Annotated in this window: 39 protein-coding genes and 2 pseudogenes; 27 read left to right on the top strand and 14 right to left on the bottom strand. The window is 63.2% G+C overall.

Annotated elements, in window-relative coordinates:
- Together purU and EUU22_RS04240 are read left to right on the top strand one after the other, a co-directional pair.
- Window positions 1-97, top strand: a pseudogene (purU, locus tag EUU22_RS04245) (formyltetrahydrofolate deformylase); the annotation flags it as partial.
- Window positions 98-214: 117 nt separating this feature from the next.
- Complete coding sequence (locus EUU22_RS04240) at window positions 215-916, top strand: GntR family transcriptional regulator (protein WP_129330837.1); 702 nt, start codon at window positions 215-217, stop codon at window positions 914-916.
- A 16-nt stretch (window positions 917-932) separates the two neighbouring features.
- Here the strand turns inward: EUU22_RS04240 and EUU22_RS04235 are convergent, their stop codons facing one another.
- Window positions 933-1,403, bottom strand: a complete 471-nt coding sequence (locus EUU22_RS04235) for an Lrp/AsnC family transcriptional regulator (RefSeq protein WP_129330833.1) — start codon at window positions 1,401-1,403, stop codon at window positions 933-935.
- A 198-nt stretch (window positions 1,404-1,601) separates the two neighbouring features.
- Between EUU22_RS04235 and EUU22_RS04230 the strand changes: the two genes are divergently transcribed.
- The 6 genes from EUU22_RS04230 (at window position 1,602) to EUU22_RS04205 (ending at window position 6,977) form a co-directional block, all read left to right on the top strand.
- A complete protein-coding gene (locus EUU22_RS04230) occupies window positions 1,602-2,381 on the top strand; it encodes an ABC transporter ATP-binding protein (RefSeq protein WP_129330832.1) in 780 nt (259 codons plus the stop codon).
- 29 nt (window positions 2,382-2,410) lie between these two features.
- Window positions 2,411-3,181, top strand: coding sequence for a transporter substrate-binding domain-containing protein (locus tag EUU22_RS04225; RefSeq protein WP_129330831.1), 771 nt, complete (start codon window positions 2,411-2,413; stop codon window positions 3,179-3,181).
- A gap of 73 nt (window positions 3,182-3,254) precedes the next feature.
- Window positions 3,255-3,986 (top strand): ABC transporter permease, encoded by a 732-nt coding sequence (locus EUU22_RS04220; protein ID WP_129330830.1) that lies wholly within the window; start codon window positions 3,255-3,257, stop codon window positions 3,984-3,986.
- Window positions 3,983-4,672, top strand: a complete 690-nt coding sequence (locus tag EUU22_RS04215) for an ABC transporter permease (protein ID WP_129330829.1) — start codon at window positions 3,983-3,985, stop codon at window positions 4,670-4,672. The genes EUU22_RS04220 and EUU22_RS04215 overlap by 4 nt, the downstream gene beginning before the upstream one ends.
- A gap of 134 nt (window positions 4,673-4,806) precedes the next feature.
- On the top strand, window positions 4,807-6,054 hold the full coding sequence (locus EUU22_RS04210) for a trans-sulfuration enzyme family protein (RefSeq protein WP_129330828.1): 1,248 nt from the start codon (window positions 4,807-4,809) through the stop codon (window positions 6,052-6,054).
- Window positions 6,045-6,977 (top strand): homocysteine S-methyltransferase family protein, encoded by a 933-nt coding sequence (locus EUU22_RS04205; RefSeq protein ID WP_439329123.1) that lies wholly within the window; start codon window positions 6,045-6,047, stop codon window positions 6,975-6,977. Before EUU22_RS04210 ends, EUU22_RS04205 begins: the two co-directional genes overlap by 10 nt.
- Before the next feature lie 93 nt (window positions 6,978-7,070).
- Here EUU22_RS04205 and ggt read toward each other — a convergent pair whose 3' ends face one another.
- The 5 genes from ggt to EUU22_RS04180 all read right to left on the bottom strand — a co-directional run bounded on the left by ggt (window position 7,071) and on the right by EUU22_RS04180 (window position 11,799).
- Window positions 7,071-8,666 carry a gamma-glutamyltransferase gene (gene ggt / locus EUU22_RS04200; RefSeq protein WP_129330826.1) on the bottom strand — a complete coding sequence of 532 codons (1,596 nt, stop codon included), beginning with the start codon at window positions 8,664-8,666 and terminating at the stop codon, window positions 7,071-7,073.
- Between the two features lie 39 nt (window positions 8,667-8,705).
- Window positions 8,706-9,398, bottom strand: a complete 693-nt coding sequence (locus tag EUU22_RS04195; protein WP_129330825.1) for an ABC transporter permease — start codon at window positions 9,396-9,398, stop codon at window positions 8,706-8,708.
- Window positions 9,395-10,108, bottom strand: a complete 714-nt coding sequence (locus EUU22_RS04190; RefSeq protein WP_129330824.1) for an ABC transporter permease — start codon at window positions 10,106-10,108, stop codon at window positions 9,395-9,397. The genes EUU22_RS04195 and EUU22_RS04190 overlap by 4 nt, the downstream gene beginning before the upstream one ends.
- Before the next feature lie 71 nt (window positions 10,109-10,179).
- Window positions 10,180-11,031 (bottom strand): transporter substrate-binding domain-containing protein, encoded by an 852-nt coding sequence (locus EUU22_RS04185; protein WP_129330823.1) that lies wholly within the window; start codon window positions 11,029-11,031, stop codon window positions 10,180-10,182.
- Window positions 11,032-11,124: 93 nt separating this feature from the next.
- Entirely contained in the window at window positions 11,125-11,799 is a 675-nt protein-coding gene (locus tag EUU22_RS04180) for a GntR family transcriptional regulator (protein WP_129330822.1), read from the bottom strand.
- Window positions 11,800-12,205: 406 nt separating this feature from the next.
- Here EUU22_RS04180 and EUU22_RS04170 point away from each other — a divergent pair, with 406 nt between their 5' ends.
- From EUU22_RS04170 to EUU22_RS04100, 14 genes and pseudogenes are all read left to right on the top strand, one after another.
- A complete protein-coding gene (locus EUU22_RS04170) occupies window positions 12,206-12,805 on the top strand; it encodes an amino acid synthesis family protein (RefSeq protein ID WP_129330821.1) in 600 nt (199 codons plus the stop codon).
- A gap of 4 nt (window positions 12,806-12,809) precedes the next feature.
- Window positions 12,810-13,655, top strand: a complete 846-nt coding sequence (locus EUU22_RS04165) for an alpha/beta fold hydrolase (protein ID WP_165351082.1) — start codon at window positions 12,810-12,812, stop codon at window positions 13,653-13,655.
- Complete coding sequence (locus tag EUU22_RS04160) at window positions 13,652-14,575, top strand: flavin reductase (RefSeq protein WP_245484906.1); 924 nt, start codon at window positions 13,652-13,654, stop codon at window positions 14,573-14,575. The genes EUU22_RS04165 and EUU22_RS04160 overlap by 4 nt, the downstream gene beginning before the upstream one ends.
- 5 nt (window positions 14,576-14,580) lie before the next feature.
- Window positions 14,581-15,618 (top strand): LLM class flavin-dependent oxidoreductase, encoded by a 1,038-nt coding sequence (locus tag EUU22_RS04150; RefSeq protein WP_129330836.1) that lies wholly within the window; start codon window positions 14,581-14,583, stop codon window positions 15,616-15,618.
- A 5-nt stretch (window positions 15,619-15,623) separates the two neighbouring features.
- Window positions 15,624-17,087 carry an aldehyde dehydrogenase gene (locus EUU22_RS04145; RefSeq protein WP_129330818.1) on the top strand — a complete coding sequence of 488 codons (1,464 nt, stop codon included), beginning with the start codon at window positions 15,624-15,626 and terminating at the stop codon, window positions 17,085-17,087.
- Window positions 17,088-17,091: 4 nt separating this feature from the next.
- A complete protein-coding gene (locus EUU22_RS04140) occupies window positions 17,092-17,427 on the top strand; it encodes an NIPSNAP family protein (RefSeq protein ID WP_129330817.1) in 336 nt (111 codons plus the stop codon).
- A 100-nt stretch (window positions 17,428-17,527) separates the two neighbouring features.
- Window positions 17,528-18,538 (top strand): ABC transporter substrate-binding protein, encoded by a 1,011-nt coding sequence (locus EUU22_RS04135; protein ID WP_129330816.1) that lies wholly within the window; start codon window positions 17,528-17,530, stop codon window positions 18,536-18,538.
- Between the two features lie 97 nt (window positions 18,539-18,635).
- Complete coding sequence (locus EUU22_RS04130; RefSeq protein ID WP_129330815.1) at window positions 18,636-19,520, top strand: ABC transporter permease; 885 nt, start codon at window positions 18,636-18,638, stop codon at window positions 19,518-19,520.
- A gap of 1 nt (window position 19,521) precedes the next feature.
- Window positions 19,522-20,322 carry an ABC transporter permease gene (locus tag EUU22_RS04125; RefSeq protein ID WP_129330814.1) on the top strand — a complete coding sequence of 267 codons (801 nt, stop codon included), beginning with the start codon at window positions 19,522-19,524 and terminating at the stop codon, window positions 20,320-20,322.
- Window positions 20,319-21,395 carry an ABC transporter ATP-binding protein gene (locus EUU22_RS04120; protein WP_129330813.1) on the top strand — a complete coding sequence of 359 codons (1,077 nt, stop codon included), beginning with the start codon at window positions 20,319-20,321 and terminating at the stop codon, window positions 21,393-21,395. Before EUU22_RS04125 ends, EUU22_RS04120 begins: the two co-directional genes overlap by 4 nt.
- 618 nt (window positions 21,396-22,013) lie before the next feature.
- Window positions 22,014-23,012 carry an ABC transporter substrate-binding protein gene (locus EUU22_RS04115; RefSeq protein WP_129330812.1) on the top strand — a complete coding sequence of 333 codons (999 nt, stop codon included), beginning with the start codon at window positions 22,014-22,016 and terminating at the stop codon, window positions 23,010-23,012.
- Between the two features lie 147 nt (window positions 23,013-23,159).
- On the top strand, window positions 23,160-24,047 hold the full coding sequence (locus EUU22_RS04110) for an ABC transporter permease (protein ID WP_129330811.1): 888 nt from the start codon (window positions 23,160-23,162) through the stop codon (window positions 24,045-24,047).
- Window positions 24,040-25,107 (top strand): quaternary amine ABC transporter ATP-binding protein, encoded by a 1,068-nt coding sequence (locus EUU22_RS04105; protein WP_129330810.1) that lies wholly within the window; start codon window positions 24,040-24,042, stop codon window positions 25,105-25,107. The genes EUU22_RS04110 and EUU22_RS04105 overlap by 8 nt, the downstream gene beginning before the upstream one ends.
- 135 nt (window positions 25,108-25,242) lie before the next feature.
- Window positions 25,243-25,978 (top strand): annotated as a pseudogene (locus tag EUU22_RS04100) (substrate-binding domain-containing protein); the annotation flags it as partial.
- 141 nt (window positions 25,979-26,119) lie between these two features.
- Here the strand turns inward: EUU22_RS04100 and EUU22_RS04095 are convergent.
- The 4 genes from EUU22_RS04095 to EUU22_RS04080 form a co-directional block, all read right to left on the bottom strand.
- A complete protein-coding gene (locus EUU22_RS04095) occupies window positions 26,120-27,415 on the bottom strand; it encodes an ATP-binding protein (protein ID WP_165351080.1) in 1,296 nt (431 codons plus the stop codon).
- 44 nt (window positions 27,416-27,459) lie between these two features.
- Window positions 27,460-28,122, bottom strand: a complete 663-nt coding sequence (locus tag EUU22_RS04090) for a response regulator (RefSeq protein WP_129330835.1) — start codon at window positions 28,120-28,122, stop codon at window positions 27,460-27,462.
- Between the two features lie 121 nt (window positions 28,123-28,243).
- Entirely contained in the window at window positions 28,244-28,717 is a 474-nt protein-coding gene (locus tag EUU22_RS04085; protein WP_129330808.1) for a hypothetical protein, read from the bottom strand.
- Window positions 28,718-28,995: 278 nt separating this feature from the next.
- A complete protein-coding gene (locus EUU22_RS04080) occupies window positions 28,996-29,613 on the bottom strand; it encodes a TetR/AcrR family transcriptional regulator (RefSeq protein ID WP_129330807.1) in 618 nt (205 codons plus the stop codon).
- A gap of 145 nt (window positions 29,614-29,758) precedes the next feature.
- Here EUU22_RS04080 and EUU22_RS04075 point away from each other — a divergent pair, with 145 nt between their 5' ends.
- Together EUU22_RS04075 and EUU22_RS04070 are read left to right on the top strand one after the other, a co-directional pair.
- On the top strand, window positions 29,759-31,795 hold the full coding sequence (locus EUU22_RS04075) for an NADH:flavin oxidoreductase (protein ID WP_129330806.1): 2,037 nt from the start codon (window positions 29,759-29,761) through the stop codon (window positions 31,793-31,795).
- Between the two features lie 205 nt (window positions 31,796-32,000).
- Window positions 32,001-33,044 carry a GlxA family transcriptional regulator gene (locus tag EUU22_RS04070; RefSeq protein ID WP_129330805.1) on the top strand — a complete coding sequence of 348 codons (1,044 nt, stop codon included), beginning with the start codon at window positions 32,001-32,003 and terminating at the stop codon, window positions 33,042-33,044.
- 482 nt (window positions 33,045-33,526) lie between these two features.
- Here the strand turns inward: EUU22_RS04070 and EUU22_RS04065 are convergent, their stop codons facing one another.
- Together EUU22_RS04065 and dinB are read right to left on the bottom strand one after the other, a co-directional pair.
- A complete protein-coding gene (locus EUU22_RS04065) occupies window positions 33,527-33,730 on the bottom strand; it encodes a cold-shock protein (protein ID WP_129330804.1) in 204 nt (67 codons plus the stop codon).
- 338 nt (window positions 33,731-34,068) lie between these two features.
- Window positions 34,069-35,160, bottom strand: coding sequence for a DNA polymerase IV (dinB, locus tag EUU22_RS04060; protein ID WP_129330803.1), 1,092 nt, complete (start codon window positions 35,158-35,160; stop codon window positions 34,069-34,071).
- Between the two features lie 256 nt (window positions 35,161-35,416).
- Here dinB and EUU22_RS04055 point away from each other — a divergent pair, with 256 nt between their 5' ends.
- Genes EUU22_RS04055 through EUU22_RS04045 form a run of 3 tightly spaced genes read left to right on the top strand, consistent with a single transcriptional unit; the run spans window position 35,417 to window position 40,876 of the window.
- Window positions 35,417-36,178 carry an ImuA family protein gene (locus tag EUU22_RS04055; protein ID WP_129330802.1) on the top strand — a complete coding sequence of 254 codons (762 nt, stop codon included), beginning with the start codon at window positions 35,417-35,419 and terminating at the stop codon, window positions 36,176-36,178.
- The gene (locus EUU22_RS04050) at window positions 36,099-37,613 is read left to right on the top strand and encodes a Y-family DNA polymerase (RefSeq protein WP_129330801.1); all 1,515 of its coding nucleotides are present in this window, start codon (window positions 36,099-36,101) and stop codon (window positions 37,611-37,613) included. Before EUU22_RS04055 ends, EUU22_RS04050 begins: the two co-directional genes overlap by 80 nt.
- Window positions 37,613-40,876 carry an error-prone DNA polymerase gene (locus EUU22_RS04045; protein ID WP_129330834.1) on the top strand — a complete coding sequence of 1,088 codons (3,264 nt, stop codon included), beginning with the start codon at window positions 37,613-37,615 and terminating at the stop codon, window positions 40,874-40,876. Before EUU22_RS04050 ends, EUU22_RS04045 begins: the two co-directional genes overlap by 1 nt.
- 159 nt (window positions 40,877-41,035) lie before the next feature.
- Here EUU22_RS04045 and EUU22_RS04040 read toward each other — a convergent pair whose 3' ends face one another.
- Window positions 41,036-41,749 (bottom strand): SOS response-associated peptidase, encoded by a 714-nt coding sequence (locus EUU22_RS04040; RefSeq protein ID WP_129330800.1) that lies wholly within the window; start codon window positions 41,747-41,749, stop codon window positions 41,036-41,038.
- 119 nt (window positions 41,750-41,868) lie between these two features.
- On the bottom strand, window positions 41,869-42,517 hold a 649-nt coding region (locus EUU22_RS04035; protein WP_129330799.1), incomplete at its 5' end, for a HEPN domain-containing protein.

The raw sequence follows: 42,517 nt of genomic DNA, 5'->3' as shown, positions 1-42,517 counted from the left end.
CCACGCCCATATCCATCACCGCACCTTCATCAACGGCAACCGCACCGTCGTCTTCCCCGCTTCCCCGGGGAGCTATGCGTCGGAGCGAATGGGCTGAGCTTTTCCGCGAAACCCGCATTGCTCGACTTCACGCCGATCTGGTATTATGGTACACCAAAAAACATAGCCGGGATGCATTTCCGGCCAGATGTAATGCCGGATCGTGAAAGGGACAATGATGGGCGCCATGCCGGAAAATGCCATTCGTGTGGAGCGTCCCACCAAGACCCTGAGGGAGCTTGCGCTCGACAAGGTTCGCGACGCGATCATCGAGGGCTACTTCCGGCCCGGTGACAGGCTGGTCGAGCGCGACCTCTGCGCCCAACTCGGCGTGAGCCGCACCGTCGTCCGGGAGGTGCTTCGCCATCTGGAATCCGAAGGTCTCGTCGCCAATCAGCCGAACAAGGGTCCGATCGTCGCCGTCCTCGATCTCGACGAGGCGCGCCAGATCTACGAGATCCGTGGCGCACTCGAAGGCATGGCTGCGAGGCTTTGTGCGGAGCGGCGCGACCCGGAAATCGTCGCGGCCCTCGAGGCATCATTGCAGGCGATCCGCGACAGCTACGCGGCAAAGGACATGCAGGGCGTGCTCGCCCACACGACCGCCTTCTACCAGACGCTGTTCAGCAAGGTGAACCGGCATGTCGCCTGGGGCATCGTCAACCTGCTCACAGTGCGCATCAATCATCTGCGCTCCATGACCATCAAGACGCGCAACCGCGATACCGAGGGGCCGCAGCAGATGGCGCGGATCATCGACGCCATCCGTCGCGGTGACGGCGAGGCTGCCGCCAAGGCAGCACTTGACCACGTGACCGCAGCGCGTGCCGTCGCGGAAACCGTCCTTGCCGCCCAGAAGGCCGAAAGCGCGTCCTAGAGGGGTATCGACGCGTTCAGGACTGTACCGGAACCATCATGCCGAGCTTCAGGTCCTTGAGCACGACATTGGTATGCATGCGCTTGATTTGCGGGTTCTGCGACATGAGCTGCGCCATCAGTTCGTCGTATTGGCCGACGTCGCGCGCCGTGACGACGGCGATGATGTCGACTGCTCCCGTGACGTAGTAGACCTGTTGGATATGGTCCTGCCTGTCCACCCAGGCGCGGAACTTGGCGAGCGCATCGTAGTTGTCGCGTTCGATCTCCATGCCGGTGATGAAGGTCATGGGATTGCCGGTGACGCGTCGGTCCACCACCGCGATTTCCGCCTTGATAATGCCCTGCTCGCGCATTCGCTTCAGCCGGCGTTGCACGGCGGATGCGGAAAGGCCGACGGTGTGGCCGATCGCCTCGGCTTTCATCTGGCAATCGCGTTGCACGATGTCGAGGATGCTCCGGTCGAAATCGTCCAAGTCGTCTGCCATGTCCCTCGTTCCTGTTTCTGGCCCTTCCAGGGCGTTCGCCGGTTTCCTCTCTCTTGTCAATAGGAGTAAGGCCAGCTGCATTTTTTGTAAATTCCTGCGGGAAAACCGCGCTGGACATCTCCATTGCGCGGCAAAGCTGCGTCGGTTGCCGATAGATTTCATCGATAAACCCTTGAAGCGCCACGGAAACGGGAAAGTATGACGGAGAATGGTCCTGCCGCCCTGCAGGTGGAAGATGTTCACAAGAGCTTTGGCGCACACGAGGTTCTCAAGGGCATTTCGCTGAGGGCCCACAAAGGCGACGTCATTTCGCTGATAGGGTCGTCCGGCTCCGGCAAGAGTACCTTCCTGCGCTGCATCAACCTTCTGGAGATCCCCGACCGCGGCCGCATCGTCGTCAATGGCGAGGAGATTGCCATGAAGACGGGTCGCGACGGTCGCGCCCGGCCGGCCGACCGGCGGCAGGTGGAGCGCATCCGCAGCGGAGTTGCCATGGTCTTCCAGAGCTTCAATCTCTGGGCACACATGACCGTGCTGGGCAATGTCATCGAGGCGCCGGTCCATGTGTTCGGCATGAAACGCAAGGAGGCCGTCGAACGGGCTGAGGCTCTGCTCGCCAAGGTCGGCCTCTACGACAAGCGCGACGCCTACCCCGCTTTTCTGTCCGGCGGCCAGCAGCAGCGTGCCGCGATCGCCCGGGCACTGTGCGTCAATCCCACGGTCATGCTGTTCGACGAGCCGACCTCGGCGCTCGACCCGGAACTGGTGGGCGAAGTGCTGAAGGTGATCCGCGATCTGGCGGAAGAAGGCCGCACCATGCTGCTCGTCACGCACGAGATGAAGTTCGCCCGCGATGTGTCCAGCCACGTGATGTTCCTGCACGACGGGCGGGTGGAGGAAGAGGGACCGCCAGAACAGGTGTTCGGTACCCCTTCGAGCGCCCGCTGCCGGGAATTCACCGCCTCGCTGCGCCATTGAGTTCGTATTTTCAGGAGAAGGAAATCGTAATGAAAGTATTGTCCATTGTCCTCGCCGGAGCCGTTCTGGCCCTTTCCGGCGCTGCTGCCCAGGCCGAGGTCCGCTTCGGCATCATGAACGAATCCTACCAGCCCTTTTTTGCGAAGGATGCCGCCGGCAAATGGCAAGGCTGGGAGATCGACATGATGGACGCCGTCTGCGCCGAAATGCACGAAAGCTGCAGCATCGTCGAGATGTCGTGGGACGGCCTCATTCCTGCCCTGCAGGCAAAGAAGTTCGACGTCATCTGGTCCTCCATGTCGATCACCGACGAGCGAAGCAAGACCATCGATTTTACGGATAAATACTACAACACGCCGAGCAAACTGATCGGGCCGAAGGAAGGCAAGACTGGTGCCGGTCCCGACGACGTGGCCGGAACGACCATCGGCATCCAGGTTTCCACCGTCCAGTCCGAGTATTACAAGAAGTACTTTGCCGACAAGGCTTCCGAAAAGACCTACCAGACGCTTGACGAAGCGCTGCAGGATCTCGCTGCCGGCCGCGTCGACTACGTCTTTGCCGACTCGATGCCACTTGCCGAATTCCTCAAGTCCGATTTCGGCAAGGATTGCTGCGAGGACCGCGGCGACGTGGCGAACGATCCGGCAATCCTCGGCTACGGCGTCGCCGGCGGCGTTCGAAAGGGCGAGGACGAATTGCGCGAGAAGCTGAACAAGGCGATCGCGGCGGTCCGCGCGAGCGGCAAATACGCTGAAATCTCGAAGAAGTATTTCGACTTCGATCCTTACGGAAACTGATTGGACGTATCGCGGCGGTCGTCTGGCAAGACCATGACGACCGCCGCGAGACGTCCCCCGGGGAATTCTCGCCATGGCCGCCGGTCCGTCGCTCCTGGAACTGCTTTCGCCGAGCCCGCCGGGCTGGGGCGGCGTCCTGTTGTCGGGGGCCGTCTCCACCCTGGCGATCTCGCTCGGAGCCTATCTGGTCGGCATCGGCATCGGCCTTGTCGGTGCGGCGGGCAAGCTGAAAGGCGACCGGACAATCCGTGCCGTCCTCGACCTTTATACGACGGCCATCCGCGCCATCCCCGAACTCATCCTCATCATCGGCCTCTATTACGCAGGCACCGACGGGCTCAACCGCCTGCTCAGCTCTCTCGGTCTGCCCGCCGTGGAGATCAACGCCTATGTGGCGGCCATCCTCGTTCTCGGCATCGTTCAGGGCGCCTACGCGACGGAGGTCCTGCGCGGGGCGATCCTCGCGGTTCCGATCGGCCAGATCGAGGCGGCCTGCGCCTTCGGCATGGGGCCGTGGCTGCGCTTTCGCCGGATCGTGCTGCCGGCACTTGTTCCCTACGCCCTGCCGGGCTTCGCCAATCTGTGGATGTCGATAACCAAGGACAGTGCGCTGATTGCCGTGCTGGGTTACCAGGAACTGGCGCTCGCCACCCGTCTCGCGGCCGGCAACACCAAGCACTATTTCCTTTTCTTCTTCGCCGCCTGCCTGCTCTATCTGGCGATCACGCTGGTATCGAATGCTCTCTTTGCCCTGGTCGAACGGCATTTCCGCCGCGGGCAAGCGGTCCGGAGTGATGCGCGATGAACTTCGGCTGGATCGCCGCCTATTGGCCGCTTCTCGTCGCCGGTGCCGTGCAGACCGTGCTGTTGCTGGTGATCTCAGTCGTCTTCGGGTTCATCCTCGCCATCGGGCTGGCGCGAGCACAGGTCAGCGGCCCACGCTGGCTGGCCTGGCCGGCCAAGATCTTCTGCACCTTCCTGCGCGGCACGCCGCTGCTTATCCAGCTCTGGCTGTTCTATTATGGCGTCGGCTCGCTGATGACGATGATCCCCGGCCTGCGCGGCAGCTTCCTCTGGCCCGTACTGCGCGAAGGCTTCTTCTTCGCGGCCGTCAGCTTCACGCTGAATTATGCGGCATACGAGGCCGAGGTGCTGCGCGGCGCGCTTCTGTCCGTGCCGAAGGGAGAGTTGGAGGCCGGCCGCGCCTTCGGCATGTCACCCGGCAAGCTCTTCCGGCGCATCTGGTTGCCGCGCGCGATCCGCATCGCCTTGCCGACGATTGCCGGCGAGATCGTGCTGCAGCTGAAGGCGACGCCGCTTGCCTTCACCGTCACGGTCATGGACCTCTACGCCGTAGCCTACAAGGTGCGGCAGGATACGTTGCTGGTCTACGAGCCGCTGCTGGTCGTGACTGTCTTCTATGTTCTGGTGACCATGCTTATCGTCCGCGCCCTTCGGCTCGTCGAGGCGCAAGTGCCGATCCGGCGATGAGCGGAATGTCTCGCGGCTTTTTCGCGCCGACGTCCGCTGCGGCGCCACTTCGAGGCACGGCGGGCGGAAGAACGCGGCCGTTCCCTTTTGCGACCGGGCTAGTCTCCACTGGCGATCCTTGTGAGGAGTAGGTCATGCGGGATGGAAAAGACGGGCATCTTCATCCACAGACGCTCGCACTTGATGGCGGGTTGACCGTCGATCCGGTGACAAAGGCGATTGCGCCCAACATTTCCATGTCGGTCAACAACGCACTTGCGCCCGGGGGTGGCCCCTTTTCGGCGGATGGCGCCGGCGACCTGACTTCGCTTCCTTTCCTCTATGCCCGCTGGACCAATCCGACTGTTCGGCAGCTCGAGCAGCGGATCGCCGCACTCGAAGGTGGCGATGACGCGTTGGCGACCGCGACCGGCCTTGCGGCGATTGCCGCCACCTTCTTCACCTTCCTGCGGCAGGGCGACCACCTGGTGGTCAGCGACGTCTGCTATGCGGGTGCCAACGAGCTCGCCCGGCGCATTCTGCCGGATTACGGCATCGAGGTGAGTGCGGTGAACATGTCGCGCCTCGATGACGTGGCCGCGGCGCTGCGACCCAATACCCGCCTCGTCCACTGCGAGAGCCCCTGCAATCCGATCCTGCGGTTGACCGACCTCGAAGCGGTGGCCGCTCTTGCCCATGCTCACGGTGCTCTGGTCTCGGTCGATTCCACGTTCGCGACGCCGGTCGCCACCCGGCCGCTCTCGCTCGGGGTCGATCTCGTCATCCATTCACTCACGAAGTTCATGAATGGTCATGGCGATGCGTTGGGCGGTGCCGTCTGCGGCCGCAAGGACCTGGTGGAGGCGATCCGCGGCAGGGCGGGCGTCTATCTCGGCGCCACGCTCTCGGCACAGAATGCCTGGCTCATCATGCGCGGTCTGGACACGATCTTTCCCCGAATGCAGACCATCTCCGCCGCCGCGCTCGAGGTTGCCCGTTTCCTTGCACGCCATCCGGCCGTGACGGCCGTCACCTATCCGGGGCTCGATACGCATCCCCAATACGATCTCGCCCGGCGGCAGATGGCGATCGCCGGCGGCATGGTGACGTTTCAGGTCCGCGATCCGCAGGCGGTGGCCAAGAGGCTCGCCGAGCGGCTGAAGGTGGTCCACTACGCCTTCTCGCTCGGACACCAGCGCAGCATCGTCGTTCTCCTCGACACCGCGGAAATGATGCAATCCACCTATCGCCTCGAAGGGGCGCAACTCGACGACTACCGCGCCTTTGCCGGCGACGGCATCTTCCGCCTGTCTGTCGGGCTGGAGGCGGTGCCGGACATCGTCGCGGATCTCGACCAGGCCCTCGGCGCCAACCCCGCAATGAAAGAAGGAGACTGTCCGTGAAGCACGTGTTGATCCTCGACGGCGGCATGAGCCGCGAACTGGCACGGCTCGGCGCCCCGCTGCGCCAGCCGGAATGGTCGGCGCTCGCCCTGATGGAAAGCCCGGACATCGTGCGGCAGGTGCATGCGGAGTTCATTGCCGCCGGTGCGGATGTGGTGACCACCAACAGCTATGCACTGGTGCCTTTCCATATCGGGGAGGAGCGTTTCCGCGCCGAGGGCGGTTCGCTCATCCGCCTCGCCGGGCAACTTGCGCGGCAGGCGGCCGATGCCGCGGAGCGTGACGTGACGGTTGCAGGCTCGCTGCCGCCGATCTTCGGCTCCTATGAACCTGAAAACTTCGACCCCACCCGCGTGCAGGATTATCTCGGTGTGCTGGTCGAGGGGCTCGCACCGTTCGTCGACGTGTGGCTCGGCGAGACGCTCAGCCTGATCGCGGAGGGCGAGGCGGTGCGGCGGGCGGTCGCGGCAACCGGCAAGCCCTTCTGGATATCCTTCACGCTCGCCGACGATACCTCGGGCGAGGGCGACGTGCCGAAGCTCCGCTCCGGCGAGACGGTGGAGGCGGCGGCGGAATGGGCGACCGCATCCGGTGCCCGGGCGCTTCTCTTCAACTGCAGCCGCCCGGAGGTGATGGAAGCCGCCGTGCGGACGGCGCACGCAGTGTTCATGCGGAACGGCAGCGACATGGAGGTCGGCGTCTATGCCAATGCCTTCGAGAGCGAGGCCGACGAGGAGGCCGCCAACGAGTCGCTGAACGAGACGCGGCAGGACCTGACCTCCGACCGCTATCTGCGCTTCGCCTGCGACTGGGCGGAGGCAGGCGCGACCATGGTCGGCGGCTGCTGTGGTATCGGCGCGGCGCACATTCACCATCTTGCTCGCGGTCTCAACCGCCCGGAAGGCGGCGCCCCGGCGCAGTGATCGCGAACAGAGGCATGATGTGTCCGTGAGAGCGCCAGGAAGGAGAATGCGGCGCACTCGCGATGATATGGACTCGGAACCTGGCAGGCATCGTCAGAAGCCGAGGGCGATCCCGTCTTTGCGGGACTCTGATGCGCCGACAAGCGTGCCGTTCTTCCAGTCGATCCGGATGACCTGGGCGCCGCCGATCGGCTCCTCGGCCGGGATGATCTCGAAGCCGCGGCGCTGCAGTTCTGCAGCTGTTTCGGCTGACAGGGTGTGCTCCGCCTCCACGCGAAGATCATTGCCGCCGACCGGTACCAGCCGCGGCAGGTCGATCGCATCCTGCATGTCCATGCCGTAGTCGAGGATCCTGGAAATGAGGTGGGCGTGGCCCATGGCCTGATAGTAGCCGCCCATGACGCCGAACGACATCTCGGTTCGTCCGTTGCGGGTGACCATGCCGGGTATGATCGTGTGCAGCGGTCGCTTGCCCGGTGCGATCACGTTGGGGTGGCCCCGCTTCAGCGAAAAGCTCTGACCGCGATTGTGGAGGATGACGCCCGATCTCGGTGCGACGATCCCGGAACCGAAACTGTCAAAAATCGAGTTGATGAAGCTGACGGCGTTTCGATCGGAATCGACCACCGAGATATAGACGGTGTCGCGGTGCCGGGGCATCTCGAACGGGGGCAGGTCGGTCAGCGCGCCGCGAAGGTCGATCATCCCGGCGAGCCGGGCCGCGAGTTCGTCCGACAGCATCTCCTCGACCGGTACGTCAGCCTTTGCCGGATCGGCGAGCCAGCAATCTCGCGCCGCATAGGCAAGGCGCGTCGCCTCGATCTCGATGTGCAGACGGTCCGGCGAGGCCGGATCATCCGTCGCGCCGAAATGCGACAGGATGTTGAGGATCATCAGGGCGATAATGCCCTGGCCGTTCGGGGGACATTCGTGGATCGTATAACCGCGGAAATCCGTGGTGACGGGACCCACATATTCACCGGCGGCGGCGTCGAAGTCCTCCAGCGTGTGGAGACCGCCGAGCGAGCGCAGGTGACGGACCATGTCCTCTGTGACCGGCCCGCGATAGAAGCCGTCACGGCCCTCGGCAGCGATCCGGCGCAGTGTCGCGGCGAGCTTCGGCTGTCGGTGGACCTCGCCGATCCGCGGCGCGCGGCCGCCGGGCAGGAAGATGTCGGCCGCGGCCTTTTCCGCGGCGAGCAGCTTCTCCTCCCGTAACCAGTCGCGGTGGACGCGCGGTGCAATGGCATAGCCCTCCTCGGCAAAGCGGATGGCGGGGGCGAGCATCTCTGCAAAGGGAAGCCGGCCGTGATCCGCATGCAGTCGGGTCCAGGCGTCGATGGCACCGGGGATGGTCACGGACGAAGGCGACTGACGCGGCACCTCGGTCAGCCCGCGCTCCTCGAACCAGTCGATCGTCAGAGCCTTCGGCGTCCGTCCCGAGCCGTTGTAGGCGATCACCTCGCTGCCGCCTTTCGGGGCATAGAGTGCGAAGCAATCGCCACCGATTCCGGTCGAACCCGGCTCGACCACGCATTGGACGGCACAGGCCGCGATCGCCGCATCCATGGCATTCCCGCCCGCCTGCAGGATATTGATGGCCGTCAGCGTTGCGGAGGGATGGGACGTGGCCGCCATGGCGTTGGTCGACACGGCTACCGATCGCGTCGGCTTCTCGAAATTGCGCATCCTGTTTGGTCTCCTCGTATCGATGCCTTCCCATGCCGTTCAGGCGCGGGTCCGGTATGGCGTGAGTTTGGTCTCGAGCGCGCCGAGCGCCCGCACGATGATGAAGTTCATGACCAGATAGATCGCGCCAGCCGCGATGAAGACCTCGATGGCACGGTAGCTCTGCGAAATAAGGCCCTGCGCGATGCCGGTCACCTCCATGAGGGTGATGATCGAGGCGAGCGAGGTCCCCTTGACCATGAGGATGACCTCGTTGCCGTAGGCGGGGATCGCCTGCCGCAGGGCCAGCGGCAGGATCACGAAACGCAGAGTGAGAAATCGTGACATCCCGAGCGCAGTCGATGCTTCCGAAAGCCCGTGCGGAACATTGCGGATCGCGCCTCGCAGGATTTCGCTGCCATAGGCGGCGGTGTTCAACGTGAGTGCGAGGATCGCGCACCAATAAGGCTCGTGGAACAGCCACCAGAGGCCGAGCGCCTGTAGCGAGGGACGGAACTGCCCAAGGCCGTAATAGATGAGAAAGATCTGGACCAGAAGCGGCGTACCCCTGAACACGGCGACGAAGCAGCGGATCGGCCAGACGACCGCCGGACGCCGCACCTGCTGCGCCAGCGCGAGCGCAAGGGCGAGTGCGAAACCGAGCAGAATGGAGGTACCCGCAAGCTGAAGCGTCAGCGGCAGGCCGGAAAGCAGCTTCGGGATGATTTCGAGAAAGAAGCCGAAGTCGATCATGGATGGGTGATCCCTCGAGCGCTTCTCGTCTCCGCCACGCGGAAGGCAAGCCCCGTGACGCCGGCGATCGCGAAATAGAGGACCGCGGCGGCGACATAGAAGAGGAACGGTTCGCGGGTCGAGCCCGCGCCGATCTGGGCCTGGCGCATGAGTTCGACCAGGCCGATGACCGAAATGAGAGCCGAGTCCTTGAGCACGAGCTGCCAGACATTGCTGAGGCCCGGGATTGCATGGCGGAGCAGTTGCGGGATGACGACGAGGCGGAGCATCTGCGCCCGGGAGAGGGCGAGCGCCTTCGCGGCATCGAACTGCCCACGCTCGACGGCGAGATAGGCACCCCGATAGACCTCTCCCTGATAGGCGCCGGAGATGATCCCGATGGCCGCCACACCGGTCGCAAGGGATGGCAGGCCAACGAAGCCATTGGCACCGAAGAAGCGTGCCGTCGCCGTAAGGGCGACGCTGCCGCCGTAATAGATGAGATAGATAGTAAGGAGGTCGGGCACTCCGCGAAAAACGGTTCCATAGGCATTTGCGATTGCGCGCGGCATGCGACGTGCCGACAGCCGGCCTGCCGCTGACAGGCCGCCGAAGACGGTCCCCAGCAGGAAGCCGAGCAGCGACAGCGCAAGCGTCATCGTTGCGGCGCCGAGGAGCGCCAGACCCCAGCCACCCTCGCCGAGGCCGAGCATATGCAGTTTTTCGAGCATGTGAGCGAACCCCTCGTTAGCTTCCATGCGGCCGAGGCATCAAAGCCCCGGCCGCATGTGGTCCGCCTTGGTTACTTGACCGGGGTCACGTCGGTACCGACCCATTTCTCCGAAATGCGCTTGATGGTGCCGTCGGCGATCGCGGCATCGATCGCGGCATTCAGCATGTCCTTGAGCTTGGTGTCTTCCTTCCTGAGGCCGGCGCCGGTGCCGAGGCCGAAGACACCGCCGACGAAGCCGGGGCCGGCGACGGTGTAGTCGGCGAATTCCGGCTTTGCGAGCGTGGCGGCGAGCGCCGTCTGCTGGGCGAAGAGCGCATCGATGCGGCCGGCGGCGAGATCGAGATCGTGCTGTTCCGTTGTCTTGTACTCGCGGATCTCGACGGTATCGGCGAAGTATTTTTTCAGGAAGTCGAGGTTGGTGGTGGCGGCCTGGACGCCGACGACCTTGCCCTTGAGGAGCGGCTTCAGCTTGTCGATCGCGGCGAGTGCGGAAGCTTCATCATCGAGCTTGAACTTCTCCGCGGAGACACCGAGTCTGCCGAGATCACTGTCCTTGGCAACGGCGAACCCGGACGGGTCGACGGCATAGGGCTGGGTGAAGTCGATCGTTTCGAGACGCTTCGGCGTGATGAACATGCTGGCCATGATGACATCGAACTTGCCGACGGTCAGCGACGGGATCAGGCCGTCCCAGTCCTGGGCGACGATGGTGCATTTGATCTTCATGCGGGCGCAAAGATCGTTGGCCAGTTCGATCTCGAGGCCATCCAGCTTGCCGTCGGCGGTGGTGAAGTTCCAGGGAGCGTAGGCCCCTTCGGTCGCGATCTTGATCTCGGTCGGTGCATCCTCGGCGATCGCCACCGAGCTGAAAGCAAGTGTCGTGAAGGCAGCCGCTATCGCGGCCATGCGACGGATCGTCATGACTTTTCCTCTTTTCTCTGTGCCGTTTGGACGGCGGTTCCCCTGTCCTTGCCGGATGTACCCCCGGCTTCGGACAAATTGACCGGACGGCGTTCAGCGCCGGCCGGGACTTGCGTAGCCGGCGAGCAATGATGCCGTTTCGAGAATATGCTCCTGCATGACCTTCTCGGCCTGGTGGGCGTCGCCGGATTTCAGGACTTCGATGAGGCTTTCGTGTTCCTGGCGGGCCGAAAGCGGCTTGTCGACATAGTCGAACCAGATCCGCATATAGGGTTCGATGACCAGGTGTAACGCCGTGATCTGGTGGATCAGCTTCGGCCGTCCGCTCAACCAGAAGATCGCCGCGTGGAACTCCTGATGCCGCAGGACCCAATCGCTACTGCCGCTCTGGCCGGCGCGCTCCATGCGGTCGAGTGCCCGTTCCAGCTCCTCGAAGGTGTCGGGGGTCATCAGCGGCGTCGCGATGCGGACGGCGAGGCCCTCCAAAACCGAACGGATTTCGAACGTCTCGTTCAGCTCGTCGAGCGTCAGGCCCGCGACCACGCAGCCGCGGTTCGGGCGAAGCGTCACCAACCCTTCCGATGCGAGGCGACGAAAGGCCTCGCGCACCGGCATGCGGCTCATCCCGATCTCCGCGGCGATCTCCTCAGGGATCAATCGTTCGCCAGGCTTGTAGCGGCCGAGGCGGAGCGCCTGCTGCAGATGAAGATACGCCTCCTCTTCGGCGGTCGACGCGGCCCGGGCAGAGGAGGAAAAGATCGTCAACATGGGAGCCTATTGGATTTTTGTATCCACTTATCCAATCACCGTGCGGCGCCCCCGTCAAGAGGCCTCCTGCTCCACTCATCTGAAGGGCAGGGTGCGGGCCTGGGTAAGACAGCGGCCGTCAGATGTCCGGGTTTCAGCGGCAAATCGAGGCATCCACCTCGGCGGTCGCAAGCCAGGGGTGCCTGTTGTCATGTTGAGTGAGGTCGCGATGTCGGACGAGCTGACGCCGAGCTGGCGGGCCTTGTCTTGCAGGACATCGACTTTCACCACGCGGGCCGGTTCGTCCCTGCCGAAGAAGGCGAAATCCCCCAGCCGCCGACTTCTTTCAACGCTTCATCACCCGTCGCTTGACATGTTGATATCATGGTATACCATAATATCAACATCGAGAAAGGAATGCCGGGCGATGATCCAGATCCGCAAGACGCTGCTGCAGGTGGAGACCACGTTGGTCGAAGGAGGCAGGAAGGCGCCTCAGCCCTTGAAGCTCTTCTCCGCATTCGCGGTGGTGAAGAACCCGTGGGCGGGCAAGGGGTTCGTCGAAGACCTGAAGCCGGAGATCCACGCGGCCGCCCCGGTTCTCGGCGAGCTTCTGACCAAGATGATTATCGACGCGGTCGGCTCCGGCGAGGCCGTCGAGGCCTATGGGAAGGTCGCCGTCGTCGGTCTCGACGGCGAGATCGAACACGCATCGGCGCTCATTCACACGCTGCGTTTCGGCAATCACTATCGGACGGCCGTCGGCGCGAAATCCTACCTCGCCTTCACCAACACGCGTGGCCCGGCCAATACGGCGATCGTGATCCCGCTGATGGACAAGAACGACGAGGGTCGCCGCTCCCACTACCTCACGATCCAGACCGCCATTCCGGATGCTCCCGCGGCAGACGAGATCGTGATCGGCCTCGGGGCGTCGGTGGGCGGAAGGCCACACCACCGCATCGGCGATCGCTACCAGGATCTCAGGGATCTCGGTCAGAACGTCGCCAATCCGGCCGGCGTCTGAGGCGATGGAGCCGGAGATGGTGGTCGCCACGACGTCCGAACCGACGACATCCGCACCATCGCTCAGGCGGCAGTATGCTCGCAACGGCGCGGCCTACCATGAAAGAGGTGAGGGCGAACCGCTCCTCCTCATCCATGGCGTCGGCATGCGGCTTGAAGCCTGGGCACCGCAGATCGAGGCCCTCGGCGTCAGCCACCGCGTCATCTCCGTCGACATGCCTGGTCATGGCGAAAGTGTTCCACTGGCAAAGGACAGCAGCCTCGCCGACTTCGTCGCCTGGTTCGCCGGTGTTCTCGACGCACTGCGGCTCGATAGGGTCAACATTGCCGGCCACTCCATGGGTGCGCTTGTTTGCGGCGGAGCGGCTGCGCGTTTCCCGGAGCGTGTCCGGCGCGTCGCGCTCCTGAACGGGGTCTTCCGCCGCGATCCGGTGGCGAAGGCGGCGGTCATGGCGCGTGCCGCTTCGATCGAAGAGGAGGGCGTCGATGTCGACGGGCCCGTGCAGCGCTGGTTCTCGGACGACGAGGAGAGTCGTACCCCCCGGCTGCTGACGCGACGCTGGCTTAGTCTGATGGACAAGGATGCCTATGCGACGGCCTACGGCGCCTTCGCCGGCGGCGACTCGACCTACGCCGATGCCTGGCCGACAGTGACATGCCCCGCGCTTTTCCTGACGGGGAGCGGCGACCCGAACTCGACGCCTGACATGGCGCGGCAGATGGCCGCTCTCGCCCCGCGAGGTATCGCGCACATCGTCGAGGGTCACCGGCACATGGTCAACCTCACGGCACCCGAAGCCGTCAACGCGCTGATGCGCACATGGCTTGCTACTCCGGAGACTTCGTCATGACTCAGCATCTCGATCCGCGCGCGCTCCGCTCCGCATTCGGCGCCTTCGCCACCGGCGTCACCGTGGTAACGTCGACCGACGCCCAAGGAAAGCCTCTGGGCTTCACAGCCAATTCGTTTACGTCCGTCTCGCTCGATCCACCGCTTCTCCTCGTTTGTCTCGCCCGCAGCTCGCGCAATTTCGAAGCCATGACCACGGCGAGCGGCTTTGCGGTCAACATTCTCGCCGAGACGCAGCAGGACATATCGAACACCTTCGCCCGCCCGTCCGAGGACCGCTTCGCCACGGTCGCGTGGAGCAGCGGTCCCTTCGGATCACCTGTCATTGCGGGCGTCGCCGCCTGGTTCGACTGCAGGCTGGAACAGGTCATCGAGGCGGGCGACCATGTCATCCTGCTCGGACGCGTCGAGGCTTTCGAGAGCGGCGACAGCAACGGGCTCGGCTACGTCCGGGGCGGCTATTTCGTGCCGACGCTTGCGGCCAGGGCGGTTTCCGCGGCTGCAGAAGGCAGTCTGCATTTGAGTGCCGTCGTCGAGCGTGATGGCGAGATCCTGCTCGTCGGCGACGGGACGAAGAGCCTGCCGGGCTGCGACGTGAACGGCGAAGAACCTCTTGCGGCGCTCCGGTCGGCGCTCGAAGGCCTGACCGGGTTGCCCGTCACGATCGGCTTTCTCTACTCGGTCTACGAGGACCGGAAGGATGGCCGGCAGCATATCGTCTACCGCGCCTTCTTGGGCGAGGGCGATCCGCGCGGCGGGTCCTTCGTCGCCCTTGATCGTCTCGCCGATCCGACGTTCGACAGCGCGGCGACCGCCGACATCGTCAATCGCTTCGCATCGGAACGCTCGCTCGGCAATTTCGGCGTCTATTTTGGCACCGAGACCACGGGCCGCGTCCATTCCATCGCTAGAAAGGCATGAAGACTATGAAGTTCTCGCTCTTCGTTCATATGGAGCGGCTGGATGCCGGTCAGAGCCACAAGCAGTTGTACGACGAGTTCGTCCAGCTCTGTGAGATCGCCGATGCGGGCGGCATGCATGCCATCTGGACGGGCGAGCACCACGGCATGGACTTCACCATCGCGCCGAACCCCTTCGTGAACCTTGCCGACCTCGCGCGCCGCACGACGAAGGCCCGACTTGGCGTCGGCACCGTCATCGCGCCTTTCTGGCACCCGATCAAGCTCGCCGGCGAGGCAGCGATGACCGACATCATCACCGACGGGCGCCTGGAACTCGGTATCGCGCGTGGCGCCTATTCCTTCGAATACGAACGTCTCCATCCGGGGCTCGACGCCTGGACTGCCGGCCAGCACCTGCGCGAGATGGTACCGGCCGTGAAGGGCATCTGGGAGGGCGACTACGCCCATGACGGCCAGTTCTGGAAATTCCCGTCGACGACATCCGCCCCGAAGCCGCTGCAGGATGCCATCCCGCTCTGGGTGGCGGCACGCGATCCGAACTCTCACGAATTCGCGGTGGCGAACGGTTGCAACGTCCAGGTGACGCCGTTGTGGAACGGCGATCCGGAGATCGAGAGCCTGATGGGGCGCTTTGCCGCCGCCTGCGAGAAGACGCCTCAAGTCCCGCGCCCGAAGATCATGTTGCTCCAGCACACCTATGTCGGGTCCGATGCCGCCGACATCGTGCGGGCCGCCCGGGAGATCAGCGTCTACTACAACTACTTCTTCGCCTGGTTCAAGAACGAGCGGCCCATCCACCAGGGCCTGATCGAACGCTTGAGCGACGAGGACATCGCGGCGAACGCCAATCTCTCGCCTGAGGTGATGGGCACGAACCTTCCGATCGGCACGGCCGGTGACGTCATCGAACGCGTCAAGAAATACGAGGCGATGGGCTATGACGAATACTCGTTCTGGATCGACACCGGCATGAGCTTCGAACGCAAGAAGGCCTCGCTCGAGCGCTTCATTCGAGACGTCATGCCGGCCTTCAAGGAGTAGGGATCATGCGGCGCTTCCAGCACTATATCGACGGAGCCTTTGAAGACGGCGAACACGGATTCGAGAGTCTCGATCCGGCGACCGGCGAGGCCTGGGCCGTCATGCCGGAGGCACGGGAGCCGGAGGTGGATCGCGCCGTCGAGGCGGCACACCGCGCCCTTGTCGACGGTCCCTGGGCGAGGATGACCGCGACCCAGCGCGGCCAGATCCTCTACCGTCTGGCCGACCTCGTCACGGCCAATGCGAAGACGCTTGCCGAACTCGAGACGCGCGATACCGGCAAGATCATCCGGGAGACTTCCTCACAGATCGCCTACGTCGCCAACTACTACCGCTACTACGCCGGCCTCGCCGACAAGATAGAGGGTTCGTTCCTCCCGATCGACAAGCCGGACATGGACGTGTGGTTGCGCCGCGAGCCGGTCGGCGTGGTCGCCATGGTCGTCCCGTGGAACAGCCAGTTGTTCCTGTCGGCCGTCAAGATCGGGCCGGCACTCGCCGCCGGCTGTACGCTCGTCATGAAGGCGTCGGAGGATGGTCCCGCACCACTCCTCGAATTCGCCCGCCTTGTTGATGAGGCCGGCTTCCCGCCGGGCGTCGTCAACATCATCACCGGCTTCGGCACCACCTGCGGTGCCGCGCTCACACGTCATCCGAAAATTGCCCACATTGCCTTCACCGGTGGCCCGGAATCGGCGCGGCATGTCGTTCGCAATTCGGCCGAGAACCTTGCCTCGACGTCACTGGAACTCGGCGGCAAGTCGCCCTTCATCGTCTTCGCCGACGCCGATCTGGAAAGTGCCGTCAATGCGCAGGTCGCCGGTATCTTCGCCGCCACCGGTCAGTCCTGCGTCGCGGGCTCCCGCCTCATCGTCGAACGTTCCGTCAAGGACGAATTCCTCGCGCGCCTGAAGGCGAAGGCGGAGGCGATCCGCATCGGTAGCCCGCTCGACATGGCGACCGAAGTCGGACCGCTCGCCACACGCAGGCAGCAGGATCATGTCGATGCGCTGGTTTCAGCGTCGGTTGCAGCAGGCGCTCGGCTCGTCACCGGCGGGATCCGCCCGGAAGGGGCGGGCAACTACTACCCGCCGACCATTCTCGACTGCGACGGCATCGCGTCGCCGTCACTGGTGCAGGAGTTCTTCGGCCCGGTGCTTTCGGTCGTGTCCTTCGAGACGGAGGAGGAGGCGCTCCGGCTTGCCAACGACACCCGGTTCGGGCTGGCCTCCGGCGTCTTCACGCAGAACCTCGCTCGCGCTCACCGCATGAGCCGGAACATTCATGCGGGAATCGTGTGGCTGAACACCTACCGCGCCGTCTCGCCGATCGCACCCTTCGGTGGCTACGGACAATCCGGCCATGGCCGCGAGGGCGGCATGGCGGCGGTGCTCGATTACACCCGTACCAAGACTGTCTGGCTCACGACGTCGGACGCGCCCTTTCCTGATCCCTTCGTGATGCGATGAGCCGATGTTCTACGAAATCCGCACCTATCGGCTGAAGAACGGCGCCATTCCCGGCTACCTCGAAGTGGTCGGCGAAGAAGGCATCGAAATCCAGAAGAAACATCTCGGCAATCTCGTCGGCTACTTCTTTTCCGAAATCGGGCCGATCAACGAGATCGTGCATATCTGGGCCTATGCGAGCCTCGACGATCGGGAGGCTCGGCGCGCGCGCCTTGCCGCCGATCCCGCCTGGCAGGCCTTCCTGCCCAAGATCCGCGACCTGATCGAAGTGGCGGAAAACAAGATCATGAAGCCAGCTCCCTTCTTCCGCGTCGGGGGAGGAGCAGGTCCGGTGAAGTGAAGCAATGCGGCGCCGGATCGAAGGGACCCGGAGAGGTCTCCCGGACGCCGAAGAATATCAACCCGATACCGCGTCACTAGAGAAAACAAGGGAACCGAACATGAAAACCAAAACCGCAATCGCGACGCTCGCAATAGTGCTGGGAGTTTCCGGGCATAGCTTCGCCGCCGATCTCGTCTTCACAAGCTGGGGCGGCACCACCCAGGACGTCCAGAAGAGTGCCTGGGCCGACAAGTTCGCCGCCGAGGAAAGCGTCAATGTCGTGCAGGATGGCCCGACCGACTACGGCAAGATCAAGGCCATGGTCGAAGCACAGGGTACGACCTGGGATGTGGTCGACGTCGAGGGCGACTATGCGATCCAGGCCGGCGAGCAGGGATTGCTCGAGAAACTCGACTTTTCGGTGATCGACAAGGCGTCGCTCGATCCGCGCTTCGTCACCGACTATTCCGTCGGCTCGTTCTACTATTCCTTCGTCATCGGCTGCAACAAGGACGCCGTTGCCGCCTGTCCGGCAAGCTGGGCCGAGCTTTTCGACACTGCGAAATTTCCCGGCAAGCGCACCTTCTACAAGTGGTCGGCCCCGGGCGTGATCGAGGCTGCCTTGCTGGCTGACGGGGTGCCGGCGGACAAGCTCTATCCGCTCGACCTCGATCGCGCCTTCAAGAAACTGGACACGATCAAGGCCGACATCGTCTGGTGGTCGGGCGGCGCGCAGTCGCAGCAGCTTCTTGCTTCCGCCGAAGCACCGTTCGGTTCCTTCTGGAACGGCCGCCTGACGGCGCTCGCCGCCACCGGCGTCAATGTCGAGACCTCCTGGGCGCAGAACATTACCGCGGCCGATGCGCTCGTCGTGCCGAAGGGTGCCAAGAACAAGGACGCTGCGATGAAATTCATCGCCTATGCGTCCTCGCCCGAAGGGCAAGCGGAAATGGCCGCCGGCACCGGCTACGCGCCGACAAACCTGAAGGCTCCGGCCTTGATGGATCCTGCGCTCGCAAAGACGCTGCCCGACCAGCAGACCGCATCGCAGGTCAACGCCGACATGGCCTACTGGGCCACGCACCGCGACGAGATCGGCGAGCGCTGGTACGCTTGGCAGTCGAAGTAGAGATGAGATGGCCGGAAGGGGGAGGCTTCGCCCTTCCGGTCCGAAACGCATGCGCTGACGGGCCGTGCCCGAACACGCTCGACAGGGAGAACCGAGGATGTCGCTCGTGGTAACTTCAGTGGAACTCGAAACGGAAAGGACGGTCCCGCCAAAGCGGCGGGCGCGTCCGGGCGGCCTTGCGCCGGTTCTTCCGGCACTTGTTCTCGTTCTCGTCTTCTTCGTGCTGCCGGTCGCAGCGCTCCTGACCCGCAGCTTCACCGAGCCGGTTGTCGGGCTGCAGAACTATGTGGAACTCCTCGGCGGCACGACCTACCTGAAGATCTTCTTCAACACTTTCTTCGTCGCGGCCGTGGTCACGGTCATCTCGCTCGTCGTCGGCTTCCCGGTCGCCTGGGCACTCGCCATCATGCCGCGCCGGGCCGCCAACATCGTCTTCGCAATCGTGTTGCTGTCGATGTGGACCAATCTTCTCGCCCGCACCTATGCATGGATGGTGCTCCTGCAGCGCACCGGCGTGATCAACAAGACGTTGATGGCCCTCGGTCTCGTCGACGCGCCGCTGGCGATGGTCAACAATCTCGTCGGTGTCACGATCGGCATGACCTACATCATGCTGCCCTTCATCGTCATTCCGCTCTACGGCGTCATCCGGAAGATCGACCCGATGATCCTCCAGGCGGCCGCGTTGTGCGGGGCAAATCGCCGGCAGGCCTTCGTCGGCGTGCTCCTGCCGCTTGCGCTGCCCGGAATGGCCTCGGGTGCGCTGATGGTCTTCGTCATGTCGCTCGGCTATTTCGTCACGCCCGCCCTTCTCGGTGGCACGGCAAACATGATGCTCGCCGAACTCATCGCGCAATTCGTCCAGTCGCTCGTCAACTGGGGCATGGGCGGCGCGGCGGCGCTGGCATTGCTGGTCGTCACGCTCAGCCTCTACGCGCTCCAACTTCGCCTGTTCGGGGCCGCCGGCAGGGAAAGGAACTGACATGCTGCTCAATTTCGAAAGCCTCGGAAGCTGGAAATGGTTCCTGGTGGCGGTCACGACGCTCACATCCGCCTTCCTGCTCCTGCCCATTCTCTTCATCGCCGCATTGTCGTTCGGCTCGTCGCAATGGCTGATCTTTCCGCCACCGTCCTGGACACTGAAATGGTACGGAGCGTTGTTCGCCGATCCGCGCTGGCTCGAATCCGCCTGGACGAGTTTCCGCATTGCCCTCGTCGTTACCATGCTTTCCGTGCTGATCGGCCTCGTCGCCTCCTTCGGGCTGGTGCGTGGCACCTTCGTGGGTCGCAATGCGCTGAGGGCTCTCTTCATGACGCCCATGATCCTGCCGGTCGTGGTGCTCGCCGTCGCCCTTTACGCCTTCTTCCTGAGGGTCGGGCTGGCGGGCACGACGACCGGCTTCGTCATCGCCCATCTCGTCGTCGCCTTGCCGTTTTCCATCCTTGCGCTCACGGGGGCACTCGAAGGATTCGACAAGTCGATCGAGGACGCTGCGGTGCTCTGCGGCGCCTCTCCGCTCAGGGCGAAGCTCCTGATCACCTTGCCCTGCATCGGCCATGGCGTCTTTTCCGCCGCGATCTTCTCGTTCCTGACTTCCTGGGACGAGGTGGTGCTCGCGATCTTCATGGCGAGCCCGACACTTCAGACGCTTCCGGTGAAGATCTGGGCGACGCTGCGCCAGGACCTGACGCCGGTGATTGCCGCCGCCTCGACGCTGCTCATCCTCGTCACCCTTGTCCTGATGCTGCTCGCCGCCGCTCTAAAAAGAGGACTGAAAGCATGAAGCCCTTTCTCGAAATCCGGAATATCCGCAAGGAGTATGGCCCTGTCGTTGCCGTTCACAACGTGAAGCTCGATGTCGGGCGCGGCGAGTTCATGACGTTTCTCGGCCCCTCCGGTTCCGGCAAGAGCACCACACTCTACATTCTGGCCGGGTTCGAGCAGCCAACGCGCGGCGACATTCTCCTCGACGGCCGAACCATCCTCGACACGCCGTCGCACCGCCGCAACATCGGCATGGTCTTCCAGCGCTATACGCTCTTCCCGCACCTTTCGGTCGGCGACAACATCGCATTCCCGCTGAAGGTTCGTGGCTGGTCGAAGGCGGCGGTGACGGAGCGCGTGCGGCAGATGCTTTCCCTCGTTCGTCTCGAAGGCTTCGAGGACCGGCGACCGGCGCAGATGTCGGGCGGCCAGCAGCAGCGTGTCGCGCTTGCTCGCGCGCTCGCCTACGACCCGCCGGTGCTGCTGATGGACGAGCCGCTCTCGGCGCTCGACAAGAAACTGCGCGAGGAGATCCAGTACGAGATCCGCCGCATCCACCAGCAGACGGAGGTGACGGTTCTCTACGTCACCCACGACCAGGAGGAAGCCTTGCGTCTGTCTGACCGCATCTCGGTCTTCTCCAGGGGCGTGATCGATCAGATCGGCACGGGCGAGGAGCTCTATGCCAATCCTGCGACCCGTTTCGTCGCGGAATTCATCGGCGACAGCGACTTCATACCGTGTCGTCTGCTTGCCACCCGCAACGGTCGCGCCGACGTCTCGCTCGGCGACGATCTGGCCGTCTGCGACGTGCCGCTGCATGGGGCACCGGCCGGCCAGGAGAAGGTCGAGCTGATGCTACGGCCCGAGCGCATTTCGCTGTCCGGCCGCAAGACGGACCGCGGTCTGGCGGCCACGGTGGAGGACATTACCTTCCTCGGCAACAACATCCATGTGTCGACCCGTACCGGCGAGAGCACGTCGATCTCGGTGCGCGTGCCGTTCGGCCACGAGGCGATGTCGGGTGTCCAGCGCGGCAGCCCCGTCTGGCTGACGTTCGACGCGGGTGCGGCCCACGTCTTCGGGCAATAAGACGCCCGGCCGAACCGGCGCCGCGGGTCGTAACGAACCTGCCTCAGGACGCTCAACGAATTGGGTTGGGCCTGCGGCCGGGCAGCATGACTCCCCGACGGCCCCGGCCGAGGCGCCGACACCATCGGCGCGACCACAGTGCGAGCGCGTGCCGGCGTGCAGGTTTGCAGGACGGTCACGTCGCAATTCCACCCCTCAAACGACGATCAGAGGCAATCGACAATTCGGAATTTCGACTAAGACGAAGTTATGGGGCAGGATCGATCCTGCTGCTATCGATCCAGGTGGCGGACCGTCTGGTATTTCTTGTTTTCGGAGCTCCTTATCTGGAACAGGCAAGCGTTGAGCAGATGTATCCAGCCTCTCGGTCGGCGCACGCGCGCCTTGACCGACCAACGCGCCGGACGTGGACCTCATCCTGCGAGTCATTTGCGCGGTTTCTCATAGCCGGCGCCATTCTCTTGAAACCTCCTGTCAATGGTGGTGCACTGGTCACCCGCAAGACGCGACCCGCAGCTAAAGATGAGCTAGGAGTTGTCGTGTTTCCGCGCGTGCAGAGCAACGGGTACAAGCGGCACCCCGTTGCGAAACAAATGCCGCAATGAAGAGGGAACGGACATGAAACATCTTCTTGCTTCCACCTGCCTGGTCGCTGGCCTCCTGGCCATGACGGGCGCGGCGCGCGCCGAATGCGGCGACGTGACCATTGCCAGCATGAACTGGCAGAGCGCCGAGGTGCTCGCTGCTCTCGACAAGTTCATCCTGACGGAAGGTTACGGCTGCAACGCCGAAGTCATCGTGGGAGACACGGTTCCGACCATCACCTCGATGATCGAGAAGGGCGAGCCGGATCTGGCACCGGAAGGCTGGGTCGACCTGCTGCCGGACGTCGTTAATCGTGGCATCGAGGAAGGCAAGCTCATCGGCGCTGCCGTGGCACTCTCCGATGCGGCCGTCCAGGGCTGGTGGATCCCGAAATACATCGCAGACGCCAACCCGGACATCAAGACAATTGACGATGCCTTCAAGCATCCTGAACTGTTCCCGGACCCGGAAGACAAGAGCAAGGGCGCCGTTCATAACGGCCCGCAGGGCTGGGGCGGCACCGTCGTGACCAGTCAGCTCTACAAGGCCTATGGCGGTGAGGCTGCAAACTTCACGCTGGTCGACACCGGCTCGGCGGCTGGCCTCGATGGTTCTATTGCCAAGGCCTACGAACGCAAGGAAGGCTGGCTCGGCTACTACTGGGCCCCGACCGCATTGCTCGGCAAGTACGAGATGGTGAAGCTCGAGCACGGCGTTCCCTACGACGCTGCCGAATGGAAGCGCTGCAACACCGTTGCAGATTGCCCGGATCCGAAGAAGAACGACTGGCCGAAGGACAAGGTCCAGACGCTGGTGACCAAAGCCTTCGCCGAACGGGCCGGCGAGGACGTGATGGGCTATCTCAACAAGCGCGCCTGGAGCAACGACACGGTCAACAAGCTGATGGCATGGATGACCGACAACCAATCGAGCGGCGACGACGGCGCCAAGCACTTCCTCGAGGAGAATGAAGCGCTCTGGAAGGAATGGGTTTCGCCGGAAGCTGCCGAGAAGATCAAGGCGGCGCTCTGATCGCCTTATCAACGGGAGAGGACGGCACGTCCCGGCGTGCCGTCCTTCTCATCTGTTTCGGATACGCTGCAAAGGACATTCGCGGCGTGCTGACGTTTTGAGCCCGAAAGCCGGCGTTAGATCGGCAGAGGCTGGAAGGGGATCGACATGGAATGGTTCAACAAATTTCCGGCGATGAATCCGGATTCACTGCGTGACCTCAAGAAGGCGATCGACGAGGGCTTTCGCAGTTTCACCCGCGCCTACGGCGACGGCATCGAATCCGTCTTCGAACCGCTGCAACACTTTCTGATCTGGTCGGAGCGCTTCATGACGCGCACGCCGTGGCCGATCATCCTCCTGCTCATTGCGCTCTTTGCCTGGTATGCCAGCCGCAATTGGCGGATCGTCGCTGGAACCGTCGTGACCCTTCTCGTCATCGGCTATTTCGACATGTGGGACGACACCATGAAGACGGTCTCGATGATCTTCGTCTGCACGGTCCTCTCCATCGTCATCGGCATTCCGATCGGTATCTTGATGGCCCGGTCGGATCGTCTGCAGAATGCCATCAATCCGGTTCTCGACGTCATGCAGACGATGCCGAGCTTCGTTTATCTCATCCCCGTCGTGATGCTGCTCGGTATCGGCAAGGTCCCCGGCCTCATCGCGGTGGTCATCTACGCCATTCCGCCGATGATCCGCCTGACGAATCTCGGCATACGCCTTGTCGACAAGGATGTGCTGGAGGCCGCCGACGCGTTCGGGTCGTCAAGCTGGCAGAAATTGAAGAAGGTTCAGATGCCGCTGGCGCTTCCAACCATCATGGCCGGCATCAACCAGACGATCATGATGGCGCTCGCTATGGTCGTCATCGCATCGATGATCGGTGTGCAGGGCCTTGGACAGCCGGTGCTCAAAGCCATCTCCAACCAGTATTTCACCCTCGGTATTTTCAACGGCCTTGCGATCGTCGGTATCGCGATCATCTTCGATCGCGTGAGCCAGGCATTCGGCAAACGGCTCCAGCAGCACCTGGAGATTGTCCATGGCTGAGCATCACTTTGATGGCATCAAGATCCGCCACCTCTACAAGATCTTCGGACCGAACGCCGCGGCCCATGTCGAAGCCGTCCGCAACGGACTCTCAAAGGCCGAACTGAACGAGAAGTTCGGCCATGTGCTGGGCCTCAAGGACATCAGCATCGAGATGCCCTCGGGCTGCATACAGGTCATCATGGGCCTGTCCGGCTCCGGAAAGTCGACGCTGATCCGGCATATCAACCGTCTCATCGACCCGACCGCCGGTGAGTTGCTGGTGAACGGGGTCGACGTGGTGACGATGAACGAACGCGAATTGCGGGAGTTTCGCCGGCACCAGACGGCGATGGTGTTTCAGAAATTTGCACTGCTTCCGCACCGCACGGTGCTCGACAACACCCTCTACGGCCTCGAAGTGCAGGGCGTTGTCCGATCCAAGGCGGTCGACATCGCCATGCGATGGATCGAGCGCGTCGGCCTCAGGGGTTTCGAAAGCAAGTATCCGAACCAGCTCTCCGGCGGCATGCAGCAGCGTGTCGGTCTGGCGCGCGCCCTTTCGAACGACGCCCCGGTGCTGCTCATGGACGAGGCGTATTCGGCGCTCGATCCCCTAATCCGCACCGACATGCAGACGGTTCTTCTGGACCTGCAAAAGGAGATCAAGAAGACGATCGTCTTCATCACGCACGATCTCGACGAAGCGCTCCGGCTCGGAGACCAGATCGCGATCCTTCGCGACGGTGAAGTCATTCAGCAGGGCACGCGCCAGGACATCGTGCTCTCGCCGGCCGACGAGTATGTCGCGAACTTCGTCAAGGAGGTCAATCGAGGGCGCGTCGTGACGGTCGAGGCCGTGATGGCGACCCTGCCGCCGGGTCAGGCACCGAGCGGAACGATGATTCAAGCCGGCACCACTGTGGAGGAGGCCGTTCGCATGATTGCCACGACTTCGGAAAGCGACGTGGCGGTCGTTGTCGGCGCGGGCGGACAGGCGCTCGGCAGCGTCAGTCTGCGCCAGCTTGCCAGTGCGATGGTCAGCCCTTCCGGCTCCGCTCAAGAACCATCGTATTCCTGATGGCGCCCGGGGGGTGCGCCGGCACGCCGGGCACTCCTGCAACGTTTGCCGCGATCCCTCTGCCGGATAGAGGGATCCGGCCGGACGTCGCTATGGCCGTCGTCGGCCGAGCTGCGACGACCGCGTGGTTCCGTCGAGGTCGACCTGCTCAGTCGGAGGCCGGGAGCACCTTTGTTCACACCCGACGGCGACGATCTGCTGGACTATGCCGGGCGCATTCTTGGCTTGCATGACGGGGCATTGATGAGCCTTTCGAGAACACCACTTGCAGGGTGGATCGCCCTCGGCCTCACGGAGGACACGACCTGCACGGACCTCGCCCGCATCCTCGGACGGTTCCGTCGGCTGCATCCCGGCGTCTCCGTCCGCACCAAAGTCCGCATGAGCCTGGTCTTGCGCAGGATGCTCGACCGGGGCGAACTCGACGCCGCAATCCTGCAAGTCTTCGCCCACGAAGTCCGGCCGACGGACCTGGTTCTGTTCCGCGAACGGCTTCATTGGGTCAAGCACCCGGTGCTTTCGCCGCCTAACGGTCCTATCCCCTTCCTGTCGCTTGATGATGAGTGCTTCTACCGCACTTGGGTGCTCGACATCGGTCAGGACGGTGGCATCGTACTGCACACCGTTTTTGAATGCGCGTGCGCTGCGGGCATCGTCGCAGCGGTCGTCTCGGGCATGGGCGTGGCGCTTCTGAGCGAACGCCACGTCCGTCCCGAGATGGAGATCATGACAAAGCCGCTGCCGGTCCCCGCCCGACCTCGCCTATGTGGTGCGGCGCGGACGGAAGGCGAGAAATCCTGCCCTGGACACGCTCGTCACCGAAATACGGAGCGAGATTAGCCGCTACGGCGGGCTGATGCTGGCGAGTTGAACGGGCCGGCGGCCGCCGTGGCCGCCCGGACGACATCCGCATCCTGAGAGACTCCGCCGTGAAACATGGCGTCTGGTACTTCAGTTCGGCGACATCGACGTTGACGTCCCGGCCGTTGATTGGTGAGTACACGGAGAGAGGTTACGCGCGGACGTCCTCGACTGTCTGCTGCCATAGAGGCAGGCAAACCTCAGCCACGAGTCCCGGGGCGCCGGATCGCGCACCGAGCGTGAGATTTCCCCCGTGATGCTCGGCAATGGCAACGACGATGGACAGTCCCAATCCGCTTCCGGGCGCTGCAGCGCCGTTGACCCGGAAGAAGCGATCCTTGACTCGCTCACGCAGCTCCAACGGTATGCCGGGCCCGGAGTCCTCGACGCGCAGAAGCAGGTGGTCATCGCGCCGTGACAGTTGAACGGTAACCTGCGCACCCTCAGGGATGTACCGAAGGGCGTTGTCGACGAGATTGCGCACCATTACGGCCAGGAGATCGGCATTACCCCGAATAACAGCGACTAAGTCCGCCTCCACTTCGAGCGCCAGGTCGATGTTGCGCGCGACCGCCTGGGGTGCCATCCTTGCAACCGTGTCACGAACGAGGTCAACCATGTCGATCGGTTGGGCTGACTCCCCTGTCGTGCTGTCGTCAATCCTAGCCAGGGCCAGAAGCTGCTCGACGATGCGTGTGCCGCGATCTGCGCCGGTGAGCACTTCCGAGACTGCCGCGTGGCATTCGGCGATATCGTCGGTACTCCTCGCAACCTGGGCATGCGCCCGGATTGCGGCAAGCGGCGTGCGCAGCTCATGGGCGGCGTCGGCGGCAAAGCGCCGGTCGCGCTCCCGGGCCGATTTGATGCGGGCGAAGAGCGCATTGAGCGCTTCGACCAGTGGAAGGACCTCGGTCGGAGCGGATCGCGAAGCGAGTGGCGAAAGGTCCGTCGGCGATCGCCGTCTGACACCTGCCGTCAACCTCTCCAGCGGTCCAAGCCCCCATCGCACAAGAAGCCATATGACGACAGCGAGTAACGGGGCGGCGATCCATACCGGGTGGAGAATATGGGCTGCAATGCGCGCGGCAAAGCTTTCGCGAACGGTTTGTCGAACCGCCACCTCGACCCGGATGCCGGCGCCGTCGCCCGTACGATAGACGCGCCAATCCTCGCCGTTGTCCGTGATGTTGCTGAAACCGGAACGCCAGTCTCCGTCCGGCGGGTGGGTCCCGCCGGGGACTTCCGGGATCAGGATGCGGTACGAGAGCCGCTGTTCGGGTCTACGCTCAGCGGCCAGAACCTTCGCAATGAGGTCCGGAGGAATGTGTTCAACCAAGCCAAGCATCATCTCGGCGGATTGCTGGAGGTGCTCATCGGTTACCTGATCGATCAGGCTGCTGGTATCATGATAGGTGAAGAAGGCAGTTGCCAGCCAGGCAGTCACCATACTGCCGCAAAGTGACAGGACAAGGCGACGACGCAAGGAACCTGTCATGGCTCGGCCGGAATGATGTAGCCGATGCCGCGCATGGTCCGTATGACCTCCGGGAACAGTTTGCGTCGCAGATTGTGAATGTGCACTTCGACGGCATTGCTGTCGATCTGCTCGTCCCAGCCGTAAAGCTGTTCTTCCAACTGGCTACGCGTCATGACGCGGCCTGCATGCATCATCAGTCCCTGCAGGACAGCAAATTCGCGATTCGACAGAAGCACGGGCGTTCCATCCAGCGTCACAGTATGGGCTGCCGGATCGAGTGCGACGCGACCGGATCGGAGAATTGGCATCGCCTCGCCAGCCGACCGGCGCAGCAGTGCACGAAGTCTGGCGCGCAATTCCTCCAGGTCAACGGGTTTGATCATGTAATCGTCCCCGCCGGCATCCAGGCCGGAAACGCGTTCTGCAATTGTGTCGCGCGCGGTCAGCACCAGAACGGGCGTCTTGTCGCCTGCAGCCCGCCTCCGCCGCAGGAGGCTCAAGCCATCCATGCCCGGCAATCCGAGATCCAGAACGACGACGTCATAGCTCGTCGTGGCAAGAGCGGCATCGGCATCATCGCCATCGCGGACCCAGTCCACGGCAAAACCGCCCTGGCCAAGGCCCGCCACCAGACCACGGCCCAACAAGGTGTCGTCTTCGACCAGCAAGAGCCTCATCACATCCGCCATAGGCAACACTGTTCGTCAAGACTGTGCCCGCCTCGCGAAGAGCGCCAGACAGGCACTTGTCCAGTCTGGCAGTTCCGGCAGGCTGGCACAATCCTTCGATGGCCGACGGTCACTCGAGCGGCTGCCAGTTGGGATGCTCGAAGTATGTGCCATAGGCGTTCAGCGCCTGCACCACACGGACTGCGCCGCTGCGCGGATCGGCGTCGCCTTCCAGTTCCGCCACCCCGTCGAGCACATGACCCAGGACGATGTGAAACTGCTCGTCCACTTCGGGTGCAAGCTTGCAGTTTGTCACCATGAAGTCGACCTGTGCCTGCACCTCGGAGGCAAGCCTCTTGTAGTCGGCCGGTTGCAAGCTCCCATCGTGGATGGCGGGGAGCCGCGTGGCGAGCGCGCCGCGGATACCGTTCATGCCTTTCAGCATGTTCTCGTCGCCTTGCCATTTCGCCTGGCCATTCAGCGTCAGCTCGATCGCTGCACTCTGGTGACCCTCGTGGGAGGTGGTTGCAGCCCAGGATGGAGTGCTCCACACACCAAGAGCGATAATCAGCCCAGGCAAGATCAGATGTCTACGGAAGTTCATTTTAGGATTCCTTTCGATGCTCGCGGGATTTCTTGCCGCCAGATCGGGATAGCGTGCTCAGCTTATGGCTCGCTTAAATGCCGGAATTTTTCGAGGCAGACCGGATGATGCACGGCCTTACGGCGTCCAGCGTCGCGCGGCGGCGTTGCCTTGTGGAACAGACGCAGACTTGCGAGGGCGTGTCTCCCTGCGGAACGGCCTGAGTTCTTCGAGAGCCGTCTGGCGACAACAACGACGCCGACGGACGGGCCATCGTTCGAGCCGAAATGGTCGCGGCGCTAACGATGCCGTGCGAAGAAGCGGTCGAGTTCCCGCTGCTCGGGGATCTGGCCGGTGTGGATCTCGATGTACTGGGGAATGCGCTTCATACGCAGGGCAAGGTCCTCCTGGGTCTGCATCGAGATGTATCCGATCTGGACCAGGTAGGTCGCGCGTGCACGCACGTCTGCGGCTTCTTCGCTGAAGCCGAAGCGCATGAACATCCGGGTCAGGGCATCCATCCTCACCTGGTCCGCCCTTTGTACTTCTGCCAGGACGTCCGGCGACTGCAAGGCCCAGCTGCGCACGGCAAATTCGAACTGGGTGTCGAACAGCTCCCGGTTCAGCCAGCAGTCGAAGACGTTCAGCATGGCTTCCACGAGCGATTCCGCATAGGCCTCCGACTGCTTCACGAGGCTGCCCGTGTTCTTTTCCCTCCAACGGGAGACGAGGGCGTCCAGAAGCTCCTCGCGATCCTTGAAAAACCAGTAGAAGCTGGTCCGGGACACAGTCAGCCGCTTGGCGAGCGGCAGAATCTTCACGGAATCGACGCCGCCCTCGAGCAGGGAATCGTAAGCCGCGGCGAGCCACCCCTCGTACGAACCTCTCCAGGCACTGTCGCTTGTCGCATGTTCCATGATGTCGTCCTACCAAACCCGCTGCGGCCATACAACAGCAATGTACACCAATGTCGAGATTATAGTCTCTATTGTTTCGTATGTTGACACATGTGTACATTCGCCCCTAGGATCGACGGCAGTCCACACGATGGGAGCCTTTCGCATGTCGAGCGACCCTCTGCTTCAGCCGTTTCAATTGAAACATCTGACGCTGCGCAACCGCATCATCGTCACCTCGCACGAGCCCGCCTATCCCGAGGACGGCATGCCGAAAGGCCGCTATCGCGCTTACACAGTCGAGCGGGCGAGGGGTGGCGTCGCCCTGACGATGACGGCCGGCTCCGCCGCCGTTTCCAGGGACAGCCCGCCGGTCTTCAACAATCTGCTCGCCTACAAGGACGAGATCGTTCCGTGGATCCGTGAAATGACCGATGCCGTCCATGAAGAGGGCGCCGCAATCATGATCCAGCTGACCCATCTCGGCCGGCGAACACGTTGGGACAAGGGCGACTGGCTGCCGATCCTCGCTCCGTCTCACCACCGTGAGGCGGCGCACCGCGCATTTCCCAAGAAGATCGAGGACTGGGATATCGAGCGCGTCATCCGGGATTTTGCCGATGCCGCCGAGCGCATGAAAGCGGGCGGCATGGACGGTGTCGAACTGGAAGCCTACGGCCACCTCATCGATCAGTTCATCTCACCGCTTACCAACGAACTCGACGGTCCCTATGGCGGCTCTCTCGACCACCGCATGCGCTTCTGCTTCGACGTGCTGAAGGCGATCCGCACGCGGGTCGGTGACGATTTCATTCTGGGTATTCGCTATACCGCCGACGAGCGCCTTCCCGGCGGGACGGGAAAGGCCGAGGGACTGGAAATCTCCCGCAGGCTCAAGGAGAGCGGTCTCATCGACTACCTGAACGTCATTCGTGGCCATATCGACACCGATCCGGGCCTGACCGACGTCATTCCGATCCAGGGCATGGCGAGCGCGCCGCATCTCGATTTCGCCGGCGAGGTCCGGGCGGCGACGCATTTTCCGACCTTCCACGCCGCAAAGATCCAGGACGTCGCAACGGCGCGTCATGCGATTGCAGCCGGCAAGGTCGACATGATCGGCATGACCCGTGCGCACATGGCCGACCCACACATCGTTCGCAAGATCATCGAGAGGCGCGAGGACGACATCCGCCCCTGCGTCGGGGCGAACTACTGCCTCGACCGCATCTACCAGGGCGGCCTTGCCTTCTGCATCCACAACGCGGCGACGGGCCGCGAGGAAACAATGCCGCACAAGATCGCGAAGTCGGACGTGCGCAAGAAGGTGGTGATCGTCGGGGCAGGTCCCGCCGGGCTCGAGGCAGCGCGTGTCGCGGGTGAGCGCGGCCACGATGTCGTGGTCTTCGAAGCCGCGAGCAATCCCGGCGGACAGATCCGTCTGACCGCACAGAGCGAACGCCGCCGCGAGATGATCGGCATCATAGATTGGCGCATGAGCCAGTGCGAGAAGCTCGGCGTCGTCTTCCATTTCAATACCTGGGCGGATCAGGACATCGTCCTGGCGGAACGCCCCGACGTCGTGGTCATAGCGACGGGAGGGCTCCCGCATACCGAGGTCCTTTCAAAAGGCAACGAGCTGGTCGTCTCCTCCTGGGACATCATTTCCGGAGATGCGAAGCCGGGCGCAAACGTGCTCGTCTACGACGACGCCGGCGACCATGCCGGTCTGCAGGCGGCAGAGATCATTGCCAAGGCGGGCGGCAAGGTCGAGATCATGACCCCGGATCGTTCCTTCGCGCCGGAAGTCATGGCCATGAACCTCGTGCCCTATATGCGTTCGCTGCAAAATCTCGATGCGACTTTCACCGTCACCTACCGGCTCGAGGCGGCCGAGAGGAGCGGCAACCAGATCATCGCCCATCTCGGCAGCGACTACGGTGGTGTTTCCAGGCAACGCACGGTCGACCAGATCGTCGTCAATCACGGCACCGTCCCGCTGGATGACCTCTATTTCGAACTGAAGCCCGGTTCGAGGAACGTCGGTGAAATCTCCTATGATGCGCTGCTGTCCGGAGCGTCCCAGACCGTCGAGCGGAACCCCGAGGGCAGCTACCGGCTCTTCCGGATCGGCGATGCGGTTGCGGCTCGCAACACGCACGCCGCGATCTATGATGGGCTGCGCCTTGCCAAGGACGTCTGAGCTTGATCCGGGAGCGATGGGGGATGAAGGGCGGGCTGAACGTGCGAGCGCCATACGATCTCGGCACCGTCCTGTTGACGATCGTAGTCCCGTGGCGCATGGATTTGGAGGTCGGCGAGCAATGAACGGGAAAACCGGATTTGAAGGACGGAACGAACCATTGATCACTGTTCCTCCGCAGGCATCGCCAGCAAGAGAAGATGTGATGGGACAGGCCGGTCAGCTACGCGCGTCGGACAGGGCATCGCCGGTGCCCCGCCTGAGAATTGGCTTTGTTCTTTCGAGGTCTTTCACGCTTTCGGCCTTCGCGCTCTTTGTCGACACCCTTCGACTGGCGAGCGATCAGCTCGACCGGTCGGGCAGGGTTCTGGCAGACTGGCAGGTTCTCGGCAGCACGCGGCACCTGATCAGCTCGAGTTGCGGCATTCAGGTCGCACCCACCTCCGACTTCGTCGATCCGCGCCAATTCGACTATATCGCCGTGGTGGGCGGGCTTCTCAGCGTCAAGCAACCGGTCGACAATGAGACCGTGCAATTCCTCAAGGACGCCGCGTCGAAGCGGGTGCCGTTGATCGGTCTCTGCACGGGAACCTTCATCCTGGCCGACGCAGGCCTGATGAAGGGGCATCCGACGTGCGTGAGTTGGCTTCACTACCAGGAGTTTCGTGAGCGCTTTCCCGATCTCGAGGTCCGGGCGGACCGGTTGTTCAACTTGGACCGCAGGCGCGGCTCATGTGCCGGAGGAAGCAGTGCCGCCGATCTTGCCGCCGCCCTCGTCAGGCGGCACATCAGCCGGGATGCGGAGCGCAATGCGCTCGAGGTCCTGCAGATCGAAAAGGCTCGCACCCAGTTCGACATCCAGACGCGGCAGCCGCTCCGTGAACACGTCAGCGATCCCCGTGTCGCGGCTGTCCTGATAATCATGGAGCAGCATATCGAGGCGGGAATCCCGATCGAGAAGCTCGCGGCACAGGTCGGTCTCTCCAGGCGCCAACTCGAGCGCGTGTTCCAGGAGAAGGCGAAGATGTCGCCCGCCATGGCATTCCGTCGTCTTCGCATGGAGCGTGCGCGGCAGATCCTGCTTGCAAGCGAAAAGCCGATCATCGAAGTGGCCCTGGACGTCGGCTTTGCGAGCACCTCGCATTTTACCAGGGAATTCCGACGGACCTATGATCGAACACCCGCCGAAGTGCGCGATACAGCGGCCCGCGAACGGAAGGAAATGCACGAGACGGTGTCGCGCCGGTGAGGCCAGGCTCGTGCCGAGAGCGTGTCCGTGTCCCACGGCGGCCAAGGCCGAAATACGAATCCAAGGAAAGGAGGAGCACCTCAAGGCCAATCAGTAGGAGCAGAGGTGTGATGAGGGGCCGTCCACGAGGGTCGCGGCGCCGAATACCTGTCCGACATATGCCTTACAAAGCCATAGATCGAGCTATGTGGCGCCTGCCTCGCCCAGGCGAGCCTAGATGATGATAGCGTGTCCAAGAACCATCGCTGCCGAGATGAACCGTCGTGAAGCATCCACGGGCCTTCCTCGAGGATCCCATCGACCTTGCGTAAGCGGTTGGGCAATAGCGTCAGATTGAGGTTTGAGGGCATCAGCGCGTCTATTTCGGATCCCGGTCAGCGTAACCGATTCCCTCCATCGCCCTCACTTATGGCCGATGCCTGTTCGTGTCTCGTCGGCTGACCAGCAGATTTCAGCATCCCAGGACGGGATGGAAATGGCGACTAGACCGCCCTGACGTTTTCTGCCTTTGACTTTCCGGTCTTGCGGTCTTGACCAACCTCGTAGCTGACTTTCTGGCCGTCTCGGAGAGGTCCGGAACCCTGCACGGCCGAAATATGGACGAACACATCTGGGCCGCCCGTATCCGGCGTGATGAAGCCATAACCCTTGTCCTGGCTGAAAAACTTGACGGTACCCGTTGCCATTGTCTTCCTCTTCAACTGGGCAGCTCGCACGCCGCCAGACGAAGCTATTTCCGAACGCCCGCGTGTGCAACCCCTTGTTTGCGCCCGCAACCGCTGCGGGGTCGCCAGCGTCGGATCAATGGTTCGGCCCGGGCACTGGCAGCCTGCGGCGAGCCGGCCGATGGTGCGGCAGCGGATGAGGGACACGTGAGATGCTCCAGCGATCACCCAAGAAATGCTGGAGGATTCAGGTTCACCGAAGCACCGACCGCTGCCGGACAAGGGCTGCGTCGCAGGTCATTGGGCGCGGATCCTGGACAAGCCAACGTCGCGCCTTCCCCGTCCGGATAGTGCCGCCTCTAGAGCGCCAGCCGCAGCTGCGGTTCCACTGGCGGTGTTCGCCGTTCCAGCGAGGTGAGGGTGACGCCGAGGAGACGTATCCCTTGTCTGGGTGGAAAGATCGGTGCGAGCAAGACGCTGAGGACGTCTTCGAGACCGGCGATTGCCGACAGTGCTGCGGGAAAGGTCCTGCTGCGGGTGATCTGGCTGAAATCGGCAAACTTGACCTTCAGCGTCACGGTCTTGGCGCCAATCTCATTGGCCTCGCAATAACCCCATACCTTTTCGATCAACGGCCGAAGTCCTTCTCGTGCCAACTCAAAGGAATGAATGTCCTCCGCGAATGTGTCTTCGGCGCCGACCGATTTTCGCACCCGGTCCGGTCGGACCTCGCGATTGTCGATCCCACGGGCGATCCCGTAGAAATATGGTCCCGACTTCCCGAAATGCTGAACGAGAAACGCGAGCGTCTGTGCCTTGAGATCCGCGCCGGTCTCGATGCCGAGCCGATGCATCTTCTCGGCGGTCGCCGGTCCGACACCGTGGAACTTCTTGATCGGAAGCCGCTCTACGAAGCCCGGTCCGTTCCTCGGTGTTATAACGGCCTGGCCGTTCGGCTTGTTGAGATCGCTCGCCATCTTGGCCAGGAACTTGTTGTAGGAAATTCCCGCTGACGCGTTCAGTCCCGTCGCGACCTTGATCCTCGCGCGGATTTCCGCGGCGATCTCGGTCGCGATCTCCATGCCCTTCAGGTTTTCGGTGACGTCGAGATAGGCCTCGTCGAGCGACAACGGTTCGATCAGTGCCGTGTATTCGGCGAAGATTGCGCGGATCTGCGACGAGACAGCCTTGTAGGCGTCGAAGCGTGGCGGGACGAAGATCAGGTCGGGGCATTTGCGCCTGGCCGTCACCGAGGGCATCGCCGAGTGAACGCCGAATTTACGCGCTTCGTAGCTTGCCGCTGCCACCACGCCGCGGGCGGCAGGACTGCCGACGGCGACCGGCAAACCCCTGAGCTCGGGATTGTCGCGCTGCTCGACCGATGCGTAGAAGGCATCCATGTCGATATGAACGATCTTGCGCGGCCGGCCCTGGCCTTCTTCGTCTGTCATGGACCCGCTTCCGTCCGCATTATGAACCCGAATATGGGATATGCTTGCCGCATTTCCCGCCGGTTGACGCCAAAACGCGATCGCATGAGAAAAATTTCCGATCCGTCATCGGTTTGAATCCTTTCGCGGATTCACCAGCCTGGCATCGCCTCTCAACTTTGACGGGTCGTATGCGCATTGACTCGTTTTCAGCAAAAGAACAAATACAGAACATATGCCAGTTTCTCAAGCCGAAAACAGGCTGCGAAAGAAGACCATGACTGCCGCCGCCTCCATCTCGAACACTGTCCTCGACGAGTTGCGCGAGAAGATCGCCAACCTGGAGGGGGTGGGCTCACGCCATCGAAGCGTTCTGCCGTTCGGCGTGCCGGAGATGGATGCGCGCCTGCCGGGTGGCGGACTTGCCTGCGGCGCCCTGCATGAGGTGGCAGGCGGCGGAAACGGTGCGATTGACGGGGCAGCGGCCGCGCTCTTCGTCGGCGGCATCGCTGCCCGAACCACCGGCAAGGTGGTCTGGTGCCTCACGCGCTTCGATCTCTTCTTCCCGGCGCTTGCTCAGGTCGGACTTCACCCCGACCGCGTCATCTTCGTCGAGTGCGACAAGGAAGAGGCGATGCTCGCGAGTTTCGAGGAGGCGCTGCGTTATGGCGGCCTCGGGGCCGTCGTCGCCGAACTCGTGCGCCTGCCGATGACGGTATCGCGCAGGCTGCAGCTTGCCGCGGAGAAGTCGGGCACCTTGGGTCTGGTGATCCGCCGTTGGCGGCGCCAGAGCGAAGCCTCCGACTTCGGTTCGCCGACGGCTGCGGCAACGCGGTGGCGGATCTCGGTTCTGCCATCCGAGCCGTTGCCGGTGCTGGGCGTCGGACGGGCGCGGTGGCTCACGGAACTGATCAGGGTGAGGGCAGGAGAGAGCGCGGAATTCGTCGTAGGTGCATGTGATGGTCAGGGTCGTATCTGTCTTTCTTCCGACGCTGGCGACCGATCGGGTGAGACGCGCCGATCCCTCGCTACCCGTTGAAACCCCGCTGGCGGTAATCGCCAGGAGCGGTTCGAAGCGGTGGATTGCCGCGGCTGACAAGGCGGCTCTCCAACACGGCCTTCATGTCGGCATGCCGGCGGCCAAGGCGCAGGCGCTGGTCCAAGGGCTGATGATGATCGATGCCGATCCGGTGGCGGACCGTGCAGCTCTCGAACGACTGACGCTGTGGGCCTTGTCGCAATATTCTCCTGTTGTTGCCATGGATCCTCCGGACGGGATCGTCATGGACACTGAAGGCGCCGATCACCTTCAGGGTGGCGAGGAGCTGATGCTCTCCGGTCTCGTCAACCGTTTCCGCGGGCGAGGCCTTGCGGCGCGTGCGGCCATTGCCGACACTTGGGGTGCCGCGCACGCGCTCGCCCGGAGTACCAATCGCGAGACCGTCATCATCCCGCGCGGAGAGACCGCCAGCGTCGTAGGGCGCCTGCCGCTGTCGTCCCTACGATTGCCGGTCGAGACGATCGCCGGTCTCCGCACCCTCGGCTTTGCCACCGTCGCCGATCTGGAAGCGACGCCGCGCGCGCCATTGGCCCTTCGCTTCGGCCCGGAGGTCGGGTGCCGTCTCGACCAGATGTTCGGGAGGGTCGCGGAACCCATCGATCCGATCCGGCCGGCGGACCTGATCGAACTGCACAAGTCCTTTGCCGAACCGATCGGCGCTGCGGAAACCATCGAGAAGTACGTCAGCCGGCTGGTGCGCCAGCTTTGCCTCGAGCTCGAACAGCGCGGGCTCGGCGTGCGTCGCGCCGACCTCGTCATTCACCGCGTCGACAACACCATGCAGGCGCTCAGGGCCGGGACCGCAAAGCCGGTCCGCGATGTTGCCTGGTTGATGAAGCTCTTCCGCGATCGCTTCGAGAAGATCGAACCCGGTTTCGGCATCGAGAAGCTGAGCCTTGCCGCGACCCTCGTCGAACCACTCCCCGAGGTTCAATCAGCCTCTTCGCTGATCGAGGATCAGATGACGGACGTGACGCCGCTCATCGATGTGCTCGGCAATCGTGGCGGCCAGCGGATTTTCCGTGTCGCGCCGGTCGCAAGTGACGTGCCCGAACGCAGCGTCCAGCGGATCGCGCCGATGGCGGACGAGGTGGGTGCCACCTGGCCGCTGCAATGGCCGAGGCCGCCCCGGCTTCTCGCCCGTCCCGAGGCGATCGAAGTGATCGCTCTGCTGCCGGACCATCCGCCGGCCTCTTTCACCTGGCGTGGCAAGCGCCGCCGGGTGAAGCGGGCCGACGGCCCGGAGCGCATATTCGGCGAATGGTGGAAACGAAGCGCCGAATGGGTTGCGGTGCGCGACTATTTTGTCGTCGAGGACGAGGTGGGCGAGCGCTTCTGGATCTTCCGATCCGGTGATGGCGTCGATACGCAAACCGGCTCGCACGACTGGTTCCTGCATGGGATCTTTGCATGATGCGCTACGCCGAGCTTCAGGTGACGACGCATTTTTCCTTTCTCAGGGGCGCGAGCTCGGCCGAGCAACTGTTCGCGACGGCAAAACTGCTCGGCATCGAGGCGCTCGGTATCGTCGATCGCAACAGCCTTGCCGGTATCGTGCGCGCCCTGGAGGCGTCGCGGGCAACGGGCGTGCGACTTGTCGTCGGCTGCCGGCTCGACCTGGCCGACGGCATGTCGATCCTCGTCTACCCGACCGACCGCGCCGCCTATTCGCGACTGACGCGGCTGCTGACCCTGGGCAAGGGAAGAGGCGGGAAGGCGAACTGCATCCTCCATCTCGATGACGTCGCACTCTATGCCGAAGGCCTGATTGGCGTTCTCGTGCCGGACCTGGCCGACGAAACCTGCGCCGTGCAGCTCAGGAAAATGACCGAGATCTTTGGCGATCGCGCCTATGTCTCGCTCTCCCTGCGCCGCCGTCCCAATGATCAGTTGCGGCTGCATGAGCTTTCAAACCTGGCGGCAAAACACCGCGTGAAAACAGTCGTCACCAACGACGTGCTCTTCCATGAGCCCGCACGCAGGCAGCTGCAGGACGTCGTCACATGCATCCGGACAGGAACCACCATCGACGATGTCGGCTTCGAGCGGGAGCGACACGCAGACCGCTACCTGAAACCGCCCGACGAGATGGCGCGGCTCTTTCCTCTCTACCCGGAAGCGCTCAAGCGAACGATGGAGCTCGTCGAGCGCTGCAAGTTCTCGCTCGAAGAGCTCGTCTATCAATACCCCGAGGAAGCGCTGATCCCGGGCATGACCGTGCAGCAGTCGCTGGAGCACTACACCTGGGAGGGCGTGAAGACGCGGTATCCTGAGGGCCTGCCGGCGCATGTCGAGAAGACGATCCGCCATGAGCTCTCCCTGATCGAGACCATGAGATACGCGCCCTACTTCCTCACCGTCTTCTCGATCGTCCGGTATGCCAGGTCGCAAGGCATTCTCTGCCAGGGCAGGGGGTCGGCCGCCAACTCGGCCGTCTGCTACGTGCTCGGTATCACTTCGATCGATCCCGATACCAACGACCTCCTCTTCGAGCGCTTCGTCTCCCAGGAGCGCGACGAGCCGCCCGACATCGACGTCGATTTCGAGCATGAGCGGCGCGAAGAAGTGATCCTGTGGATCTACAAGACCTATGGCCATGACAAGGCCGCTCTCTGCTCGACCGTCATCCGCTATCGCGCCAAGGGCGCCATTCGCGACGTCGGCAAGGCGCTCGGCCTGCCCGAAGATCTGATCAAGGCGCTCTCTTCCGGCCTGTGGTCCTGGTCGGACGAAGTCGGCGAGCAACAGCTGCGCGACCTCGGCCTCAATCCGGACGACCGTCGTCTCGCCCTCACCCTGAAGCTTGCGCGGCAGTTGATGGGAACGCCGCGCCATCTCAGCCAGCATCCGGGCGGCTTTGTGCTCACCCATGAGAGGCTTGACGACCTCGTGCCGATCGAGCCGGCGACGATGGCCGACCGGCAGGTGATCGAATGGGACAAGGACGATATCGAAGCCCTGAAGTTCATGAAGGTCGACGTGCTGGCGCTCGGCATGCTGACCTGCATGGCCAAGGCCTTCGCCCTGATCTTCGAGCACAAGCATCAGGAACTCGACCTCGCGACCATTCCCCAGGAGGACCCGGCGACCTATGCGATGATCCGCAAGGCTGACACGCTCGGCACCTTCCAGATTGAAAGCCGGGCGCAGATGTCAATGCTGCCACGCATGAAACCGAGGACCTTCTACGACCTCGTGATCCAGGTGGCGATCGTCCGCCCCGGCCCGATCCAGGGTGACATGGTGCATCCCTATCTGCGCCGCCGCGAGGGCAAGGAGAAGGTCGAGTACCCGACACCCGAACTGGAGGCGGTCCTGCATAAGACCTTGGGGGTGCCATTGTTTCAGGAATCGGCGATGAAGGTGGCGATGGTCTGCGCCGGGTTCACCGGCGGCGAAGCCGACCAGTTGCGCAAATCCATGGCGACCTTCAAGTTCACAGGCGGTGTCTCGAAGTTCAAGGACAAGCTCGTTTCGGGAATGATCCGGAACGGCTATACGCCGGAATTCGCGGAGAAGACCTTCAGCCAGCTCGAGGGCTTCGGTTCCTACGGCTTTCCCGAAAGCCACGCCGCGTCTTTCGCGCTCATCGCCTATGCCTCAAACTATGTGAAATGCCATTTTCCCGATGTCTTCTGCGCGGCACTTCTCAATTCGCAGCCGATGGGCTTCTACGCCCCCGCCCAGATCGTCGCGGACGCAAGGAAGCATGGCGTCGAGGTGCGCCCCGTCTGCATCAACCATTCGCGATGGGACTGCACGCTCGAGCCGATCGATGATACCGGCCGCCATGCTGTCCGGCTCGGCATGCGTCTGGTGCGCGGCCTGGCGACCGCCGACGCGGCCCGGATTGTCGCCGCGCGCGCTGACGAGCCCTTCGCATCGGTCGACGACCTGTGGCGGCGTTCCGGTGTGCCGGTCGCCTCGCTCGTCGAGCTGGCTGAAGCCGATGCCTTCCTGCCGTCACTGGCCCTCAAGCGGCGGGACGCGCTCTGGGCGATTAAGGCACTTCGCGACGAGCCGCTTCCGCTCTTCACCGCCGCGGCGGAACGGGAGGCACGAGCCGTCGCCGAACAGCAGGAGCCGGAAGTCGAGCTCAGGCAGATGACCGAAGGTCACAACGTCGTCGAGGATTACAGCCACACCGGCCTGACGCTCCGCCAGCACCCGCTGAGCTTCCTGCGGCATGACCTCGCCAAGCGGCAGATCGTCACCTGCGCCGAGGCGATGAGAGCACGCGACGGACAATGGCTGATGACAGCCGGACTGGTGCTGGTGCGCCAGCGGCCGGGATCGGCGAAGGGCGTGATGTTCATCACCATCGAGGACGAGACCGGCGTGGCAAACCTCGTCGTCTGGCCGAAACTCTTCGAGCGGTCACGCCGGGTGGTGCTCGGTGCCAGCATGATGGCGATCAACGGCAGGATCCAGCGGGAAGGGGAGGTGGTGCACCTGGTCGCCCAGCAGCTCTTCGATCTCTCGGCAGATCTCTCGAGCCTTGCCGAGCGCGACGGAGGCTTTCGGCTACCGACCGGCCGCGGCGACGAGTTCGCCCATGGCTCTCCCGGAAGCCCCGATCGCCGCGAGCGGCCGATGCCGGGTGTTCGGGCAAGGGACATGTTCACGCCCGATCTTCATATCGACACGCTCAAGATCAAGAGCCGGAATTTTCATTGAGTTCTACGCTCATCGCGGCGGAGAGATTTCCGTAACCGGGGCGAGGTGTGGCGCATCTCAAAGCGCGAGCCAGATGCTGATGCCAATGCTGACAAGCTGGCTGGTCATCATCAGGATTATCAGTGCGGCCAGGGCGTATCTCAGCATCGGGCCACCGGTTCAAGCCGTCTTCAGCAGCACGAGTGCATCGGCGGGCAGGGGACGCTGCAGGGCCTTTGCCTCCTCCCAAGGCGACGTCAGCCATGTCTCGATCTCGTCGACGTTGCGCAGGATGACCGGCATTGCCTTCGGATGGATCGGCGCCACGACGGCGTTCGGCTCGGTCGTCAGGAAGGCGAAGAGATCGCACGTAATCAACCCTTCCTTGATCTTGCGCACGCACTCCCACTGTGGCACCCACAGGCCGGCGAAGAACAAGAGCGGCTCGCTCTCGTCGCCTGCAAACCAGGCGTTCGGCGTGCGGCCGCCCTCGACCTTGCTCGCCGGGTCCGGCTCGGCAAAGCGGGTGAAGGGGACAACACAGCGGTTCTCGACGCCGAGCCAGCGCGTCCAGTGCTTGCTGGCGGTATTGCGGATGTTCGTCGTTCCGCCGTCCGGCTCCATCTTCAGCAGCTCCTGAAAATCGACGTCCTTGCCCTTGGCACGAAGCTTGTCCGCGCGTTTCGATGCGGCCTGGAACAAGGCCTGCTTCGAGCTCGGCATGCCCCAGCGAACGCGGGTCAGTTCGCGCTCACCGTTGTGATTGCGCACGATCGGCGCCATCTGGTCGGGATAGATGTCGAGCGACGGCTCCAGATTGCCGAGCCGGTCGAAGGCGTGCGTCAGCGCGCGGATGGCTTCCTGGTTGGTCGTGATGTTGTAGAGATTGCACATGGGATCGCTCCGGATGGCTTTCCGACGACCTGAACGTTATCACCCACCTGGTTCGCTCAAAACCGAAAATGGCAGGCCAATTTATGTACACCCTAAGCGAGCCGCCCGTCGTCAGAAGCCTATCTGACCTCCCGCTCCAGACTTCGCAGGTGTTCGGAACACACCGCATTGACCAGATCAAGCAGGATTGCCGTCCGCTCCAAGAGCCACGCAAGTGCTTCTTCGCCGATCTCGAAATGCTTCGAGTAGCGCGCCTTCACATAGGCCTCATTGATGGTGTTGAACCAGGCACGCTCCCGATGCTGATCGCGCGGGAAGGCGTCCGCCAGACGCTGGTCCTGATCCTCCGCGAGTGAGCGGAGGAACTTGATGTTGTGCGACGGTGGGCCGTAGTTGGTGAGGGTCAGGAGAACGCAGGAATAGGCTTGTTCGAGCGCCTGATGAAGCTCAAACGCAGCAACGCGTACGTGCCCTTCGCTGAGATAGAAGCGAGCACCTTTCAAGAAGGTCATCGATAGCAATGATCGTTCGCCGAAATGTTCCTTCGCCACCCGCAGACAATCGGCAGGCTTCAGAGGCTTCGGTTCAGCGAGCGGCTCGTCGTCGAGCTCGTAGAGAACGATGCCTTCCTTGCGAATATCCGAGAAGAAGTACTGCCCCTCCCTCAGGTAGGTATTCACCTCCCTGCGCGAATGAACGATGAAGCTGACCGGCGTGCTGATGCCGGGATCCCGCATCAGCCGGTCGGCTGCCTTGTTCCAGTAGGCG

It is taken from the genome of Ciceribacter ferrooxidans, assembly GCF_004137355.1.
Lineage (GTDB): Bacteria > Pseudomonadota > Alphaproteobacteria > Rhizobiales > Rhizobiaceae > Allorhizobium > Allorhizobium ferrooxidans.
The sequence above is the reverse complement of the archived record's forward strand: the minus strand, read 5'-3'. Positions and strand labels throughout refer to the sequence as shown.

What these genes read in the sequence shown, in the direction of transcription:
- EUU22_RS04240 (WP_129330837.1), top strand. Translation starts at nt 215, where the DNA reads ATGATGGGCGCCATGCCGGAAAATGCCATTCGTGTGGAGCGTCCCACC.
- EUU22_RS04235 (WP_129330833.1), bottom strand. Translation starts at nt 1,403, where the DNA reads ATGGCAGACGACTTGGACGATTTCGACCGGAGCATCCTCGACATCGTG.
- EUU22_RS04230 (WP_129330832.1), top strand. Translation starts at nt 1,602, where the DNA reads ATGACGGAGAATGGTCCTGCCGCCCTGCAGGTGGAAGATGTTCACAAG.
- EUU22_RS04225 (WP_129330831.1), top strand. Translation starts at nt 2,411, where the DNA reads ATGAAAGTATTGTCCATTGTCCTCGCCGGAGCCGTTCTGGCCCTTTCC.
- EUU22_RS04220 (WP_129330830.1), top strand. Translation starts at nt 3,255, where the DNA reads ATGGCCGCCGGTCCGTCGCTCCTGGAACTGCTTTCGCCGAGCCCGCCG.
- EUU22_RS04215 (WP_129330829.1), top strand. Translation starts at nt 3,983, where the DNA reads ATGAACTTCGGCTGGATCGCCGCCTATTGGCCGCTTCTCGTCGCCGGT.
- EUU22_RS04210 (WP_129330828.1), top strand. Translation starts at nt 4,807, where the DNA reads ATGCGGGATGGAAAAGACGGGCATCTTCATCCACAGACGCTCGCACTT.
- ggt (WP_129330826.1), bottom strand. Translation starts at nt 8,666, where the DNA reads ATGCGCAATTTCGAGAAGCCGACGCGATCGGTAGCCGTGTCGACCAAC.
- EUU22_RS04195 (WP_129330825.1), bottom strand. Translation starts at nt 9,398, where the DNA reads ATGATCGACTTCGGCTTCTTTCTCGAAATCATCCCGAAGCTGCTTTCC.
- EUU22_RS04190 (WP_129330824.1), bottom strand. Translation starts at nt 10,108, where the DNA reads ATGCTCGAAAAACTGCATATGCTCGGCCTCGGCGAGGGTGGCTGGGGT.
- EUU22_RS04185 (WP_129330823.1), bottom strand. Translation starts at nt 11,031, where the DNA reads ATGACGATCCGTCGCATGGCCGCGATAGCGGCTGCCTTCACGACACTT.
- EUU22_RS04180 (WP_129330822.1), bottom strand. Translation starts at nt 11,799, where the DNA reads ATGTTGACGATCTTTTCCTCCTCTGCCCGGGCCGCGTCGACCGCCGAA.
- EUU22_RS04170 (WP_129330821.1), top strand. Translation starts at nt 12,206, where the DNA reads ATGATCCAGATCCGCAAGACGCTGCTGCAGGTGGAGACCACGTTGGTC.
- EUU22_RS04165 (WP_165351082.1), top strand. Translation starts at nt 12,810, where the DNA reads ATGGAGCCGGAGATGGTGGTCGCCACGACGTCCGAACCGACGACATCC.
- EUU22_RS04160 (WP_245484906.1), top strand. Translation starts at nt 13,652, where the DNA reads ATGACTCAGCATCTCGATCCGCGCGCGCTCCGCTCCGCATTCGGCGCC.
- EUU22_RS04150 (WP_129330836.1), top strand. Translation starts at nt 14,581, where the DNA reads ATGAAGTTCTCGCTCTTCGTTCATATGGAGCGGCTGGATGCCGGTCAG.
- EUU22_RS04145 (WP_129330818.1), top strand. Translation starts at nt 15,624, where the DNA reads ATGCGGCGCTTCCAGCACTATATCGACGGAGCCTTTGAAGACGGCGAA.
- EUU22_RS04140 (WP_129330817.1), top strand. Translation starts at nt 17,092, where the DNA reads ATGTTCTACGAAATCCGCACCTATCGGCTGAAGAACGGCGCCATTCCC.
- EUU22_RS04135 (WP_129330816.1), top strand. Translation starts at nt 17,528, where the DNA reads ATGAAAACCAAAACCGCAATCGCGACGCTCGCAATAGTGCTGGGAGTT.
- EUU22_RS04130 (WP_129330815.1), top strand. Translation starts at nt 18,636, where the DNA reads ATGTCGCTCGTGGTAACTTCAGTGGAACTCGAAACGGAAAGGACGGTC.
- EUU22_RS04125 (WP_129330814.1), top strand. Translation starts at nt 19,522, where the DNA reads ATGCTGCTCAATTTCGAAAGCCTCGGAAGCTGGAAATGGTTCCTGGTG.
- EUU22_RS04120 (WP_129330813.1), top strand. Translation starts at nt 20,319, where the DNA reads ATGAAGCCCTTTCTCGAAATCCGGAATATCCGCAAGGAGTATGGCCCT.
- EUU22_RS04115 (WP_129330812.1), top strand. Translation starts at nt 22,014, where the DNA reads ATGAAACATCTTCTTGCTTCCACCTGCCTGGTCGCTGGCCTCCTGGCC.
- EUU22_RS04110 (WP_129330811.1), top strand. Translation starts at nt 23,160, where the DNA reads ATGGAATGGTTCAACAAATTTCCGGCGATGAATCCGGATTCACTGCGT.
- EUU22_RS04105 (WP_129330810.1), top strand. Translation starts at nt 24,040, where the DNA reads ATGGCTGAGCATCACTTTGATGGCATCAAGATCCGCCACCTCTACAAG.
- EUU22_RS04095 (WP_165351080.1), bottom strand. Translation starts at nt 27,415, where the DNA reads ATGGTGACTGCCTGGCTGGCAACTGCCTTCTTCACCTATCATGATACC.
- EUU22_RS04090 (WP_129330835.1), bottom strand. Translation starts at nt 28,122, where the DNA reads ATGAGGCTCTTGCTGGTCGAAGACGACACCTTGTTGGGCCGTGGTCTG.
- EUU22_RS04085 (WP_129330808.1), bottom strand. Translation starts at nt 28,717, where the DNA reads ATGAACTTCCGTAGACATCTGATCTTGCCTGGGCTGATTATCGCTCTT.
- EUU22_RS04080 (WP_129330807.1), bottom strand. Translation starts at nt 29,613, where the DNA reads ATGGAACATGCGACAAGCGACAGTGCCTGGAGAGGTTCGTACGAGGGG.
- EUU22_RS04075 (WP_129330806.1), top strand. Translation starts at nt 29,759, where the DNA reads ATGTCGAGCGACCCTCTGCTTCAGCCGTTTCAATTGAAACATCTGACG.
- EUU22_RS04070 (WP_129330805.1), top strand. Translation starts at nt 32,001, where the DNA reads ATGGGACAGGCCGGTCAGCTACGCGCGTCGGACAGGGCATCGCCGGTG.
- EUU22_RS04065 (WP_129330804.1), bottom strand. Translation starts at nt 33,730, where the DNA reads ATGGCAACGGGTACCGTCAAGTTTTTCAGCCAGGACAAGGGTTATGGC.
- dinB (WP_129330803.1), bottom strand. Translation starts at nt 35,160, where the DNA reads ATGACAGACGAAGAAGGCCAGGGCCGGCCGCGCAAGATCGTTCATATC.
- EUU22_RS04055 (WP_129330802.1), top strand. Translation starts at nt 35,417, where the DNA reads ATGACTGCCGCCGCCTCCATCTCGAACACTGTCCTCGACGAGTTGCGC.
- EUU22_RS04050 (WP_129330801.1), top strand. Translation starts at nt 36,099, where the DNA reads ATGGTCAGGGTCGTATCTGTCTTTCTTCCGACGCTGGCGACCGATCGG.
- EUU22_RS04045 (WP_129330834.1), top strand. Translation starts at nt 37,613, where the DNA reads ATGCGCTACGCCGAGCTTCAGGTGACGACGCATTTTTCCTTTCTCAGG.
- EUU22_RS04040 (WP_129330800.1), bottom strand. Translation starts at nt 41,749, where the DNA reads ATGTGCAATCTCTACAACATCACGACCAACCAGGAAGCCATCCGCGCG.